At 66.0% G+C, this 54,917-nt stretch carries 56 protein-coding genes and 1 tRNA gene (2 of these 57 running past the window's edge); 27 read left to right on the top strand and 30 right to left on the bottom strand.

What is annotated here, in order from left to right; all coding sequences use genetic code 11:
- Positions 1-441, bottom strand: the beginning of a protein-coding gene (locus PKE80_RS11610) for a quinone oxidoreductase family protein (RefSeq protein ID WP_271182594.1). The gene continues 528 nt to the left of window position 1, outside the view; the window shows 441 of its 969 coding nt (coding positions 1-441); its start codon is at positions 439-441; the stop codon falls past the left edge of the window.
- An 11-nt stretch (positions 442-452) separates the two neighbouring features.
- Positions 453-1,151, bottom strand: a complete 699-nt coding sequence (locus PKE80_RS11605; RefSeq protein WP_271182593.1) for a dienelactone hydrolase family protein — start codon at positions 1,149-1,151, stop codon at positions 453-455.
- Positions 1,152-1,252: 101 nt separating this feature from the next.
- On the opposite strand from PKE80_RS11605, the gene PKE80_RS11600 reads away from it, so the two are divergent.
- The 6 genes from PKE80_RS11600 to PKE80_RS11575 all read left to right on the top strand — a co-directional run bounded on the left by PKE80_RS11600 (position 1,253) and on the right by PKE80_RS11575 (position 7,113).
- Positions 1,253-1,513, top strand: coding sequence for a DUF6489 family protein (locus PKE80_RS11600; protein WP_008832531.1), 261 nt, complete (start codon positions 1,253-1,255; stop codon positions 1,511-1,513).
- 37 nt (positions 1,514-1,550) lie between these two features.
- A complete protein-coding gene (mnmE, locus tag PKE80_RS11595; protein ID WP_271182592.1) occupies positions 1,551-2,828 on the top strand; it encodes a tRNA uridine-5-carboxymethylaminomethyl(34) synthesis GTPase MnmE in 1,278 nt (425 codons plus the stop codon).
- Positions 2,829-2,895: 67 nt separating this feature from the next.
- A complete protein-coding gene (gene mnmG, locus PKE80_RS11590) occupies positions 2,896-4,743 on the top strand; it encodes a tRNA uridine-5-carboxymethylaminomethyl(34) synthesis enzyme MnmG (protein WP_271182591.1) in 1,848 nt (615 codons plus the stop codon).
- A gap of 56 nt (positions 4,744-4,799) precedes the next feature.
- A complete protein-coding gene (rsmG, locus tag PKE80_RS11585) occupies positions 4,800-5,381 on the top strand; it encodes a 16S rRNA (guanine(527)-N(7))-methyltransferase RsmG (RefSeq protein ID WP_370423959.1) in 582 nt (193 codons plus the stop codon).
- Positions 5,378-6,154: a ParA family protein gene (locus PKE80_RS11580; protein ID WP_008832535.1), complete on the top strand. Its 777-nt coding sequence runs from the start codon at positions 5,378-5,380 to the stop codon at positions 6,152-6,154. The genes rsmG and PKE80_RS11580 overlap by 4 nt, the downstream gene beginning before the upstream one ends.
- Complete coding sequence (locus PKE80_RS11575) at positions 6,151-7,113, top strand: ParB/RepB/Spo0J family partition protein (RefSeq protein WP_069708610.1); 963 nt, start codon at positions 6,151-6,153, stop codon at positions 7,111-7,113. Before PKE80_RS11580 ends, PKE80_RS11575 begins: the two co-directional genes overlap by 4 nt.
- Positions 7,114-7,191: 78 nt before the next feature.
- Here PKE80_RS11575 and PKE80_RS11570 read toward each other — a convergent pair whose 3' ends face one another.
- Entirely contained in the window at positions 7,192-7,863 is a 672-nt protein-coding gene (locus tag PKE80_RS11570) for a glycine zipper 2TM domain-containing protein (protein WP_271182589.1), read from the bottom strand.
- A 136-nt stretch (positions 7,864-7,999) separates the two neighbouring features.
- Positions 8,000-8,482 carry a free L-methionine (R)-S-oxide reductase MsrC gene (gene msrC / locus PKE80_RS11565; RefSeq protein ID WP_037521322.1) on the bottom strand — a complete coding sequence of 161 codons (483 nt, stop codon included), beginning with the start codon at positions 8,480-8,482 and terminating at the stop codon, positions 8,000-8,002.
- A gap of 61 nt (positions 8,483-8,543) precedes the next feature.
- Between msrC and PKE80_RS11560 the strand changes: the two genes are divergently transcribed.
- Positions 8,544-10,034, top strand: a complete 1,491-nt coding sequence (locus PKE80_RS11560; RefSeq protein WP_271182588.1) for a PQQ-dependent sugar dehydrogenase — start codon at positions 8,544-8,546, stop codon at positions 10,032-10,034.
- A gap of 120 nt (positions 10,035-10,154) precedes the next feature.
- On the opposite strand, the gene PKE80_RS11555 is transcribed toward PKE80_RS11560, so the two are convergent.
- The gene (locus tag PKE80_RS11555) at positions 10,155-10,994 is read right to left on the bottom strand and encodes a DUF815 domain-containing protein (protein ID WP_271182587.1); all 840 of its coding nucleotides are present in this window, start codon (positions 10,992-10,994) and stop codon (positions 10,155-10,157) included.
- Between the two features lie 49 nt (positions 10,995-11,043).
- On the opposite strand from PKE80_RS11555, the gene PKE80_RS11550 reads away from it, so the two are divergent.
- Positions 11,044-11,991 (top strand): L-threonylcarbamoyladenylate synthase, encoded by a 948-nt coding sequence (locus PKE80_RS11550; RefSeq protein ID WP_271182586.1) that lies wholly within the window; start codon positions 11,044-11,046, stop codon positions 11,989-11,991.
- Between the two features lie 191 nt (positions 11,992-12,182).
- Here PKE80_RS11550 and PKE80_RS11545 read toward each other — a convergent pair whose 3' ends face one another.
- From PKE80_RS11545 to PKE80_RS11535, 3 genes are read right to left on the bottom strand one after another with little or no spacing between them, the layout of a single operon-like run.
- On the bottom strand, positions 12,183-12,893 hold the full coding sequence (locus PKE80_RS11545) for a GIN domain-containing protein (RefSeq protein WP_271182585.1): 711 nt from the start codon (positions 12,891-12,893) through the stop codon (positions 12,183-12,185).
- A gap of 22 nt (positions 12,894-12,915) precedes the next feature.
- Positions 12,916-13,482 (bottom strand): DUF1700 domain-containing protein, encoded by a 567-nt coding sequence (locus PKE80_RS11540; RefSeq protein WP_008832543.1) that lies wholly within the window; start codon positions 13,480-13,482, stop codon positions 12,916-12,918.
- Positions 13,472-13,852: a PadR family transcriptional regulator gene (locus tag PKE80_RS11535; RefSeq protein ID WP_271182584.1), complete on the bottom strand. Its 381-nt coding sequence runs from the start codon at positions 13,850-13,852 to the stop codon at positions 13,472-13,474. The genes PKE80_RS11540 and PKE80_RS11535 overlap by 11 nt, the downstream gene beginning before the upstream one ends.
- A 178-nt stretch (positions 13,853-14,030) precedes the next feature.
- On the opposite strand from PKE80_RS11535, the gene PKE80_RS11530 reads away from it, so the two are divergent.
- Positions 14,031-14,264 (top strand): ribbon-helix-helix domain-containing protein, encoded by a 234-nt coding sequence (locus PKE80_RS11530; RefSeq protein WP_271182583.1) that lies wholly within the window; start codon positions 14,031-14,033, stop codon positions 14,262-14,264.
- 100 nt (positions 14,265-14,364) lie between these two features.
- Here the strand turns inward: PKE80_RS11530 and PKE80_RS11525 are convergent, their stop codons facing one another.
- The 3 genes from PKE80_RS11525 to murA all read right to left on the bottom strand — a co-directional run bounded on the left by PKE80_RS11525 (position 14,365) and on the right by murA (position 16,593).
- The gene (locus tag PKE80_RS11525; protein WP_271182582.1) at positions 14,365-14,859 is read right to left on the bottom strand and encodes a metallophosphoesterase family protein; all 495 of its coding nucleotides are present in this window, start codon (positions 14,857-14,859) and stop codon (positions 14,365-14,367) included.
- A 184-nt stretch (positions 14,860-15,043) separates the two neighbouring features.
- Positions 15,044-15,292 (bottom strand): hypothetical protein, encoded by a 249-nt coding sequence (locus PKE80_RS11520; protein ID WP_271182581.1) that lies wholly within the window; start codon positions 15,290-15,292, stop codon positions 15,044-15,046.
- A 17-nt stretch (positions 15,293-15,309) separates the two neighbouring features.
- Positions 15,310-16,593 (bottom strand): UDP-N-acetylglucosamine 1-carboxyvinyltransferase, encoded by a 1,284-nt coding sequence (gene murA, locus PKE80_RS11515; protein ID WP_008832548.1) that lies wholly within the window; start codon positions 16,591-16,593, stop codon positions 15,310-15,312.
- A 157-nt stretch (positions 16,594-16,750) separates the two neighbouring features.
- On the opposite strand from murA, the gene PKE80_RS11510 reads away from it, so the two are divergent.
- Entirely contained in the window at positions 16,751-17,632 is an 882-nt protein-coding gene (locus PKE80_RS11510) for a UTP--glucose-1-phosphate uridylyltransferase (RefSeq protein WP_271182580.1), read from the top strand.
- Positions 17,633-17,794: 162 nt separating this feature from the next.
- On the opposite strand, the gene PKE80_RS11505 is transcribed toward PKE80_RS11510, so the two are convergent.
- From PKE80_RS11505 to PKE80_RS11490, 4 genes are all read right to left on the bottom strand, one after another.
- Positions 17,795-18,472, bottom strand: a complete 678-nt coding sequence (locus tag PKE80_RS11505; RefSeq protein WP_271182579.1) for a lytic transglycosylase domain-containing protein — start codon at positions 18,470-18,472, stop codon at positions 17,795-17,797.
- Positions 18,473-18,550: 78 nt separating this feature from the next.
- Positions 18,551-19,681 (bottom strand): phytase, encoded by a 1,131-nt coding sequence (locus tag PKE80_RS11500; RefSeq protein WP_271182578.1) that lies wholly within the window; start codon positions 19,679-19,681, stop codon positions 18,551-18,553.
- Positions 19,681-22,461, bottom strand: a complete 2,781-nt coding sequence (locus PKE80_RS11495; protein ID WP_271182577.1) for a TonB-dependent receptor — start codon at positions 22,459-22,461, stop codon at positions 19,681-19,683. The genes PKE80_RS11500 and PKE80_RS11495 overlap by 1 nt, the downstream gene beginning before the upstream one ends.
- Positions 22,462-22,651: 190 nt before the next feature.
- Positions 22,652-22,726, bottom strand: a tRNA-Thr gene (locus tag PKE80_RS11490).
- A 129-nt stretch (positions 22,727-22,855) separates the two neighbouring features.
- On the opposite strand from PKE80_RS11490, the gene PKE80_RS11485 reads away from it, so the two are divergent.
- The 9 genes from PKE80_RS11485 to PKE80_RS11445 all read left to right on the top strand — a co-directional run bounded on the left by PKE80_RS11485 (position 22,856) and on the right by PKE80_RS11445 (position 31,058).
- The gene (locus PKE80_RS11485) at positions 22,856-23,050 is read left to right on the top strand and encodes a hypothetical protein (protein ID WP_008830757.1); all 195 of its coding nucleotides are present in this window, start codon (positions 22,856-22,858) and stop codon (positions 23,048-23,050) included.
- A gap of 61 nt (positions 23,051-23,111) precedes the next feature.
- Complete coding sequence (gene gpmA, locus PKE80_RS11480; RefSeq protein ID WP_211150728.1) at positions 23,112-23,798, top strand: 2,3-diphosphoglycerate-dependent phosphoglycerate mutase; 687 nt, start codon at positions 23,112-23,114, stop codon at positions 23,796-23,798.
- Between the two features lie 27 nt (positions 23,799-23,825).
- The gene (gene purE, locus PKE80_RS11475; RefSeq protein WP_081799006.1) at positions 23,826-24,281 is read left to right on the top strand and encodes a 5-(carboxyamino)imidazole ribonucleotide mutase; all 456 of its coding nucleotides are present in this window, start codon (positions 23,826-23,828) and stop codon (positions 24,279-24,281) included.
- A gap of 130 nt (positions 24,282-24,411) precedes the next feature.
- On the top strand, positions 24,412-25,470 hold the full coding sequence (locus PKE80_RS11470; protein WP_271182576.1) for a 5-(carboxyamino)imidazole ribonucleotide synthase: 1,059 nt from the start codon (positions 24,412-24,414) through the stop codon (positions 25,468-25,470).
- Between the two features lie 11 nt (positions 25,471-25,481).
- Positions 25,482-25,967 (top strand): dihydrofolate reductase, encoded by a 486-nt coding sequence (locus tag PKE80_RS11465; protein WP_271182575.1) that lies wholly within the window; start codon positions 25,482-25,484, stop codon positions 25,965-25,967.
- Positions 25,968-25,978: 11 nt separating this feature from the next.
- A complete protein-coding gene (locus PKE80_RS11460) occupies positions 25,979-26,908 on the top strand; it encodes a bifunctional riboflavin kinase/FAD synthetase (protein ID WP_271182574.1) in 930 nt (309 codons plus the stop codon).
- Between the two features lie 229 nt (positions 26,909-27,137).
- On the top strand, positions 27,138-30,110 hold the full coding sequence (gene ileS, locus PKE80_RS11455; protein WP_271182573.1) for an isoleucine--tRNA ligase: 2,973 nt from the start codon (positions 27,138-27,140) through the stop codon (positions 30,108-30,110).
- A gap of 8 nt (positions 30,111-30,118) precedes the next feature.
- Positions 30,119-30,625, top strand: coding sequence for a signal peptidase II (gene lspA / locus PKE80_RS11450; protein WP_271182572.1), 507 nt, complete (start codon positions 30,119-30,121; stop codon positions 30,623-30,625).
- 16 nt (positions 30,626-30,641) lie between these two features.
- On the top strand, positions 30,642-31,058 hold the full coding sequence (locus PKE80_RS11445) for a DUF3035 domain-containing protein (protein WP_271182571.1): 417 nt from the start codon (positions 30,642-30,644) through the stop codon (positions 31,056-31,058).
- Positions 31,059-31,459: 401 nt separating this feature from the next.
- On the opposite strand, the gene PKE80_RS11440 is transcribed toward PKE80_RS11445, so the two are convergent.
- Positions 31,460-32,791, bottom strand: a complete 1,332-nt coding sequence (locus PKE80_RS11440; protein WP_271182570.1) for a hemolysin family protein — start codon at positions 32,789-32,791, stop codon at positions 31,460-31,462.
- A gap of 221 nt (positions 32,792-33,012) precedes the next feature.
- Between PKE80_RS11440 and PKE80_RS11435 the strand changes: the two genes are divergently transcribed.
- Positions 33,013-33,687: a YiaD family glycine zipper/OmpA-like lipoprotein gene (locus PKE80_RS11435; RefSeq protein WP_008832505.1), complete on the top strand. Its 675-nt coding sequence runs from the start codon at positions 33,013-33,015 to the stop codon at positions 33,685-33,687.
- A 148-nt stretch (positions 33,688-33,835) separates the two neighbouring features.
- Positions 33,836-35,395, top strand: a complete 1,560-nt coding sequence (locus PKE80_RS11430; RefSeq protein WP_271182569.1) for a DUF1570 domain-containing protein — start codon at positions 33,836-33,838, stop codon at positions 35,393-35,395.
- 21 nt (positions 35,396-35,416) lie between these two features.
- Here PKE80_RS11430 and PKE80_RS11425 read toward each other — a convergent pair whose 3' ends face one another.
- The gene (locus tag PKE80_RS11425) at positions 35,417-36,211 is read right to left on the bottom strand and encodes a 3'(2'),5'-bisphosphate nucleotidase CysQ (RefSeq protein WP_008829362.1); all 795 of its coding nucleotides are present in this window, start codon (positions 36,209-36,211) and stop codon (positions 35,417-35,419) included.
- A gap of 186 nt (positions 36,212-36,397) precedes the next feature.
- On the opposite strand from PKE80_RS11425, the gene sucC reads away from it, so the two are divergent.
- The 4 genes from sucC to PKE80_RS11405 all read left to right on the top strand — a co-directional run bounded on the left by sucC (position 36,398) and on the right by PKE80_RS11405 (position 40,504).
- Entirely contained in the window at positions 36,398-37,597 is a 1,200-nt protein-coding gene (gene sucC / locus PKE80_RS11420) for an ADP-forming succinate--CoA ligase subunit beta (RefSeq protein ID WP_271182568.1), read from the top strand.
- A 235-nt stretch (positions 37,598-37,832) separates the two neighbouring features.
- Positions 37,833-38,579, top strand: coding sequence for an electron transfer flavoprotein subunit beta/FixA family protein (locus PKE80_RS11415; protein ID WP_069708595.1), 747 nt, complete (start codon positions 37,833-37,835; stop codon positions 38,577-38,579).
- Complete coding sequence (locus PKE80_RS11410) at positions 38,579-39,508, top strand: electron transfer flavoprotein subunit alpha/FixB family protein (RefSeq protein ID WP_271182567.1); 930 nt, start codon at positions 38,579-38,581, stop codon at positions 39,506-39,508. Before PKE80_RS11415 ends, PKE80_RS11410 begins: the two co-directional genes overlap by 1 nt.
- A gap of 168 nt (positions 39,509-39,676) precedes the next feature.
- Positions 39,677-40,504, top strand: a complete 828-nt coding sequence (locus PKE80_RS11405; RefSeq protein ID WP_271182566.1) for an energy transducer TonB — start codon at positions 39,677-39,679, stop codon at positions 40,502-40,504.
- Positions 40,505-40,512: 8 nt separating this feature from the next.
- Here PKE80_RS11405 and PKE80_RS11400 read toward each other — a convergent pair whose 3' ends face one another.
- The 6 genes from PKE80_RS11400 to PKE80_RS11375 form a co-directional block, all read right to left on the bottom strand.
- Complete coding sequence (locus tag PKE80_RS11400) at positions 40,513-41,052, bottom strand: GNAT family N-acetyltransferase (RefSeq protein WP_271182565.1); 540 nt, start codon at positions 41,050-41,052, stop codon at positions 40,513-40,515.
- Entirely contained in the window at positions 41,049-42,257 is a 1,209-nt protein-coding gene (locus tag PKE80_RS11395; RefSeq protein ID WP_271182707.1) for a DUF445 domain-containing protein, read from the bottom strand. Before PKE80_RS11395 ends, PKE80_RS11400 begins: the two co-directional genes overlap by 4 nt.
- Before the next feature lie 82 nt (positions 42,258-42,339).
- Positions 42,340-45,759 (bottom strand): efflux RND transporter permease subunit, encoded by a 3,420-nt coding sequence (locus PKE80_RS11390; protein ID WP_271182564.1) that lies wholly within the window; start codon positions 45,757-45,759, stop codon positions 42,340-42,342.
- Positions 45,760-45,775: 16 nt separating this feature from the next.
- The gene (locus PKE80_RS11385) at positions 45,776-47,002 is read right to left on the bottom strand and encodes an efflux RND transporter periplasmic adaptor subunit (RefSeq protein WP_271182563.1); all 1,227 of its coding nucleotides are present in this window, start codon (positions 47,000-47,002) and stop codon (positions 45,776-45,778) included.
- A 294-nt stretch (positions 47,003-47,296) separates the two neighbouring features.
- On the bottom strand, positions 47,297-47,596 hold the full coding sequence (gene sciP / locus PKE80_RS11380; protein WP_008829371.1) for a CtrA inhibitor SciP: 300 nt from the start codon (positions 47,594-47,596) through the stop codon (positions 47,297-47,299).
- Positions 47,597-47,598: 2 nt separating this feature from the next.
- Positions 47,599-47,847, bottom strand: a complete 249-nt coding sequence (locus tag PKE80_RS11375; protein ID WP_008829372.1) for a hypothetical protein — start codon at positions 47,845-47,847, stop codon at positions 47,599-47,601.
- Positions 47,848-48,116: 269 nt separating this feature from the next.
- Between PKE80_RS11375 and mnmA the strand changes: the two genes are divergently transcribed.
- Positions 48,117-49,271: a tRNA 2-thiouridine(34) synthase MnmA gene (mnmA, locus tag PKE80_RS11370; protein ID WP_271182562.1), complete on the top strand. Its 1,155-nt coding sequence runs from the start codon at positions 48,117-48,119 to the stop codon at positions 49,269-49,271.
- Positions 49,272-49,360: 89 nt separating this feature from the next.
- Here mnmA and PKE80_RS11365 read toward each other — a convergent pair whose 3' ends face one another.
- Positions 49,361-49,672, bottom strand: a complete 312-nt coding sequence (locus PKE80_RS11365; protein WP_271182561.1) for a hypothetical protein — start codon at positions 49,670-49,672, stop codon at positions 49,361-49,363.
- A 118-nt stretch (positions 49,673-49,790) separates the two neighbouring features.
- On the opposite strand from PKE80_RS11365, the gene PKE80_RS11360 reads away from it, so the two are divergent.
- A complete protein-coding gene (locus tag PKE80_RS11360) occupies positions 49,791-50,933 on the top strand; it encodes a serine hydrolase domain-containing protein (RefSeq protein WP_271182560.1) in 1,143 nt (380 codons plus the stop codon).
- Positions 50,934-51,046: 113 nt separating this feature from the next.
- Here PKE80_RS11360 and PKE80_RS11355 read toward each other — a convergent pair whose 3' ends face one another.
- The 6 genes in view from PKE80_RS11355 to sufC are tightly spaced (each overlapping or abutting the next) and all read right to left on the bottom strand, a layout consistent with a single transcriptional unit that may run on beyond the window.
- On the bottom strand, positions 51,047-51,415 hold the full coding sequence (locus PKE80_RS11355) for a HesB/IscA family protein (RefSeq protein ID WP_271182559.1): 369 nt from the start codon (positions 51,413-51,415) through the stop codon (positions 51,047-51,049).
- The gene (locus tag PKE80_RS11350; RefSeq protein ID WP_271182558.1) at positions 51,412-51,915 is read right to left on the bottom strand and encodes a GNAT family N-acetyltransferase; all 504 of its coding nucleotides are present in this window, start codon (positions 51,913-51,915) and stop codon (positions 51,412-51,414) included. The genes PKE80_RS11355 and PKE80_RS11350 overlap by 4 nt, the downstream gene beginning before the upstream one ends.
- On the bottom strand, positions 51,912-52,382 hold the full coding sequence (locus tag PKE80_RS11345; RefSeq protein ID WP_271182557.1) for an SUF system Fe-S cluster assembly protein: 471 nt from the start codon (positions 52,380-52,382) through the stop codon (positions 51,912-51,914). The genes PKE80_RS11350 and PKE80_RS11345 overlap by 4 nt, the downstream gene beginning before the upstream one ends.
- The gene (locus PKE80_RS11340; protein WP_271182556.1) at positions 52,379-53,578 is read right to left on the bottom strand and encodes an aminotransferase class V-fold PLP-dependent enzyme; all 1,200 of its coding nucleotides are present in this window, start codon (positions 53,576-53,578) and stop codon (positions 52,379-52,381) included. Before PKE80_RS11340 ends, PKE80_RS11345 begins: the two co-directional genes overlap by 4 nt.
- A complete protein-coding gene (locus PKE80_RS11335) occupies positions 53,575-54,312 on the bottom strand; it encodes a SufD family Fe-S cluster assembly protein (RefSeq protein ID WP_271182555.1) in 738 nt (245 codons plus the stop codon). The genes PKE80_RS11340 and PKE80_RS11335 overlap by 4 nt, the downstream gene beginning before the upstream one ends.
- Positions 54,309-54,917 carry the 3' portion of a Fe-S cluster assembly ATPase SufC gene (gene sufC, locus PKE80_RS11330; RefSeq protein WP_036525708.1) on the bottom strand. 144 nt of this gene lie beyond the right edge of the window, so 609 of the gene's 753 nt are visible here — the last part of the coding sequence; the start codon falls outside the window, past its right edge; it ends in the stop codon at positions 54,309-54,311. Before sufC ends, PKE80_RS11335 begins: the two co-directional genes overlap by 4 nt.

Here is a 54,917-nt window from a genome sequence, read left to right as displayed (position 1 = left end):
GTGCACCAGCGCGACGTCGCCGGCCTTCGCCGGGAAGGTGTCTTCGGCAAGGTAGCAAGCGGTCAGCCCCTTGAGCATGACGGCGGCCGCCACCTCCGGGGCGATGCCTTCGGGGATGCGCATGGCCTTGGCTGCGGGGATCGCGCGATGCGTGGCGTAGGCTCCGCCGTTCTGCGTCGTGCCGACGCGCTCGCCTACCGCCAGGTCGGTCACGCCGTCACCTATGGCGACGATCCGGCCCACGCTCTCGGAGCCGAGGCTAAGCGGCAGGGCATCGGGGTAGAGGCCCTTGCGATAGTAGGTATCGATGAAATTGAGCCCGACCGCTTCGGTCTCGATTACCACTTCGCCGGGAGCAGGCGACGGGATCGCGAAGTCCTCCCGCTCGATGACTTCCGGGCCACCGTGGGCGCGCACGATCATGCGATAGCTGCTGGTCATGTCCCGTCCTCTCAGCCGATGTGCGCGGCGAAGAAGGCTTCGGTGCGACCGTCGGCAAGTTCGGCGCCTACCTCGTCGCGGCGCGCACCGATCTCGGCGGCGAAGCCATGGTCGAGCCCTTCGTAGTCATGCAGCGTGACCTTCGGGTGATCGTCCAGGCCTTCGTGCATCGCCTTCTGCGCTTCGGGGCTGACGAAGTGGTCGGCGGTGGGGATATGCAGCATGAGGGGGCGGGCGATCGCGTGCTTCTCGTTCAGCATCTGGTCGATCATCACGCCGTAGTAGCCGACCGAGGCGTCGATGTCGGTCCGCGCGGCGGCCATGTAAGCGATCTTGCCGCCCATGCAGAAGCCGACGAAGCCGACTTTCTCGACCTGCTTCTCGCGGCGGATCCAGTGGATCGCGGCTTCGATATCCCGCATGCCGAGGTCGAAGTCGTGGCTCATCATATGGCCCAGCGCGGCCTGCATTTCCGCCTCTACGTAAGGGCTCAGCTCGATGCCCGGCTTCTGCCGCCAGAACGTGTCAGGGGCGACTGCGAGATACCCTTTCGCGGCCCACTGGTCGGCCTTGCGGCGGATGCCTTCGTCCACGCCGAAGATTTCCTGCTGCACGATGATCGCGCCGCGCGGCGTGCCTTCGGGAGCGGCGACGTAAGCAGGGAAGGTGCCGTCACCGTCGAGGGTGGGAATCTCGGTGTTCGTGGCCATGTCTGTTCTCCTGTTCGCTTTGCGGCGAGTAAGGCACTTGGATTGGACTTTGCCAAGCGCATGTGTCAGTCATGCTGCGATAATTCAGCGGGAGCCGAGCGATGAAGGTCAATGTCGAGGTCGAATGCTCCCCTGAAGAGGCGCGCCGTTTCCTCGGCCTGCCCGACGTCACCCGTGCGAACGAGGCTTACGTCGATGCGCTGACCAACGCGATGCAGGGCACCACCAACTTCGACCAGATGAACGAACTGGCCAAGCAGGTCGCGCCGATGGGGCAGATGGGGCTGAAGCTGTTTCAGCAGTTCCTTGAAAACGGCGTGGCCATGGCGATGAGCGGCGCCAAGCCCAAGAAGGGCGAGTAGCGTCCGCTCCGCCTCCCTGCTAGGGGAGGGTGGGCATATGGACGATACGATCTTCGCGCTTTCCAGCGGCTCTCCGCCTGCCGCCATCGCCGTAATCCGGATAAGCGGGCCGAGGGCCGGGGAGGCGCTGTCGAGCCTTGCCGGGGCCATCCCCACACCGCGGCGCGCCAGCTATAAGCGCCTGAGTGTTTCACGTGGAACAGTGCTCGACCATGCGCTTGTTCTCTGGTTTCCCGGGCCGAACACGGCAACCGGCGAGGACCTGGCCGAACTGCATCTGCATGGTGGCAAGGCCGTCGTCGCTGCGGTCGAGGGGGCGCTGGCCGATCTTCCCGGTTTGCGCCGCGCCGTCCCGGGGGAGTTCACCCGCCGTGCCTTCGCCAATGGCCGCATCGATCTTGCCGAGGCCGAGGGGCTGGCCGACCTGCTCTCGGCCGAGACCGAACTGCAGCGGCGCAGCGCCATCGCCATGGCGGGCGGGGCCTTGTCCCGGCAGGTGGATGACTGGCGCATGCGGGTGCTCACCGCATCGGCATCGGTGGAGGCGGTTCTCGATTTCGGGGACGAAGACGATGTCGCGGACCTCCCTGCCGACTTCATCGCTCGCATCGACGCCCTGGCGACCGAAGTGTCCGACTGGCTCTCGCGTCCCCGCGCGGAGACTCTGCGCGAGGGCTTTCGCGTGGTGCTGGCCGGTCCGCCAAACGCAGGCAAGAGCACCCTGTTCAATGCGCTGGTAGAGGACGAGGCGGCGATCACCGCGCCACTCGCCGGAACCACCCGTGACGTCCTGACACGCGCCGTCGCCATCGGCGGCGTGCCGTTCGTCTTCGCCGACACCGCCGGTCTGCGCGACGAGACGGACGATGTGATCGAGGCGATCGGTATCGATCGCGCCCGTGCGGCGCTGGACCGGGCTGACCTCGTGCTCTGGCTTGGAGCGGCGGGGGAGGGGCCTGACGCGGCGTGGGAAGTGACCCCGCAGATCGACACACCCTCGGCTCGCCCGAACCCGGCGGCGCGCCATGCGATTTCAGCGGTGACCGGCGAGGGCCTCGATGCCCTGCGCGATGACCTTATCGAGACTGCGCGGCACGCGATGCCGCGACCCGGTGATGCGGCCCTCAATGCGCGGCAGCATGCGTTCCTGACCGATGCCGAACTGGCCTTGCGCGCGACACGTCATGAGACCGACCCGTTGCTGGTCGCGGAGTGCCTGCGCCGCGCGCGTGTGGCGTTCGACGGGCTCGTCGGCCGGGCGACGACCGAGGACATGCTCGACGCTCTGTTCGGCCGTTTCTGCATTGGAAAATGAGCGATGTTCCACGTGGAACATGCCGAGGTGCTTTGACGTGAAATCCGCGACGCGGTAAGGCGACGTCATGCACTCCTTCGATGTGATCGTGATCGGCGGCGGCCATGCCGGCTGTGAGGCGGCGGCAGTGGCCGCCCGCATGGGCGCGCGCGTGGCGCTCGTCAGCTTCGACCTCGACGCGGTCGGGGCGATGAGCTGCAACCCGGCGATCGGCGGATTGGGCAAGGGCCATCTCGTTCGCGAGGTCGATGCCTTCGATGGACTGATCGCGCGAGCGGCCGATGCGGCGGCGATTCACTATCGCATGCTCAACCGGTCGAAGGGAAGTGCGGTTCAGGGCCCGCGCGTGCAGGCGGATCGCGTACTGTTCAAGGCGGCGATCCAGCGGCTGCTCAAGGAGCAGGGCGATCTCACGCTCGTCGCTGGTGAAGCGTCTGCGCTGGTGCTCGAAGGCGGCAGCGCGGTCGGTGTCGATCTTGCTGACGGCACCCGGCTGAGCGCGCCCGCGACGATCCTGTGCACCGGCACGTTCCTCGGCGGCACGCTGTTCCGGGGTGAGGAGCGTCTGGTCGGGGGTCGCATCGGCGAGGCATCGGCGCAGCGACTCGCCGCGCAGATGCGCGATGCGGCGCTGCCGATGGCGCGGCTCAAGACTGGCACGCCGCCCCGGCTCGACGGGCGCACCATCGACTGGTCACGTCTGGGCGAGCAGCCTTCGGACGGCGAGGCCTGGACCATGTCGCCGATGGAGCAGCGGCGCGCGGTGCCGCAGGTGTTCTGCGCGATCACCCGGACCAACCCGCGCAGCCATGACGTGATCCGCGCGAACCTCCATCGGTCCCCTCTGTTCTCCGGCGCGATCGGGGCGCAGGGGCCGCGCTACTGTCCCTCGATCGAGGACAAGATCCACCGCTTCGCCGACCGCGACGGGCATCAGATATTCCTGGAGCCCGAGGGGCTGACGACGCACCTCGTCTATCCCAATGGCATCAGCACCTCTCTTCCTGCCGACGTTCAGCTGGAAATGCTGCGCACAATGGACGGGCTGGAGACGGTGGAGATGGTCGTGCCCGGCTATGCCGTCGAGTACGACCACATCGATCCGCGCGCCTTGCGGACCAGTCTGGAACTGCGCGAGATTCCCGGCCTCTATTGCGCGGGCCAGATCAACGGCACGACCGGATACGAGGAAGCGGCCGCGCAGGGTCTGGTCGCCGGGCTTCATGCTGCGGCTTCTGTGCTCGGCCGCGATGCGCCTGCGCTCGACCGGGCGAACAGCTACATGGCGGTGATGGTCGACGACCTTACGCTGCATGGCGTCAGCGAGCCTTACCGCATGTTGACCGCGCGCGCGGAGTATCGCCTGCGTCTGCGCGCCAACAATACGACGACCCGCCTGACGCCTCTGGCAATCGAAGCCGGGGCCGTGACCGCTGCGCGCCGGGACTGGTTCGCTCGCCGCGAGGAGGCGAGGGCGGCTCTGGGCCAGGCGTTAGATGCGCCCTTGGCCTCGACTGAACTTGCGGCGGCGGGACTGCCGGTTCGCTCCGATGCCGGGCGTCTGCCGCTGCGCGATTGGTTGCGCTTTGGCGGCGTCGATATTGCGGGACTGTCGCCGTGGATCGATCCCGCCCTTCGCGCCGACGCGGATCTCGTCGAGGAGATGGCCGAGGACGCGGCTTATGCGCCTTACCTCGAACGGCAGGAGCGCGAACTTCGGGACTTGCGCGCCAGCGAAGCGCTGAGCCTTGGCGACGATTTTCCTTATGACCGGATCGCCGGCCTCTCCCGCGAGATGGTTGAGCGGCTGACTAGGGCGCGTCCCGCGACCCTGGCGGCAGCAGGGCGGATTCCGGGAATCACTCCGGCGGCGCTGGCGGCGCTGCTTGTCCATGCCCGCAGGGAGGCCGCGTGATCACGACCGAAGATGGGGCGCGCGAATGGCTGCGTGCGCTGCCCGAATGCGATGCGATGGCAATGGAGCGACTGGAACTGCTCGTCGCCATGCTGGCGGAAGAGAACCAGCGCCAGAACCTCGTATCGGCCGCCAGTCTCGATCAGGTCTGGCTGAGGCATATTGTCGATAGCGCGCAGTTGCTGCCGCATGTTCCACGTGAAACATCGACGCCTTGGATGGACCTCGGCACCGGCGCAGGATTCCCCGGACTGGTGATCGCGGCGCTTCGACCCGAATGCGAAGTCGTGATGGTCGAATCGCGCGCGCGGCGAATCGAATGGCTCGACCGCGCGCGAATCGCGATGGGACTGACTCGCGCCTCGATTGCCGGACAACGCCTCGAACTGGTCGAAAGTCGTCAGGCAGCCGTCATCTCCGCCCGTGCTTTTGCGCCTCTCGACAAATTGCTGACGTTATCCGCGCGATTTTCCACAAGTGACACCGTGTTCCTGTTGCCCAAAGGGCGGTCTGCCGGTCAAGAATTGCAGGACCTTCGCAAGTGGCGGCATGTGTTCCACGTGGAACAGTCCCTGACGGACCCGCAGGCGGGCATCATTGTCGGCACCCTTGCCGACGGGAAGGGTAAGATCGGGTGATTCGCATTGCCATCGCCAACCAGAAAGGCGGCGTCGGAAAGACGACGACGGCAATCAATGTCGCGACCGCGCTTGCCGCTACCGGGTGGAAGACACTCCTGATCGACATCGACCCGCAGGGCAACGCATCCACGGGAATCGGGGTCGGGGCATCGGAACGCGGAGCGTCGTCCTACGACGTGCTCGTCGACAAGGTGCCGGTGTCGCAGTGCGTCATGCCGACGCGGATTCCGAATCTCGATCTGCTGCCTGCGACAGTGGACTTGTCCGGGGCCGAGGTCGAACTGGTCAGCGCCGACGACCGCGCGCATCGCCTGCAGCGCACGCTGACCCCGGACCTCGGCTACGACGTCTGCCTGATCGACTGCCCGCCCTCGCTGGGCCTGCTGACGCTCAACGCGCTCAATGCCGCCGATACCCTGCTGGTGCCGCTGCAGTGCGAGTTCTTCGCGCTCGAGGGGCTTAGCCAATTGTTGCAGACGGTGGAGCGGGTGCAGCAGCGCTTCAACCCCGATCTCGGCATCATCGGCATCGCGCTGACCATGTACGACCGCCGCAATCGCCTGACCGAGCAGGTTTCCGACGACGTGCGATCGGTGCTGGGCAAGCTGGTGTTCGAGACCGTCATTCCGCGCAACGTGCGCCTCTCCGAAGCGCCGAGCCATGGGGTTCCGGCGCTCATCTACGATCACGCCTGCGCCGGCAGCCGCGCCTACATGGCGCTCGCGCGCGAGCTGATCACCCGATTGCCCGAAAAGAGGAAAGCGGCATGAACGACGACTCCATCGTGCGCTTCAGCGTACCCCAGCCCAAGGCGGGCGGGCAGAAGCCCAAGGGTCTTGGCCGTGGCCTCGGCGCGCTGCTGGGCGAAAGCCGACGCGAGGAGCCGGTCCCGGCGACGGGCGAGGGCGGCACGGTCGCTCCGACGCGCGGTGGTCTGGCGGTGCTGTCGATCTCCGACATCAAGCCCGATCCGCATCAGCCGCGTCGCTATTTCGAGGAATCGGCGCTGGAGGAACTCGCTGCGTCGATCGCGCAGCGCGGTGTGATCCAGCCCATCATCGTGCGCCCGCTCGATAATGGCCGTTACCAGCTGGTTGCCGGTGAGCGTCGCTGGCGTGCGGCGCAGAAGGCGCAGCTTCACGAGATTCCGGCGCTGGTCCGCGAATTGTCCGACCGCGAGGTCATGGCGCTGGCGCTGATCGAGAACCTCCAGCGCGAGGACCTCAACCCGATCGAAGAGGCGCGGGCCTACAACCGCCTTGCCGAACTGGAGGGCATGACTCAGGCCGAGATCGCCCGCATGGTCGACAAGAGCCGTAGCCATGTCGCCAACTTCCAGCGCCTGCTTGCTCTGCCCGACGGCGTGATCCTGCTGGTCGAGAAGGGCGATTTGTCGATGGGCCATGCCCGCGCCCTGATCGGCTGCGACGACGCCGAGGACATAGCGGTGGCTGCCGTCTCCAAGCAGATGTCGGTGCGCGACGTGGAAAAGCTGGTGCGCAAGAAGCAGCGCGGCGATGTGGCGCCCCGCCGTTCCGCACGCGCGGCGCGCAGTGGTTCGGAGGATGCGGACATCGCGGCGGTGCAGAACCATCTCGAGGAATTCCTCGGCCTGCCGGTGAAGATCAGCGCCGATGCCGATCCTTCGACCGGCACCGTGACGATCCGCTACGCGACGCTCGATCAGCTCGACCTGATCTGCCAGCGGCTGACCGGCGGCGCGATCTGAACTTTCGTCATTGCGTAAAACGAAGGAACCCAGGGCAGCTTACGCCGTCCTGGGTTCCTTCGTTTCGGCACGGCCGATTTACTTGATCGGCACTCGCTTGTCGGGGACGATTTTCACGCGCTTGTCCGGGACCACCTTGCTGCGGCGGGGAATGACGCGGCGGGCAGGGCGGACCGGCACGTCCTCGTAGACGTATTCGACGGTCTCGGTGCAGTTCTGCTTGGGCTGGGCGAGCGGGACCATCATCATGGGCTGGGCCATGCAGCAACCCTGCGCCGGGTAGCCGTAGGCGGGGTAGTAGCCCTGCGGCGCGTAACCGGGGTAAGCGCCGCCACGCTCGTAGTGGGCATAATAGTCGTCGAGATAGGCTTCGCATTCGTCGCGGTTGCGGCCGCGATCCTCGGCCTTGTCGATGGCGGCTCCGGCGACGGCGCCTACGGCCGCGCCTGCTACGGTGCCGACGGTGCGATTGCCGCGCCCCGCGATGCGGTTGCCCGCAACGCTTCCGACCACGCCGCCGATGACCGCGCCACCGACGCCGGAATCGCGCGAGGACAGGCGCTGATGGCAATCCGCGAGCCAGGCTTCGCGCGGATCGTAGCCTTGTCGATCATATCCACGCCCGTCATAGCTCTGATCATAACCGTAGGGACGGGCTTCGGATTCGCCGTGCGGGCCATCATGGGCGAGCGCCGGAGATGCGGCGAGAGACAGCGTCGCAACGACGACGGCATGCAGGGGAAGACGCATCGAGGGCACCCTTTCGCGAGAAACGCGGGGCGATGAAAGTCAGCCCCGTCAGTTAACGCGAAATTTAGCATCGTGATCCGCGCAAAACCAAGCGTCTTGCGCGGATGTGCTGTCGGTGTCCCGTTTTGGTGCGGGCTCAGATGGCCAGCGAGGCGACCTGTGCGAGAAGCTGCATCCCGGCAGCGTCCTCGTCATCGAAGCGGCCCGGCGTGGGGCTGTCGAGGTCGATCACCGCAATGACCTTGCCGTCACGCAGTACCGGCACCACCAGTTCGGAACGGCTGTCGGCATCGCAGGCGATGTGGCCGGGAAACGCGTGGACGTCTGGCACGACCTGCGTGGTGCCCAGCGCTGCAGCCGTGCCGCACACGCCGCGGCCGAAGGGGATGCGGATGCAGGCGGGCTTGCCCATGAACGGGCCGAGCACCAGCTCGTCCTCCACCGTGCGATAGAAACCGGCCCAGTTGAGGTCGGGCACGAACTGCCAGATCACCGCAGCCAGATTGGCCATGTTGGCGATGGGATCGGGTTCTCCCTGCACCAGCGCATCGGCGGCGCGGGCGAGGGCGCTGTAGAGTTCGGGCTTGGGGAGATCGGCGTCTGCGGCAAAGTCGTACATGCCGCGCATTTAGCGCAAGTCTTTGTTGTCGGCCAGCCGGTGCGGCTCTATCTCTTGGCGCATGAATCCGATCGTCAAGAAGACCGCCATCGCCTCCGCCGTGATCGTCCTGGCTGCCGCCGGGTTCGTGTACTGGGGCCTGAACTCCAACACCTCGGAGCTGCCGAGCGATGCGACGGCAGGCAAGAACCCGCAGCTGGTCGAACCCAAGGCGCAGTGGATCCCCAGCATCAAGCTCGCCAAGCCGGTGGGCTGGGCTGCGGGCGAGGCGCCCAAGGCGGCTCAGGGACTGACGGTTGCCCGCTTCGCGGAAGGGCTCGATCATCCGCGCACCATGCTCACGCTGCCCAATGGTGACGTGCTGGTGTCGGAGACGAATGCTCCGGCCGGGAACAAGCCGGGTGGGATCACCGGCTTCGTCATGGGCCTGATGTTCAACCGCGTCGGCGCCGGGGAGGCTTCGCCCGATCGCATCGTGCTGCTGCGTGACGCCGACGGCGACGGCAAGGCCGAACTGAAGACGACGCTGCGCAGCGAGGACATGCACTCGCCCTCGGGCCTCGCTTACCGCGACGGCAAGCTCTACGTGGCGAACCACGACAAGGTGCTGGAATTCGCCTTCACGCCCGGCCAGACCAAGCTGGAAGGGCGGCCGCTGCGCACGATGATCGACCTGCCGCCCGCCGGCAACCACTGGATGCGCAACCTGCTTCTGAGCGAGGACGGCAAGCATCTCTACGTCGCGGTCGGCTCTGCCAGCAACGTTGCCGAGAACGGCATGGAGGAAGAGACCGGGCGTGCGATGATCTGGGAGGTCGACGTTCAAACCGCCCGCCGCCGCCAGTTTGCGGTCGGCATGCGCAATCCCAACGGTCTGGGCTGGAACCCCTCGACCGGCGAGATGTGGGCGACGGTGCAGGAGCGCGACATGCTTGGCCCGGATCTCGTGCCGGACTACCTCACCAATGTGCCGGTCGGCGCGCAGTACGGTTGGCCGTGGGTCTACTGGAAGGACACTTTCGACGAACGCGTCCAGTGGCCGATGCAGACTTACATGATCGAATATACCCGCAAGCCGGAATACGCGCTGGGCGCCCACGTCTCGGCGCTGGGGCTGACGTTCGCCAATGGCGGCAACCGCATGGGCAAGGGCTATGAGAACGGCGTCTTCATCGCCCGCCATGGGTCTTGGAATCGCCGTCCCTCGGCGGGCTACGACGTGGTGTTCATTCCTTTCGATGCCAACGGCAATCCGAAGGACGTGAAGCCGCAGCCGGTGCTCACCGGGTTCCTCAAGGACAACGGCGATACCCACGGCCGTCCCACCTGGGTCACGTGGGACAAGGGCGGCGCGCTGCTCGTCAGCGATGACACGGCGGGGATCGTCTGGCGCGTGGTGTCGCCGGGGGCGCAGCCCTCACCGGCGATCAAGCCCGTCGTTACCGAGCACATGAAGCCGCGTGAGGACATCAAGGACCCGACTTCTCCGGAAGAGGCGGCGAAGTTGATGGGTGGATTCCGGAAGGAAGACGATCGGCTGTTGCCGCAGTAAGTAGAAAGAGAAGTCCTGGGGCCATCGCCCCAGACCCCCACGTTGTCGCCGTGCGCTCAGCTAACGTGATGCGCGCACGACGACGACGGTAATGGGGTGCAGGGGTGTTGACCCCTGCGTTTATATCGTCTTCCCTGCTCTTCCAGCCAATTCATTGACGTACTGCCACGCCACGCGTCCAGACCGCGCGCCACGCCGCCGCGACCATTCCAGCGCGTCCGACGGCTCCCACTCCAGCCCGAATTCACCGGCATAGCCGCCGATGATGGCGAGGTAGGAATCTTGGTCGCAGTTGTGGAAGCCGATCGAGAGGCCGAAGCGATCGGCCAGGGCCAGCTTTTCGTCCACCGCGTCGCGGGCGTTGATGGGATCGTCCTGCTCCGACATCGAGCGGCCGACGATGGCGCGGCGGTTCGACGTGACGGCGAGGCGCACGTTCGCCGGGCGTGCCTCGACGCCGCCTTCCAGCCACGAGCGCAGGATGCGCGGCCCGGCCCCGTCGCCTTCCTCGAAACCGAGATCGTCGATGAAGACGAGGAAGCTGCGGTCGACCTTGCCGAGTGCGGCGAAGAGGTCGGTCACGCCGGAGAGCGCTTCCTGGGCCACCTGCACCAGCGCGATGCGTCCCGAATGCGCCGTGTCGGCGGAGCGTATGGCGGCGCGCAGCAGGGCCGACTTGCCCATCCCGCGCGAGCCCCAGAGCAGCATGTCATGCGCGGCGTGTCCGGCGGCAAGGCGCTCGACGTTGGTGACCACACGGTCCTTCTGCGTGTCGATGCCGCGCAGCAGGGTCAGGGCAGGGGCGTCGAGTTGCGCGACCGATCGCGCGGCGCTGCCCGTCCATACGTAGGCGGGATGCGCGAGCCAGTCGGTCGCGGTCGGGGCGGGTGGCACGAGGCGTTCCAGCGCTTCGGCGATGCGGGTGAGAACCTGGGTGTGCTCCGCGGGCTGGGTCGTCATCTTTTGCATGTCCTTGGCATTCGTCGCCGTGGGGCTATAGCGACGGGGTATGGAGCACGCCAGCCAGCCCGAGATGCTTGAAGCCGGTCCCGACGGGATCGAAGCCGCCGCGCGTCTGTTACGGGAAGGGCGCCTTGTCGCCGTTCCGACGGAGACGGTCTACGGCCTTTCGGCAAGAGCGGACCGGGACGAGTCCGTAGCAGCGATTTACCGGGCCAAGGGTCGGCCGAGTTTCAATCCGCTGATCGTCCACGTGGAACATCTCGCGTCGGCGCAGATGCTGGCGGAGTTCGACGAGCGCGCGCTGGCATTGGCTGAGGCGTTCTGGCCGGGCGCGCTGACCATGGTTCTGCCATTGCGAAAGGGCGCGCCGATTGCCGCTGCGGTCACCGCCGGGCTCCCTACGATCGCGCTGCGCTGTCCGGCGCACCCGGTGATGCGGGCGGTCATCGCGGCGACGGGCCTGCCGATCGCGGCGCCTTCGGCCAATCGCAGCGGCGGGGTCAGCCCGACCGAGGCAGGGCATGTCGTCGCCTCGCTCGGGGCGAATGTCGATGCGGTGGTCGATGGCGGCGCCTGTGAGGCAGGGCTGGAATCCACGATCGTCGCGTTGCGGGACGGGGGGCGCTGGCAGATCCTGCGTCCCGGCCCCATCGCCGAGGATCGCATTGCCGCTGTACTCGGCGGCGCGAGCGAGCCGGTGACTTCGCAGGCCATCGAGGCGCCGGGGCAACTTGCCAGCCATTACGCGCCGGGCAAGCCGGTGCGGCTCGATGCGATCGAGGCAGAGGCTGACGAATTTCACATCGGTTTCGGCGCAGTGGCGGGGGAGGTAACCCTGTCGGCGAGCGGAGATCTGATCGAGGCGGCCTCGCGGCTCTATGCGCTGCTTCATGCCGGAGCGGCCGCAGCGCAGCCGCGCATCGCCGTGGCGCCGATCCCGGAGGGCGATATAGGCGCTGCCATCAACGATCGCCTGCGCCGGGCGGCAGCCTGAGGCTTTTCGTCGGCTCCTCCAACTCCTCGTCATTGCGAGCGTAGCGAAGCAATCCAGAGCGGCTTGAGACTGCCCTGGATTGCTTCGCTACGCTCGCAATGACGAGGAGGCAGGGGCAGGCAGGCAGGCAAGGAAAAGGCCCGCACCGTCGCTGACGATGCGGGCCTCGTATGTTCCACGTGGAACGTTTCTCAGTAGTCGTGGTCGATATCGCCGATGCCGTTCATCCGGCTGCGCAGCGTCTCGGGCTTGCGTACGAGGGTGACGTTGCCCGCGCCGTTGATTTCCACGTCGACCACGCCGGTGGCGCCGATGGTGACGTCGCCCACGCCGTTGATGCGGATCGTAGCGTCGCGGCCCTGCACCTTGCCGAGGTCGATGTTGCCGGCACCGTCGGAGGTCACGAAGGTCCGGGCGACCTTGCCCGATGCGTCGAGGTCGATGGCGCCGCGAGCGTTGATGCGCAAGGATTCCTGGTCGAGACCGTGTAGATCCACGTCGCCCGGTGCATCGAGGTCCAGCCCGGCGATCTCGGGAGCGGTGATTCGCACCTTGAGGCCACGATGGATCCGGGCGCTGCCGTTAAGCGAGAGGCGGCCGTTTGCCCAGACCAGCCGGTCGACCACGCTGGCGGGCCCTTCGACGGTCATCTCGGCCTTGTCACCACGCGTGAACTCAAGGTCCACCGGCACTTCCATGGCGAGCTGGCTGCCCGACTGGATGGCGAACACGCGGGACTTGCGCGGACCCTGTTCGTGGTGATCGTCGCCGCCGTCGAAGTACCAACCCTTCGTCTCGAATTCCTGTTTCATTTTCTCGCCGCCGAAAGTCCAGGCGAGGGCGAAGGCGGCGATCGACAGGATCAGGCCGCTGGCGAATACGATGAGCAGTTTCCTGAGCATCACTTGGTCCTCCTTGTCGTCGTCAGTCTTCGGGATGGATGGCGGGTTCGAGCACACGGTAGTGCAGGCGGCCGAACCACATGAGGGCGTTGACCACGCCGATGCCCACGATGGTGAGCAGGGCGCCGATGCCGACCGCAGCACTCATGGTGCCGAGGCCCAGCAGGATCGCGATCAGCGGGCCGCCGGGGAAGCCGGAGAAAGGCCCGGCAATCAGCATGAAGCCGCCGCCGACGAAGGCCGCCAGCACCGCCACGAACAGGCCGAAGACCACGCCCAGAACCGGCAGCACGATCGGCAGCAGGATCAGGATGTCGATCGTGGCGAGGCCCATGAAGGCAAGGATCGCGCCCCAGGCGGACGACGGCGTGCGATCGCTCTTCCAGTTGCGGAAGCCGGTTTCGAAGCGCAGTTCGCGGGCAAGGCGGCTCGGGTTGCCGAGGGCCGTCGCAACCTCCTCTTCGCTGCGGCCCTCGGCAAGGCCGGCTTCGAAGTGCTCTTCGTAGTCGGCGACGATGTCGTCGATGGCGTCCTGCGGCATGCCCTTGAGGCCCGCCTTCAGGCGCTTGATGAATTCGTTACGCATCATGGCTGGGCTCTCCTTCCTGAATCGGGCCTTCCTGAACGGCAGTCGGCTCTGCGGCATCGTCGAGCAGCGTGTCCACGGCCTTGGTGAAGCCGCGCCATTCGGCGACCTGCTCGGCAAGACGCGAGCGGCCGGTGTCGGTGAGGCTATAGTACTTGCGGGGCGGGCCGGAGGGCGATTCCTCAAGGTAGGTCTTCACCAGACCTTCGGACTGCATGCGGCGCATCAGCGGGTAGATCGTGCCTTCGCCCATGTCGACCGCGTCGGCCATGCGGCTCGCGATCTCGTAGGCATAGCTGTCCCCCCGCGAGAGCAGCGCCAGGACACAGAGCCCCAGCACCCCTTTCTTCAATTGGATTTCGATTTCGGACATCGAATCATCTCCTGCGGATGTCCATCGTATATAACCAGCTACTGTGTGTTGCAAGATACCTTGTTTAGAAAAGTACAGGTCGAGGCAAGATACCTTGCTATCGATAGGTATCGATCAATGGACTTCGGCTGATTTCCGGGGTTCTCGGCGGGGCGGAGGGCAGCTAGGTTGCCGCGCGATGACCACGCCTTACCATCCTCCGGTCAAACGTTCGGTGGAGATCGCCGGGCACAAGACCTCGATCAGCCTCGAGCCGGTGTTCTGGGACCTGCTCAAGCGCGCCGCCGCGCATGAGGGGTTGCCGGTGAACGCGCTCGTCGCGCGGATCGATGCGGAGCGACTGGAGGCTGAAACGCCGCCGGGGCTGGCCGGGGCGGTCAGGGTGTGGCTGGCGACTTCGGCTCTGGGCTAGAGTGTTTCCCATTCGTCATTGCGAGCATAGCGAAGCAATCCAGGGCAGTCTTGGGTCGCCCTAGATTGCTTCGCTATGCTCGCAATGACGAATGGCGCCTTCAGGCGGCGCGGCTAAGCCTCGGTTCGGCGGGCTTGCGCATCAGCATGTCGAGGCTGACCGGCCCCCATCCCAGTCCGTGCGCGGCCACGCAGTTGTGACCGGGGCGGCTCCACGCGTACCGGGTATGGCCGTGGAGTACGAGCGCATCGCCTTCCAGCGCCTTCGCAGGGTCGTTGATGAGGGTCAGAGTTCCGTGGGCCGTATCGAGGCGCTGCATGTCGCAGACGCTGGCGTAGCGGCCCGTTGCGAGACAATTCCACGCTTGCGGGTCATTCGGTCCACGCACAAGGTGCTTGTTGCCGGGAAGGCTGCCGAGATGGACGGGGTTTCCGACATTGCCGAGAATCCAGACGGTGTCGTCGTCGGCCACGCGGGCACGCCAGACCTCGCAGATGCGGCGGGTCATCTCGGCGCTATCGGGAAAGCCGTAGGGAATCGCGTGAAGGGCGCTCTCGCCGTTGAAGTTCAGGTCCGCGACAAAGTGGATCGCCATCATCTTCTTCCCGTCCCGGAGGCGGCCATCCCGGCGCTCCGACAAGGGTTTCAACGGGTTAGGTAAACAATTCGTTCCAGCCAGGATGCGGGGAATCAGCCAGGCCGCGGGAATTTGCGACGGATGGCAAAAGGGCGGGAAAGCCTTTGCTTCTCCCGCCCTTTCTAGCGACCGCGACTGGTGATCAGTATGTCGATGGAGGATCGCTCGCCGGGAAGCTCTCGTCGATCGCTTCGTCGGTCTTGTCCCAGCTCTTGGGCGGCGAACTCATATGCTCCGGACCGGAATCGCGCACGCCGCCTGCGAACTCGGCTTCCTGCTTCTTCTCGGTCGCGTATTTGTAGAGGGCGTAGCCGACCGCTCCGGCGGCCGCCAACTTGATGAGGCCCATGTTCGTCTCTCCTCTCGGCAGTTCGAGAGGCAAACGCGCCATGGGCCTTCGGAGTTTCCTCAGTCGCCGCCGACGCGTTCGATCTGCGCGCCGACCAGTGCCAGCTTCTCCTCAAGGCGCTCGTAGCCGCGGTCGAGGTGGTAGAGGCGGTGCACCTGCGTCTGGCCCTTTGCGGCGAGACCGGCGATCACGAGGCTCATCGAGGCGCGGAGGTCGGTCGCCATGACGTCGGCGCCGGTGAGGCCCTGTACGCCGTGGACGATCGCGGTGCGACCCTTGGTCTCGATCCGCGCGCCCATGCGGTTGAGTTCGGGAACGTGCATGTAGCGGTTCTCGAAGATGGTCTCGGTGAGCACGCTGGAGCCTTCGGCCATGCACAGCAGGGCCATCAGCTGCGCTTGCATGTCGGTGGCGAAACCGGGGTAGGGGGCGGTGGAGATCGTGACGGGCCGCAGCTTGCCGTCCGAGGCGACATGGAGGCCGTCGGCCTTGGGCTCGACGTGGACGCCTGCATCGCGCAGCGCCTGCACGGTGGCTTCCATGTCCTCGATCTTCGCGCCCTTGAGCAGCACTTCACCGCCGGTGATGGCGGCGGCGCAGGCGTAGGAACCCGCCTCGATGCGGTCGGGCATGACCATGTAGGTCGCTCCGTGCAGGCGGTCGACGCCGTGGATGGTGAGGTCGCTTGTGCCGATACCCTCGATCTGCGCGCCCATCGCGACGAGCAGGTTGCACAGATCGACGATCTCCGGCTCGCGCGCGGCATTGTGCAGGGTGGACTTGCCCTTGCACAGCACGGCGGTCATCAGCGCGTTCTCGGTGGCGCCCACGGAGACGACCGGGAACGAGTAGCGCCCGCCCGGCAGGCCGCCGTCAGGGGCGATGGCGCGCACGTAACCGGCGGCCAGCTCGATCGTCGCGCCCAGTGCTTCCATGACCTTGAGGTGCAGGTCGATCGGGCGGTTGCCGATGGCGCAGCCGCCGGGCAGTGACACGGTCGCCTCGCCCATGCGCGCCAGCATCGGTCCAAGGACGAGGATCGAGGCGCGCATCTTGCGTACGAGGTCGTAAGGCGCGACCGAACTGGTGATACGCGTGCCCTGCAGCGTCATCACGCGGCCGAAGTCTTCCGGACGGCTGCCCGCGATCGCGGTGGAGACGCCGAACTGGTTCATCAGGTGCTGGAAACCGTCGATGTCCGCCAGACGCGGCAGATTGCGCAGCGTCAGCGGTTCTTCGGTCAGCAGCGCGCAGGGCAGCAGCGTGAGCGCGGCGTTCTTGGCGCCGGAAACGGGAATGGTGCCGGAAAGGCGCTTGCCGCCCTCGATGATGATCTTGTCCATCACCGTCCTTTAGCGCCAAACGCGCGTGCTTCAACGGGATCGGATGCAATTTCGCGGCGGATTAAGGGTTCGGTAAGATTAACATGGGGTTGTTGCGCTAAGACTATTTCCGGGCTTTAAACGCAACCGCAACATGAGCGAGGCATTATCCAGACCCATGAGTGACTCGAACTTTCGCAAGCCGGTCCGAAAAGCCGTCTTTCCCGTCGCCGGTCTCGGCACCCGTTTCCTGCCCGCCACCAAGGCGATTCCGAAGGAACTTCTTCCGGTCGTCGATCGGCCTCTGATCCAATACGCCGTCGACGAGGCGCGCGAAGCCGGAATCGAGGAATTCGTCTTTGTGACGGGCCGCGGCAAGACCGCGATCGTCGAGCATTTCGATACCGCTTACGAACTCGAAGCGACGATGACCGGGCGCGGCAAGTCGCTCGACCCGCTTGAGCCGACCCGCATCCAGCCCGGCAACCTCGTCACCGTGCGTCAGCAGGTGCCGCTGGGCCTCGGCCACGCGGTATGGTGCGCCCGCGCCGTCGTGGGGGATGAGCCTTTCGCGATCTTCCTGCCCGACGAACTGATGTACGGCACGCCCGGCTGCATGGCGCAGATGATCGAGGCCTACAACGAAGTGGGCGGCAACCTCGTCTCGGTGCTCGAAGTGCCGCATGAGGAAGTGTCGAGCTACGGCGTGATCGCGCCCGGCGAAAGCCGGGGCAATCTCACCGAGGTCAAGGGTCTGGTCGAGAAGCCCAAGGTGGACGAGGCGCCTTCGAACAAGATCGTCTCGGGCCGCTATATCCTCCAGCCTGAAGTGATGGGTCTGCTTGAAACGCAGGGGAAGGGCGCAGGTGGCGAGATTCAGCTGACCGATTCGATGGCCAAGCTGATCGGCCAGCAGCCGTTTCATGCGGTAACCTTCAACGGGCGCCGTTTCGACTGCGGCTCGAAGGTCGGCTTCGTGGAAGCGACGCTGGCTATCGCGCTCGACCGTCCCGATATGCGCGACGATGTACGCGCGATCGCGCAGAAGCTGCTGGGCTGATCCGCCACTTCGGACGGTAAAAAAACGCGCTGCCGGAAGGTGGCGCGTTTTTTGCGGACGCCACCATCAGAACAGTCGTCATTGCGAGCATAGCGAAGCAATCTAGGGCAGTTTACTCGGCCCTAGATTGCTTCGCTATGCTCGCAATGACGATGTGGGTGTTTACTGCCGAACCGGGTCCGTCAGCCGCGCCATGATCGAGGCGACGTAGGCCCGGGTCTCGCGGATATTGGGAATGCCCCCGGCCTTGAGCACGCGGGCGGGACCGGCGTTGTAGGCCGCCAGCGCCTTTTCCAGATCGCCGCCGAAGGCATCGAGCTGCATGCGCAAGTAGCGCGCGCCGCCCTCTAGGTTGGCCATGGGATCGGCGGGATCGACGCCCATCTGCGCGGCGGTGCCGGGCATCAGCTGGGCCAGCCCACGCGCGCCGACCGGCGAGAGCGCCAGTTCGTTCCAGCGGCTTTCCTGCCAGACCACCGCTTCCAGCAGCGTCGGGCTGATGTCGTACTTGGCGGCAAGCTGGGCGACGCGCTCACGCCAGCGGGTCGGGCCTGCCGCGTCGAGTGCTTCTGTAATCGACTGAGGGTGCAGCCCGGAATCGATCTCCATCGGGGTCGATTCGACCTGCTCGGTCGCCTTTGCAACAGTGCTGCCGATGAAGCCGACGCCCGACGACTGATCTACTTGCGCGAGGTCGGATGCGGCGGGGAGGGTTGCAGGGCCACCGGCGACCCATTCGGCGCCTGAGGTGCCGATCTGCAGAACATCTGCTTGGGCCACCGCGGGCAATGCCGCGCAGGAAACGATGACGAGCACAGCCAGTGCTTCGATCCGCCTCATCGATTCGTTTCCCTCACCATGGTCGCCGTTCTACCGCATCCGCGAGATCGAGTCACACGCGGATGCGGCAGAGTCGGGTTACCGGATGCCCAGCGCGGTGCGGATCGAGCGCCACGACAACAGCTTGAAGTTCTGCGCCTTGGGGGCGTTGTCGCCGTCCTGCGCCATGAACAGTCCTTCGGGATACTGCGGTCCGAAGTCGCCGAGCACGACTTCGATGCCGTCGGTGTCGCTGGTCCCGCCGATGGCGCCCCCGTTGATACGGAAGCGGCCTGCGGGCTTGCCGGTGGCGAGATCAAACAGCGCATAGGCGTTGTCGCCCTGGCTGGAGGCGACGAGCCAGGCGCGGCCTTCGGCGTTGCGGGCGATGGCAAGGCCCTCGATGTCGTCGACCAGACCGTCCGCTTCGCCGACGCGGGCGTAGGAGGATGCGGTCAGCGTCGCCGGTGAGAGCGGCACCTTCCAGATCGCCACGTCCTCCTCGGCGACGTAGAGCGTCTTCGTCACGTCATCGACGACGCAGCCCTCGGACTGGGTCGCGAACTTGACGTCGCGCAAGTGCTCGGCCGAAACCTTGCCGGCGTTCTCGACGATGCGGCTCTCGGCGACCGTACCGTCCTTGAGCACGACGTAGGCGCGGGCGAGTTCGCCCGCCGCGAGCGGAGCACCCATGCAGAAGCCGTAGGCCTCCGCCGGGGCATGGTCTGCGGGGAGGAACGTCCCGGAGCCGAGCACCGAGAGCTTGCCGGTCGCACCGTCGAGGCCGAACAGCGCGATGCGCGGCTCGGCGCGGTCGGTACGGTCGCTGGCGCCGACGAGGATGCGGGTGGAGCCGTCGGCCATGCGCACTTCGCGCAGGTCCGCGTTGTTGAGCGCACCGGCGGGCGAGAAGTCCTTCACCGTACCGTCGAGGGCGTAGACGTAGAGCCCGGCCTTCTTGTCGGTGCCCAGGACCAGGCTGGCGGCGGGATTCGCCGCATTGCGCCAGATCGCCGGATCGTCCGCCGCATCGGCATTGCCGGTGCCGACCGGCGTGGTCTCGCCCTCGGCGGGAATGTCGATGGCGGGATAGCGGGGACGGGGAGCTTCGGGTGCTCCGGTGGTGCCAATGGTTGAGGTCGTCGCGCAGGCGGAAAGCAGGAGGGCCGGGAGCAAAGCTCCCGACCCCAGCTTCACGACATCGGCGATGCGCGTGAGGTTGCGCTTCATCAGAACGACATCCTTGCGCCGAACTTCACCGTCGAGCCGTATTCCTCGTACTGCAGCACGCGCTTGGCGCCGCCGAGGTTCTGGTAGGCGAAGTACTTGGCGTTGTTGACGTTCACCCAGTCGGCGAACAGCTTGATGTTGTCGGTCAGCTTGTACTTGGCCGAGAGGTCCAGCTGGAAGTGCTGGTTGACGGTGCGGTCGGTCTCGGCATCGTCGCCCACTTCGTCGAGGTACTTGTCGCGGAAGGTGCCGGCAGCGCGCAGGCTGATCGGACCCTTTTCGTAGCCCAGCACGACGTTGAAGGTGTTCTTCGAGGCGTTGGGCAGGTTGATCCGGCGCGCCACGTCGTCACCGTCCAGCACCGTGCCGCGGGCGTACGTGTAGGTGTAGTTGATCTGCGTCAGCAGGCCGTCGAACGGCGAGGGCAGCATCGAGAACGACTGGCTGAAGCTGGCCTCGAGGCCCACGATCTCGGCGGTGTCACCGTTCACCGGCATCGTCAGCTCGCTATATTCGACGCCCTGATAGGTGCCGGCCTCACGGGTGCGCTGGGTGTAAGTGTAGTCCTTGATCGACTTGTAGAACCCGCCAACCGAGAATGCGCCATTGTTCGAGAAGTAGTATTCGAACCCGGCGTCGAGGTTCCAGGCCTGATAGGGCTTCAGCTCGGGGTTGCCGACTTCCAGTTCGAGGTCATCGTTGATGGTGTTGCGCGGAGCCATCTGCGAGAGCTTGGGACGCACGACGGTCTTGTAACCCGCCAGACGCGCCACGATGTTCTGCTGCGGGCTGTAGCGCACCGTCAGGCTGGGCAGCCAGTTGGTGTAGCTGCGGGTGAAGCTGACCGGGGTGACCACGACGTCGTCGCTGTCGGTCACGTACTGGCCGTTCAGCTCGTTGTACGTACGCTCCATGCGCACGCCGCCGATCACGCGCAGCGTCGAGCTGTCCCAGCGCGCCATCGCATAACCGGCCGCGATGTCCTCACGCACCGAGTAGTCGCTGGTCGCCGAGTTGAAGTCCGTCTCGTAATCGTTGACCACGAAGGAACCGGGGTTCGCGAGCAGGTAGTCGGCCGGGCCGCCCTTGCTGGCGACGGGGCCCATGTTGACCAGGCGGTAGGTCTGCGAACCCAGCACGTCGGCCAGCGTATAGTCCGGCGCATCGTCGGCCAGTTCGTAGTAGGTCATGTTGAAGTCGTAAGACTTCTTGCGCCAGCGGGCCTTGCCGCCGACCTGCACGGTGAAGTCGCCGTTCGAACCTGCGAAGGTGCGGGCGAGGTCTGCCTTGATCGCCCATTCCTGGTCACGGCTGTCGGACAGCGTGGTCAGCTCGGTACGGTTGAATTCATACTCGCTGGGATCGTTGAAGCTGTCCGCGCCCTGCGTCACCGAGTAGGTCGGATAGTACTTGTTGGCGTAATCCATGTCGACCACGGTACCTTCCGTGAAGCGCGCACGGAAACGGGTCGGGTCGATCGAGAAGTTCTCGCGCTCGGTGGACTTGGCGTAGCTGCCCATCCACTTGAACTTCCACACGCCGGTGTCGGTGTCGCTGCCGATCGAGACCGAGCGGATGCGCTGGCGCTCGAAGCGGTCCTTCAGGTCGCGGTTGACGGTGATGCGCTCGTCGTCGCCGTCGAAAGTCGCGCCGCTGTCGGTGCTGGAGGTCGGGCCGTCCTCGAAATCGCTGAAGTCGAGCGTGGTGCGGCGGCGGTATTCGTGGTCGTCGAACTGCGCCCAGTTGCCGCGGATATAGGCCTTGGTCGTGTCCGACACGCGCCAGTCGGCGGACAGCGCCGCGTTGATGCGGGTACGCTCCACGTCATAGTCGCGATATTCGACCGATTCGGCCCAGGCGTTGCCGGCGTCGTCGAGGCTCCAGCCGCCAGTCTCGACGTTGTCGGTCTCGAACTTGCGCTTGTAGTAGCTGACCGATCCGGCGATGCCGAAGTCGTCACCCAGCTTCTGGGTAAAGTCGAACGAGCCCTTGGGCATGACCTTGCCCGAATAGTCGTTCCAGCTGCCCTCGGCGCTGACCGAGTAGCGGTTCTTCTTGGAATCGAAGGCGCTGGTGGTGTTGATCTCGATCGAGGCGCCGATGAAGTCGCCATCCATGTCGGGGGTGAAGCTCTTCTTCACTTCGATCGATTCGATGGTGTCGGATGAGATGACGTCCAGCGCGACCGAACGCACATCCGATTCCGGGGCGGGCAGGCGCACGCCGTTGACCGAGGTGCCGTTGAGTTCGGGGTCGAGACCGCGGACCGAGACGTAGCGGCCTTCGCCCTGATCGTTGAGGATGTTGACGCCCGGCAGGCGGCGCAGCGATTCCGCCACGTTCTGGTCGGGGAACTGGCCGACCGCGTCGCGGGTCAGGACCGATTCCACGCCGTCCGCGGCCTTCTGGCGGGACAGGGCGCTGGTCATGTTCGCGGTCATGCCGGTGACGAGAATGTCGCCGCCGCCGATCGCCGCGAGGTCGAAGTTGCCCTCGATACGGCCGGTCGCAGCGACGTTGACGGTCTGGGTCGTCACTTCCGCACCGACGTAGCGCGCTTCGAGCGTGTAGGTGCCGGCGGGCACGTCACCGAAGACGTAGGAACCGGCGCGGTCGGTCTCGACCTGGCGGTTGAGTTCCACGATGCGCACGGTGGCCGACTGTAGCGCGCGGGTGCCGGTAGCGTCGTTGACGTGACCGGCAACTTCACCGGCGTGAGCGATAGTGGCGAAGGAGGCCGAGGCAAGCAGCCCGGCGACGAGCTGGAGCGAGCGATTCATAGCTGGAATGGTTCCCTGAAGCGACGTTGTGTGTCCTTGAGGGCGGCCCGTAGGCCTGTTCCATGACGCTCGCGTGATAGAGCGAAGACAGTTCGATGACAGTCGCCGCATTGCAGCAAAACACGCCAGAAGACGCGGTGGCTGAATGCCCCGGCAATGCGCTATCTTCGATGAGAGAAAGGGAAGGGAATGGTGCTGCTAGGGAGGATTGAACTCCCGACCTCGTCATTACCAATGACGCGCTCTACCACTGAGCTACAGCAGCACATATTCCAGGCCCGGGTAACCGGGGCGTCTGTCTGCCGGGCCAGAAGCCCCCGAGACAGGGGGGCGCTATTGTCCGCGCGGCGTTCGATTGTCAAGCGCCTCTTGTGCTTTCTTTTTCGGAGCGGCAATGCAGCGGGCGATGAACGCGCCGCAATCGCCTCGAAAACCCACGAAGGAAGAGCGTCTCGCCGCCAAGCTGCGCGAGAACCTGCGTCGCCGCAAGGCGCAGGCTCGTGCCGTATCCGCGCTCGGCGAAGCGGTCGAGGAGGGCGAATCGCCCGACAGCAAACCGCCACTGGCCAAATCGCCGCCGGAAAGCTAGGGGCCCATATCTCGAACAGCGGCAAGACCGCGTCGGTCCTTGACAGTATAGGGAGCCTACATTGCCTCGCCTGATCCTGCTTCGCCACGGCCAGAGCCAGTGGAACCTTGAAAACCGCTTCACCGGCTGGTGGGACGTCGACGTCACCGAAAAGGGCGAGGCCGAGGCCCGCGCTGCCGGTGCGCTGCTCAAGGACAAGGGCTTGCTGCCCGACGTCGCCTTCACCTCGCTGCAGACCCGCGCGATCAAGACGCTGCATTTCGCGCTCGAAGCCGCCGGCATCCTGTGGATCCCGGAAACCAAGGACTGGCGCCTGAACGAGCGTCACTACGGCGGCCTGACCGGCCTCGACAAGGCCGAGACCGCCGCCAAGCACGGCGACGAGCAGGTCAAGGTCTGGCGCCGCAGCTTCGACATTCCGCCCCCCGTCATGGACAAGGGCAGCGAGTTCGACCTCTCGGCCGAACCGCGCTACGCGGGCATCGACACGCCGATGACCGAGAGCCTCAAGGACACCATCGCCCGCGTCCTGCCGTATTACGAAGGCTCGATCGTGCCGCACCTCCATGCCGGTTCGACCGTGCTGGTCGCCGCGCACGGCAATTCGCTGCGCGCGCTGGAAAAGCACCTCTCGGGTATCTCCGACGAGGAGATCACCGGTCTGGAAATCCCGACCGGCCAGCCGATCGTCTACGAGCTCGACAACGATCTCAAGGTGCTCGACCGCTACTACCTCTCGGAGCGCTGATCCGTGACTGCACCAGTTGCAATCGTCATGGGCAGCCAGTCCGACTGGCCGACCATGATCAAGGCCGCCGAGATGCTCGACAAGCTGGGCGTCGCTTATGACGCTCGCATCGTCTCGGCGCACCGCACGCCCGAGCGGCTGGTGGACTTCGCGCATGGCGCGGACGGCGAAGGCTTCAAGGTGATCGTCGCCGGGGCAGGGGGCGCTGCCCACCTGCCCGGCATGATTGCCGCGATGACGCATCTTCCGGTGCTCGGCGTGCCGGTGCAGAGCAAGGCGCTGTCGGGACAGGACAGCCTGCTCTCGATCGTGCAGATGCCTGCGGGTATCCCCGTCGGCACGCTGGCGATCGGCGAGGCGGGCGCGGCCAATGCCGGTTTGCTGGCGGCGGCGATCCTGGCCACCTCGGACGAGGCGCTGGCGGGACGGCTCAAGGACTTCCGTGCGGCGCAGACCGCGGGTGTAGCGGAAAAGCCGGTCTGATGTTTCCCGCTTGGCTGAGGTGCTTCGACACGCTCAGCACGAGCGGGGTTGGGTTTTAGAATTTCAGCACTAAGTCCGCTCACCCTGAGCTTGTCGAAGGGCACCGGCACAAGGCAGGCGTAAAGGCGTAATGATCTCTCCCGGCGAAACCATCGGCATTCTTGGCGGCGGCCAGCTCGGGCGGATGATCGCCATGGCGGCGGCGCAGCTTGGCTACCGCTGCCACGTCTACGCGCCCGAGGCGGACTCGATCGCCGCCGACGTCTGCGCCCAGTTCACGTGCGCCGCCTGGGACGATGCCGAGGCCATGGCGAAGTTCGCCGCCGACTGCGCGGTGGTGACCTACGAGTTCGAGAACGTCCCCGTTGGCCCGCTCGCGGCGCTGGGCGACACGCCGTTGCTCGCCCACGCGCGTGCTCTCGAAACCGCGCAGGACCGCCTGAACGAAAAGCGCTTCGTCACTGGCCTCGGCGGCACCCCTGCCCCCTTCGCCCCGGTGGACAGTGCCGAAGACCTTGCGCGGGCCATCGCCGCGATCGGCGCGCCGGGCATCCTCAAGACCCGCCGCGACGGCTATGACGGCAAGGGCCAGTGGCGCATCATGACGCCCGGGGACGCCGCCGCGCTGGACCTTCCCGCGACGCCGCTGATCTACGAGGGCTTCGTCACCTTCTTTGCCGAATTCTCGGTGATCCTGTGCCGCGGCGCGGACGGCGGGGTGCGCTTCTTCGACAGCGCCCACAACGTCCACGAGGGCGGCATCCTGGCACTCAGCACCGTGCCCGCGCCCGCCGACCTACTGGAGCAGGTGCCTGCCGCGCGGGCCCTCGCCACCAAGGTTGCCGATGCACTGGACTATGTCGGCGTGCTGACGCTGGAATTCTTCGCGACGAAGGACGGCCCCGTCTTCAACGAAATGGCGCCGCGCGTCCACAACTCGGGCCACTGGACCATCGAGGGCTCGGTCACCAGCCAGTTCGAGAACCACGTCCGCGCGATCTGCGGGCTGCCGCTGGGCGACACCGGCCTTGCCGCCAAGGGCGTGGAGATGCGCAACCTTATCGGTGACGAGGCGCACGACTGGCCGACGATCCTCGCCGACCCGGCCAACCACCTGCACCTCTACGGCAAGGCCGCCGCCCGTCCGGGGCGCAAGATGGGCCATGTCACGCGGCTGATCCTCGACTGATGGCCCCAAAGATGATGCCGCAGGTTTTCCTCATCTACGCCCGCGCCGAAAACGGCGTGATCGGCCGCGACGGCGCGCTGCCCTGGCGGCTCCCGGCGGACCTCAAGCGGTTCAAGGCGCTGACCATGGGCAAGCCGATGGTGATGGGCCGCAAGACCTTCGACAGCTTTCCCGCGCCGCTGCCCGGCCGCCGTCACATCGTGCTGACCCGCGACACCGGCTGGAGCGCGGAAGGCGCCGAAGTCGCGCATTCGGTGGACGAGGCGTTGGCGCTTGCCGGAGAAGGCGAAGTCGCGGTGATCGGCGGGGCCGAGATCAATGCTCTCTTCCTCCCGCTCGCCGCCCGGATCGAACTGACCGAGATCGCGGGCGATTACGAGGGCGATACCGTAATGCCCGAAGTCGGCCCCGAGTGGGTTGAAATTGCGCGCGACGCCCATGCGGCGGACGGTGCCCGACCGGCACATGCTTTCGTGACTCTCACACGCGCCCTATAGCCGAGACGCCCATGATTCGCCTCGACAACCGCCAACCCGTTCCCGAATCCCTGCGCGGTGCCGTGCTGGCGCTGGGCAACTTCGACGGGTTCCACCAAGGCCATCAGGCCGTGGTGGGCGAGGCGATCGGCTGGGCGAAGGCGCAGGGCCGCCCGGCCATCGTCGCCACCTTCGACCCGCACCCCGTCCGCCACTTCAAGCCCGATGCCGAGCCCTTCCGCCTGACCACGCTGGAGCAGCGGCAGGAACTGTTCGCGGCCGCCGGCGCGGATGCGATGCTGGTGCTGCACTTCGATTCGGCGATGGCGGCGATGCCCGCCGTGCAGTGGATCGAGGAGATGCTGGTGCGTCACATGGGCGCGGTCGGCGTCGTCACCGGCGAGGATTTCACGTTCGGCCGCGCCAAGGGCGGCAATCCGCAATTGCTGCGGGAAGTCGGCGCGGCGCACGGGCTGGAGGGGCGCACCGTCGGTCCGGTCAGCGACGCGGGCGGCACCGTCTCGTCGAGCCGCATCCGCGAGGCGCTCAAGAGCGGCGACTGTCAACTGGCCGCACGCCTGCTGACGCGGCCGTTTGCGATCCGGGGCCGGGTGCAGCATGGCGACAAGCTGGGCCGCACCATCGGCTTTCCCACAGCCAACCTCGACATGGCGAACTACCTGCGCCCGCTCTACGGCATCTATGCGGTGACCGGCCGCATGCCCGATGGCCGCGTGGTCCACGGTGCGGCGAACATTGGCATCCGCCCGACCTTCGACCCGCCCAAGGAACTGCTGGAGCCGCACTTCTTCGACTTCGCAGGCGACCTCTACGGGCAGGAGATCGAGGTGGCGTTCCACCACTTCCTGCGGCCCGAGGCGAAGTTCGATTCGCTCGACGCGCTGATCGAGCAGATGGACCGGGACTGCGTGAAAGCGCGCGAACTGCTGGCGGGTCTCTGACGACGCGGCCAGGCACCCCGTCACCTTGAACTTGTTTCAGGGTCCATCGGGCGGTTGGTGCCGGACTGTCGCTCCACAAGGCCGCACTCGCAGTTTACCATTCCAGCTTCCGGGCTTGCGGCACAATGGACCCTGAAACGAGTTCAGGGTGACGCGGGCAGGGGACGGCGAGCCTCACCGAATCCTCGCACTTCCAACGATCGCGCATTTGTTCTAGTGCCCCGCGATCATGACCGAACAGCGCGACTATCGTAGCACCGTCTTCCTGCCGAAGACCGATTTCCCGATGAAGGCCGGACTCCCCCAGAAGGAGCCGGGCATTCTTGCGCGCTGGCAGTCGGAAAAGATTTACGAGAAGACCCGTGACGCCCGCCGCGGCCGCGACAAGTTCGTGCTGCATGACGGCCCGCCTTATGCCAACGGCGACATGCACATCGGCCACGCGCTGAACCACATCCTCAAGGACATGGTCGTCCGCACCCAGACCCTGCTGGGCAAGGACGCGCCTTACGTTCCCGGCTGGGACTGCCACGGCCTGCCGATCGAGTGGAAGGTCGAGGAAGAGTACCGCAAGAAAAAGAAGAACAAGGACGAGGTTCCGGCGGAGGAATTCCGCGCCGAATGCCGCGCCTATGCCCAGAACTGGGTGAACGTGCAGCGCGAGCAGCTCAAGCGCCTGGGCATCAACGGCGACTGGGACAACCCGTACCTGACGATGGACTTCCAGGCCGAGGCCACCATCGTCGGCGAACTGCTCAAGTTCGCCGAGAACGGCATGCTCTATCGCGGCGCCAAGCCGGTGATGTGGTCGCCGGTGGAGAAGACCGCCCTCGCCGAAGCCGAGGTTGAGTACGAGGACATCACCTCGACCCAGATCGACGTGGCGTTCGAGATCGTTGAGTCGGCCGTGCCCGAACTGGTCGGCGCCTATGCGGTGATCTGGACGACGACGCCCTGGACGATCCCGGTGAACCAGGCTTTGGCTTATGGGCCGGAGGTTGAGTATGTTGTTCTTCAGACGTCTTCACTAGGCGTAGTTGGGTGGGGGGAGCAGGAATCAGCTTCTCATGCCAACGTCGGCCGTGCATTGTTCGGCAGGAAATTCCTGATTGCTGCGGAACTGCAAAAGTCCTTCCAAGAGCGAATGTCCGCATATCTGACTGGCCTGCTGAAAGCGGCTGGTCATGACAGCAAGGTTATCTTCCAAGCCAATGCGGAACTATGGCGCGGCAAAGGCACCGACCTCGCCGGCACCATCGCTCGCCACCCGATGCACGCGCTCGGCGGCTTCTTCGCCGAGCCGCGTCCGCTGCTGGCGGGCGATTTCGTCACCACCGAGAGCGGCACCGGCCTCGTCCACATGGCGCCCGACCATGGCGAGGACGACTTCGATCTGTGCAAGGCCAACGGCATCAACCCCAAGTTCGTGGTCGAGGCCGACGGCAAGTACCGCGAGGACTGGCTGTGGCTGGCCGGACAGGGCTCGGTCATCAACCCGAAGTTCAACGCCCCCGACGGCCCGATCTGCTCCGACCTGCGCGAAGCGGGCGGCTTGCTGGCGGCTTCGGCGGACTACAAGCACTCGTACCCGCACTCGTGGCGTTCCAAGGCCAAGGTGATCTACCGCTGCACCCCGCAGTGGTTCGTGCCGATGGACAAGGCGATGACGCATATCTCGCCCAAGACCCCGGCCGACAAGCGCTGGGAGAACGAGGGCGGGGCGATCGATCCCGCCGAGGAAAACCTGATGGACGCGCCGACGCTTCGTCAGGCGGCGCTGCAGGCCATCGCCGAAACCCGCTTCGTTCCCGACAAGGGCCGCAACCGCATCGGCGCGATGGTCGAGGGGCGCCCCGACTGGGTGCTCTCGCGCCAGCGCGCATGGGGCGTGCCGATCACGCTGTTCGTGCACCGCAAGACCGGCGAATACCTCGTCGATCCCGCCGTCAACGAACGCATCCGCGCCGCGATCCTGGCGAAGGGCGTCGATGGCTGGTCGGACGAAGCCGCGCAGGACCTGCTCGGCAACGGCTACAACGCCGACGATTACGAGCGCGTCGCCGACATTCTCGACGTCTGGTTCGATTCCGGCTCCACGCACGCTTTCGTTCTGGAATCAGGCCGTTGGCCCGATCTGCTGCGCCCCGAAGGCTATACCGGCCCGAAGGCGGATCTCTATCTCGAAGGCTCCGACCAGCATCGCGGCTGGTTCCAGTCCTCGCTGCTGGAAAGCTGCGCCACGCGCGGCCATGCGCCGTACAAGGCGGTGCTGACCCACGGCTTCACGATGGACGCCAAGGGCATGAAGATGTCCAAGTCGCTGGGCAACACGATCAGCCCGCTCAAGGTCATGGAGACCAACGGCGCCGACATCATTCGTCTCTGGGCGCTCTCGGTGGATTTCACCGAGGACCACCGCATCGGCGACGAAATCCTGAAGGGCGTCGCCGACCAGTACCGCAAGCTGCGCAACACCCTGCGCTACCTGCTGGGCGCACTGGACGGCTTCGACGAGGCGGAGCGCCTTCCCGTGTCGGAGATGCCCGAACTGGAGCGCTACGTGCTTGCGCTGCTGGGCAAGCTCGACGCGACGCTGCGCGGGGCGATCGATGCCTTCGACTTCAACACCTACGTCCGGTCGCTGCTCGATTTCTGCAACGAGGACCTCTCCGCGTTCTTCTTCGATATCCGCAAGGACTGCCTCTACTGCGACGCGCCAACGGACCCCAAGCGCCGCGCCTACCGCACGGTGCTGGACACGCTGTTCCACGCGCTGATCCGCTACGCCGCGCCGGTGATCGTGTTCACCGCCGAGGAAACGTGGGGATCGCGCTATCCGGACGGCGACAGCGTTCACCTGCTCGAATGGCCGGAAGTTCCGGCGGTCGAGGCAGACGATGCGAAGTGGGCCCAACTGCGCACGCTGCGCGCGGCTGTGACCGAGGCGATCGAGCCGCTGCGGCGGGAGAAGATCATCGGCTCCAGCCTGGCCGCCGTCGTCACGGTGCCCGAAAGCGCACCTGAGGCCGATCTCGCCGAGCTGTTCATCACCGGGACAGTCACGCGCGGGCAGGGCGAGGAGGTGACCGTCACCCCCTCCACCGACCACAAGTGCGGCCGCTGCTGGCGCCATCTCCCGGAAGTGACCGAGGACGGCGCGCTGTGCGACCGCTGCGACGACGTCGTGGAGCCGGTGGAATGAACCCCTGGATGAAGCGTGTGATCGGCCTGCTGGTCGCCGTGGTCGTCTATGCGATCGACCAGGGCATCAAGGGCTGGATCACCGAAGGCATCGATCTCGACCGGATCGGGCAGGTCTACGTCCTGCCGTTCTTCAACCTGACGTGGACGCAGAACTTCGGCGTCTCGCTCGGCCTGTTCACTGCGGGTTCGCCCGAGGGACGCTGGGCGCTGGTCGCCATGACCGGCGCGATTGCCGCTTTCGTGTTCGTCTGGCTGCTGCGCGAGCGCAAGCTGCCGGAGATCGCGGCGCTCGGCATGGTGCTGGGCGGTGCGGCGGGAAACATCCGCGACCGTTTCGGCGTCGGCTATGTCATCGACTATGCCGACCTGCATTTCGGAGGCTGGCGGCCCTTCCTGATCTTCAATCTTGCGGACGCCGCCATCACCATCGGCGTCCTGATTATCCTTGCCCGTTCCCTGTTTTCGCGCGACAAGCCCGAGACAGAGGCGCAACCCGCCCCGATTGCAGATTAAACGCGAGTTGAATTTGATGCGCATGAAGAAAACCGCTGCCCTCCTCCTCGTCGCGACGGGCGCGGTCATGCTGTCCGCTTGCGGCAGCACCGGCCTGTTCAACCGTGCTCGCCCCGACGAGTTCGCCGTGCAGCGCCAGACCCCGCTGGTGGTGCCGCCCGACTTCTCGCTGAGCCCGCCGAAGCAGGGCCAGCCTCGCCCGGCCGATGATTCGATGCAGCAGCAGACGCTCGATGCGCTGTTTGGCGGCCCGCAGGCCCGCAGCGACATCGAGAAGTCGGCGCTGAGCATGGCAGGCACCGCCGATCCGTCAATCCGCTCGACGGTGGGCGATCCGCAGACCTACACGGTCGCCAAGGGCCAGCTGACACGCGCGATTCTCGCCGCGCCGGAAGGCGATGGGCGTGACGCGCAGACTGCCGTGGGCAGCTGATCTCTCGCTGAAACGATACGAAAAAGGCCGGGCGAAAGTCCGGCCTTTTTCGTATCGTGCAGGGCACAACCCATCATCCCAGCGAAGGCTGGGACCGCTGGCCTGTTACTGCCATAGCGATTGCCCCACCCTTCGTCATTGCGAGCGTAGCGAAGCAATCCAGGGCAGTTCGGCGCCGCTCTGGATTGCTTCGCTACGCTCGCAATGACGATCCAAGGTTTAGCTATCGTCAAAGCGTCCGGTCGAGGGTCGGGCTTTGCGCGGCGAGCGGCCCCAGCCTTCGCTGGGATGACGAGGTGTGTTCTGCGATGCCGGCCCTTAATTCTTTCTGGACATGAAAAAGGGCACGCGGGTCGCACCGCGTGCCCTCTCAATCATGTCTTAGCCGGCCAGCAGGCTTGTCAACCGTCACCGGTGACGCCGTCGTCCTCATCCTCGACGCTGCTGACGAGGAGCTTGTCGATCTTGAGCCCGTCCATGTCGATGACTTCGAAACGCCAGCCCTGATCGATGAAGTGCTCGCCCTCGCGCGGGACCTTGCGCAGTACGTGGAGTACGAGTCCCGCGAGGGTCGCGAAATCACGGTCCTCGGGCAGCGTGATGCCAAGGCGATCCGCCAGCGAATCGGCGGGCATGGCGCCCGAGACCAGCAGTGATCCGTCCTCGCGCTCGGTCACCATGGGCTCGTCGCCCTCGTCCTGATGCGAGACGAAGTTGCCTGCCAGCGCGGCCAGAACGTCGGAGGGGGTCACCACGCCTTCGAGGTGACCGTATTCGTCGTGGACCACAGCCATCGACACTTCGGCGGTCTGCAGCTTGCGCAGGGCGTCCATGGCGTCGAGCTGGTCGGGGATGACCTCGGCCTTGCGCATCATCGCGCGGACCTCGACCGTCCGGCCCTCGACCAGCGCGGCGAGCACTTCCTTGACCTTGAGGATGCCGACCACGTTGTCTGGTGCGCCTTCGCCCGCCACCACCGGCAGCAGCGAGTGCGGCGAGGCGGCGATCTTGGCGCGCAGCTGGGTCTCGTCGGCGTCGGCGTCGATCCAGTCGATCTGGTTGCGCGGGGTCATCAGTTCGCGCACGGGACGCTCGGCGAGACGCATCACGCCGGTCATCATCGCGCGCTCCTCCTCCTCGATCACGCCGGTGCGGGTGGCCTCGGCGAAAATCATGTGGAGTTCCTCGGCGGTGAGACGCTCGGTATCCCCGCTGCGGATCGAGAACAGGCGCAGGATCAGGCCCGAGGACTTGTCGAGCAGCCAGACGAACGGACCCATCGCCGTCGCCAGGATACTCATCGAGCGGGCCATGACCAGCGCAACCGGCTCGGCCATGCGCAGGGCCAGTTGCTTGGGCACCAGTTCGCCGACGACGACGCTGGCGTATGTCGTGGCAATGATCACCAGCGCGAAACCCAGCTCGCCTGCGAAACGGACCGGCACGCCGAGCGTGGCGAGGCGATCGCCGACCGGCTGGCCGAGACTCGCGCCCGAATAAGCGCCCGCGATGATGCCTATGAGCGTGATGCCGATCTGTACCGTCGAGAGGAAGCGGCCCGGGTCGGCTGCCAGTTCCATCGCGGTCAGGGCGGCCCGGCTGCCCTTGTCGGCGGACATCTTGAGGCGCGGCGTGCGCGCGGAGACGATGGCCAGTTCGGACATCGAGAACAGGCCGTTCAGCAGAATCAGCCCGATGATGATGAGGACGTCGGTCCAGGGAAAGGGTGTCACAGTGCTTTCACGGCTAGCAGAGATTGTGCGCCGCGCGAAGAACCCGTGTTGGCCAAACGCCGCATGGCAACGCTTTGCAATGTGTGAGGCAATCTGTTGCGGGCCTGGGAACCGTACGTAATGCTGTGTGTTGAAGGGCGCACAAGCCATTCGCCGTTCATGTTCACTACCGCACAGATGTCCGGTATAAGGGCACATCAAGAGGAAGGGACACCCAAGAGATGAAAAAGTCGCGCCTGATCACTTCGGCCGCCGCGGTCTTCGCGCTGGTTTCGGTTTCCGCCTGCGTCACTGATCCGAACACCGGTGAGCGCAAGGTTTCGCGCACGGCGATCGGCGGCGCAGGCGGCGCGGGCCTTGGCTATCTGCTGGGCAGCGTCATCGGCGGCAAGACCGCACGCATCGTCGGTGCCGGCATCGGCGGCGTCGCGGGCGGCGTCGTCGGCTACCAGATGGACAAGCAGATCAAGGAGCTGAAGGAACAGACCGCCGGTTCGGGCATCGACGTCACCCAGCAGGGCGACGGCATCTTGGTGAACCTGCCGGACGTGACGTTCGCGGTGAATTCCACCGTCGTCAGCCCTTCGTTCCAGACCTCGCTCGACAAGGTCGCGCAGTCGATGGTGCAGTATCCGAACAGCCTCGTCGACGTCTACGGCCACACCGATTCGACCGGCTCGGCCGCCTACAACATGGACCTGTCGAAGCGCCGTGCCGATTCGGTGGCGCGCTACCTGATCAGCCGAGGTGTCTCGTCCTCGCGCATTCAGACGCAGGGCATGGGCATGAACTACCCGGTCGCCGACAACAACACGCCGGAGGGCCGCGCGCTCAACCGCCGTGTCGAGATCAAGATCACGCCGGTCACCACCGACGACGCCAGCTCGGCGAAGTAAGACCTTCCGCAGGAAGCGGGATCGGGGAAGGGGCCGGCGCGGAAAACCGCACCGGCCCCTTCTTCGTAACCACGTGATTTCCATAGAGTAACTTGAAACGCCGCAATATCGGCGTAGTCTGGCCGCGAACAGGGTTCGGGGGGACTTGATGCGTTTCAGGATTGTGGCGGCGGCGCTGGCTGCGTGGTTCTCGGTTACGCCTGCGCAGGCGGCCTGGACCGAGGCGTCGAGCGAACACTTCGTCATCTACGCCAACGATTCCGACAAGGACATCACCCGCTTTGCGCAGCAGCTTGAGCGGTATCACGCGGGGATGGCCTATGTGCTGGGCTCCAAAGTCGCCAAGCCCAGCCCGTCGAACCGGGTCACCGTCTATGTCGTGAAGAACACCCGCGAAGTGCGCGAGCTTCATGGCGGCGACAACAAGTTCGTCGGTGGTTTCTACGTGCCACGGGCAGGGGGCTCGCTGGCGATCGTGCCCGCCGTGCAGAGCGGCAGCGGGCAAGTGACTTGGTCGATGATCGTGTTGCTGCACGAATATGCCCACCACTTCCTGATTTCCAGCAACGTCTCGGCCATGCCACGCTGGCTGAGCGAAGGGTCGGCGGAGTTTTTCGCCTCGGCCAAGTTCGAGGCGGACGGCGGGCTCTGGCTCGGCCGCCCCGCCAGTCACCGCGCGGGGGAACTGCTCTATGCGCAGGACGTCAAGGCGGCGGACCTGCTCGACCCAACCGATTACGACAAGCGCAAGCACACCAGCTACGACGCCTTCTACGGCAAGAGCTGGCTGCTCTATCATTACCTGACCTTTGGCGGCGATCGCAAAGGCCAGTTCACCCGCTACACCGAGCTGCTTGCCAATGGACGCGGCCAGCGCGCCGCAGCGCTGGAAGCTTTCGGCGATTTCGACAAGCTGGAAAAGGATCTCGACCATTACTTGCGGCAGCGGCGGATGACGGCGCTGACGCTCAAGCCGGAACTGCTGACGATCGGCCCGGTGTCGCTGCGCACGCTCTCGGCGGGGGAGGCGGAGATCATGCCGGTGCGCATCCGTTCGCGGCGCGGCGTGTCGAGCGAGGAAGCCGCGACGCTGCTGGTCGAGGCGCGGGCGATCGCGGCGAAGTATCCCGATGATGCAGCGGTGCTCGCCGCGCTGGCTGAGTGTGAATATGACGCCGGGCACGACAAGGAGGCCGTCGCCGCCGCCGATACCGCGATCAGGCGTGATCCCTCGCAAGTCAACGCCTACGTCCAGAAGGGCTATGCGCTGTTCCGCGAGGCTGAGGACAACAAGGGCGACGACAAGGAGCGCGCTGCCGCGTACAAGACGGCGCGGGCTCCCTTCATCGCGCTCAACCGGCTGGAGAACGACCACCCGCTGCCGCTGATCTACTTCTACCGCAGCTTCGTCGAGCAGGGAGAGCAACCTCCGAAACTTGCGGTCGACGGGCTGATCCGGGCAGTGGAACTGGCCCCCTTCGATCTGGGCCTTCGCATGACGCTCGGGACGACGCTGCTGCGGCTGGGGCGTTCCCCGGAAGCCCGCATCGTGCTGGGGCCGGTGGCGAACAACCCGCACGGCGGCGGCATGAGCACCTTCGCGCACAACCTGATCGAGCGGATGGCGAACGATCCCGCCTGGAAGGGTGAGGATATGGGCGAGGAAATGCCCAAGGACTCCGAGGGTGAGGGCGCCGAAGGGTCCTGAGAGGGTGCCGCAGCCGTTCGGTCAGACCGAATAGCGCCGCGCGCGATCTGCGAGTCGCTCGACCGCGGCAGCATGGATGCCATTCGAGGAAACCAGAACGCCGAATGCGCGGGGATCGCGCTTGTTGTAGTTGAGCGGCTGGCCGAAGGCGTCGGTCACCGAGGCGCCCGCCTCGCGTGCGATCAGTGCGGCAGCGGCGATGTCCCACTCGTAGCCCCAGCGCAGGGTCGCCAGAAGATCGGCGTCTCCGGCTGCGATCATGGCCATGCGCAGGGCGATCGAATTGGGCTGCTCGACAAGGGTGAGGTCGGCGTCCTCGGGAGCCAGCTTGAGGGCGGGTACGCGCGATCCGCCCAGCACCTCGCGTTCGCTTGCGGTGAGCCGGGCGCCGTTCAGCCATGCGCCCTTGCCCGCTTCGGCCGACCAGAACTCGCCGCCGTTGTCGCGGTTACGCACGGGGGCGAAGAGGTAGCCCAGCAATGGCCGCCGCGTGTTCACCAGCGCTACCGAAATCGCCCAGCCCTTGCGACCATGAATGTAGTCTCGGGTGCCGTCGATCGGATCGACCAGCCAGACCAGTTCATGGTCCTGCCGATCCTGCGTGTCGGCCGTCTCTTCCGAAAGCCATCCTGCCGCAGGCAGCAATGCGCGCAGTTCGCGCTTGAGGTAGGCATCGACCGCGAGATCGGCGGTGCAGACCGGGCTTCCCGGCGTCTTTTCCCACGATTCGAGCGCGTGCCCATCGCCCGGCCATCCGGCAAGGGCGATGCGTCCGGCCTCCCGGACGATGGCTTCGAGTCGCTTTCTGTCGATCATCGGGCGCGCTCCCGCATCAATTGCTATTAAGAACTGATATCAAATAAGGTCGATGAAATTCGACGTGGCTATGCATTTGCGCAGGCGCCGGGCCTTTTCAAGGGCGCCGGGATGTGCTTAGGCGGACGCCGAACATATGGCTACGGCGCCTTCCCCGGGAACCTCCAGCAGAAAGCGATTTGAGCGATGAACATTCACGAATATCAGGGCAAGGAACTCCTCGCGAAGTATGGCGTGGGCATTCCCGCCGGCATCGCCGCCCTCACCGTCGAAGAGGCAGTCGCTGCTGCCAAGCAGCTCCCCGGACCGCTCTACGTCGTCAAGGCGCAGATCCACGCCGGCGGCCGCGGCAAGGGCAAGTTCAAGGAACTCCCCGCCGACGCCAAGGGCGGCGTGCGTCTTGCCAAGTCGATCGAGGAAGTCGAGGCTTTCGCCAAGGAAATGCTCGGCAACACCCTCGTCACCATCCAGACCGGTGAAGCGGGCAAGCAGGTCAACCGTCTCTACGTGACCGACGGCGTCGACATCGACAAGGAATACTACCTGTCGATGCTGGTGGACCGCAAGACCGGCCGTGTCGCCATGATCGTGTCGACCGAAGGCGGCATGGACATCGAGGAAGTCGCGCACAACACGCCCGAGAAGATCACCACGATCACCATCGATCCGGCCGAAGGCTTCCAGGCGCACCATGGCCGCGCCGTCGCTTTCGCGCTGAACCTGTCGGGTGACCTCAACAAGCAGGCCCAGAAGCTCGCCAAGCAGCTCTACACCGCGTTCATCGCGATGGACTGCGACATGGTCGAGATCAACCCGCTGGTCGAATCGAAGGGCGGCGAGCTGCTCGTCCTCGACACCAAGATGAGCTTCGATTCGAACGCTCTCGCCCGTCACCCCGACATCTTCGCCCTGCGCGACGAGACCGAGGAAGACCCGGCCGAGATCGAAGCCTCGAAGTACGACCTCGCCTACATCAAGCTCGACGGTGACATCGGCTGCATGGTCAACGGCGCCGGCCTTGCCATGGCGACGATGGACATCATCAAGCTGAACGGCATGTTCCCGGCCAACTTCCTCGACGTCGGCGGCGGCGCCAACAAGGAGAAGGTGACCGCGGCGTTCAAGATCATTCTCGCGGACCCCGCAGTGAAGGGCATCCTCGTGAACATCTTCGGCGGCATCATGAAGTGCGACATCATCGCCGAGGGCATCGTTGCCGCGGCGAAGGAAGTGAACCTGCAGGTTCCGCTCGTCGTCCGCCTCGAAGGCACCAACGTCCAGCAGGGCAAGGACATCCTGGCCAACTCGGGCCTCGCGATCGTCCCCGCCAATGACCTGGGCGATGCCGCCAAGAAGATCGTCGCCGAAGTCCAGGCCGTCGCCTGATCCTTTCGGTGATGCGCATCATGCGCACGATCATATAGCGAATATTGAGACGGCGGGGGTTTCGCGACCCCCGCCGTTTCTGCATGTATGCGTTGCGCGAAGTTTCTCTTTTCCCGTCGCAAGCTCTTAGCGCTTTAGCGAGGCTTGACGTCGAGGCAGAGGAACGCGATAGCTCGCACCAGAATTTAATCGTGCGGTTAAATTTGCCGTCCCAGCAGTGAGAGGACAGATCGCAATGAAGATCATCGTGCCCGTTAAGCGGGTCATCGATTACAACGTGAAGCCGCGGGTCAAGGCCGACGGCACGGGCGTTGACCTTGCCAACGTCAAGATGAGCATGAACCCCTTCGACGAGATCGCCGTCGAGGAAGCCATCCGCCTCAAGGAAGCGGGCAAGGCCGAAGAGATCATCGCCGTCTCGGTCGGGCCGGCGAAGGCCCAGGAAACCCTGCGTACCGCGCTCGCCATGGGCGCCGACCGCGCGATCCTGATCGAGACCGACGCCGAAGTCGAACCGCTGGCCGTGGCCAAGATCCTCAAGGCCATCGTAGCCGAAGAGAACCCTGGCCTCGTGATCCTCGGCAAGCAGGCGATCGACGACGATTCGAACCAGACCGGCCAGATGCTCGCCGCGCTGACCGGCCGTCCGCAGGGCACCTTCGCCTCGAAGGTCGATGTTGCCGGCGACTCGGTCTCCGTGACCCGCGAAGTCGATGGCGGCCTCGAGACGGTGAAGCTGTCGCTCCCCGCCATCGTCACCACCGACCTGCGCCTCAACGAGCCGCGCTACGCTTCGCTGCCCAACATCATGAAGGCGAAGAAGAAGCAGCTCGATGTGAAGTCGCCCGCCGACTACGGCGTGGACATCGCGCCGCGTCTCAAGACCCTCAAGGTCTCCGAGCCGCCCGTCCGTTCGGCCGGTATCAAGGTTGCCGACGTCGACGGCCTCGTCGCCAAGCTCAAGGAACTGGGAGTCGCATAATGAAGACGCTCGTTTGGGTCGAACACGACAACGCCTCCGTCAAGGACGCTACCCTCTCCGCCGTCACCGCTGCTGCCAAGCTGGGTGAAGTCCACCTCCTCGTCGCCGGTTCCGGCGCGCGCGCCGTGGCTGACGCCGCCGCGCAGATCGCCGGCGTGGGCAAGGTCCACTTCGCCGACGACGCGGCTTACGAGCACGCGCTGGCCGAGAACATCGCGCCGCTGATCGTGGACCTGATGGGTCACCACGACGCCTTCATTGCGCCGGCCACCACCACCGGCAAGAACGTCGCCCCGCGCGTTGCCGCGCTGCTCGACGTCGCGCAGATCTCGGACATCCTCTCGGTCGAGGGCGAGAAGACCTTCACCCGTCCGATCTACGCTGGCAACGCCATCGCCACCGTCGAATCGAGCGATGCGAAGCTCGTCATCACCGTGCGCGGCACGGCCTTCGCCAAGGCTGAGGCCACTGGCGGTTCGGGCGTGGTCGAGGACGTGACGGGCGCCGGTGACGCGGGCCTCTCCAGCTTCGTGGGCGCGGAAATCGCCAAGTCGGAGCGTCCGGAGCTGACCAGCGCCAAGATCATTGTCTCGGGCGGCCGTGCGCTCAAGGACTCGGAAACCTTCGAGGCTACCATCATGCCGCTGGCGGACAAGCTGGGCGCCGCCGTCGGCGCCTCGCGCGCTGCGGTCGATGCGGGCTACGTGCCCAACGACTACCAGGTCGGCCAGACTGGCAAGATCGTGGCTCCGGAAGTCTACATCGCGGTCGGCATCTCGGGCGCGATCCAGCACCTTGCGGGCATGAAGGACTCCAAGACCATCATCGCCATCAACAAGGACGAGGATGCCCCGATCTTCCAGGTGGCCGACGTGGGCCTCGTGGCGGATCTCTTCACTGCCGTGCCGGAGCTTACCGGCAAGCTTTGAAATCTGAAAATTCCCGTCTGTCACAAATGCTTAACCCCCGGATGCAAATCCGGGGGTTATTTGCTGGGTATCGTGTGGATGTCAGTGCCTACACGATGTGCATGGTCGGGGGACGTTGCAATCATGAGGCATTGGAATTTTTGGGCTCTTCTTGCGATGCTCTGCGGGTTGACCGTCGGAACCTGCTGCCACGCCAAACCCAAAATCACGACGTTGCCCGCGATTTCGCAATGGTTGGTAGATTACCAGAAGACGAGTTGCGTCATGGTTCGACGCTTCGGTACCAGTAAAAGACCGGTTTTGCTGAGCATGAGGACATACGGCCCCGGTCGCGATTTCGAAGTTACCGTTGCAGGCGAGATCGCTGCACGGCTGCAGCAGGCGCCGCAATTCGGAATCGCCTATGGCCTCCACGAGCTTTCGTTTCCCAGTCTGCATCACAACGCACGCGCGGGCGCATACGGTCCAGCGGTTCTGTTTTCCAGTGCATTGGCTACCAGGAAGCACCGGCAGGTGGGGGGCCTCGCAGCCGAGCCGATGCCGGATTCTGATTTCGAGGCCACGGTCGATCGGATCAGTCTGGCGACATCGCATCAGACATTCGTTCTCGACACCGGCAGTGTTCTTCCGGTGCTTTCCGCGCTGCGGACTTGCACCGACGCGCTGGTGCGGAATTGGGGCCTTGACCCAGCCGAGCAGGCCGAGCTTACGCGCCTCCCTAAAGTGGCGGACAAAAAATGGATATCCGAGATACTCAAGGATTTCCCGTCTGAACTCGAATATCAGGGCAAGGATGGACGCCTGAACTTGCGCGTCATGGTGGACAAGGCCGGACAACCGACGCAGTGCGAAACGGTAAACGCCTTCAGGAATGCCAACTTCAATACGAAAGTTTGCGACATGGTAATCGGCATGGCCAGATTCGAGCCCGCGCTTGATAGCAACGGTCAGCCTGTCGCCTCGTTCTTTTCAGGCAGCATCGTATACGATAACTGACGCCGCACTCAGCGGCCCCCAGGCAAGCGCTCGAACAGCATGAGTTTCGCATCGTCGCTGACATGCGCGCCGTAGCGCGCGAAGCCGAGGGCCGCCGCTACGCGTTCCGATGCCGCATTGCCCTCCTCGATCATGCAGGCGATGCGTTTTGGACCATGTGCTGGATCGAACCAGCCGAGAACGGCCTCCATCACTTCACCCGCCACGCGCTTGCCCCACCAGTCGCGGCGGACGATCCAGCCCGCCTCGGGAACGTCGTCCATGCCGACATCGTGGCCGAAGCCACGCCACGAATGGAAGACACCGCATGCAGCGATGATGCTGTCTGCGCCATGCGGTCGCACCATGAAGGTGCCGTAGCCGTAGAGCGCCCAGGAGCCCGCGTTGCGCATCAGGCGGTCGAACTGCGGCTGCTTCTCGGCCGAGGCAGGGCCGAGATAGCGGCGGGTCTCCTCGTCATCGATGAGCGCGCACAGCTGGGGCAGATCGCTCGCCACCGGGCGCCACAAGTCGAAACGGTCGGTTGTCAGCAGTGGTCCATCGGTCATAGCAGCCGATCGATGGCATGGATGCAGACCCCGAACAAGCCGCCCACCAGCGTGCCGTTGATGCGGATGAACTGCAGGTCGCGGCCGACTGCGCCTTCCAAGCGGTTGCTTATCGTGCGGGCGTCCCAGCGCTTCACGGTGCCCGAGACGAGGCCGACGATCTCCTCGCCATAGCGCGCGGTGACGCCGACCAGCGTGCGACGGGCGAAACGGTTGATCTGGGCCTGCAGGCGCCGATCGCCCTGCAGCGCGGTGCCCAGTTCGCCGAGCATCGTCGTCAGTTGCCCCGCCAGCGCCGCGTCGGGGTTGCGGGCGGCGTCGATCAGCTTGCGGCGCAGGCGTTCCCAGACCGACTGCCACCACTGGCCGACGGCAGGATTGGCGATCAGTTCACGCTTGGCGTTTTCCACCCGCTCTCGCGTTTCCGGATCGTTGACGAGGCGGTCGGCGAGGCTTTCCAGCATCTGCTCGACCTTGAGCTTCAGCGGATGGTCGGGCTGTACGATCATCTCGGCGAGCAGCTTGTAAAGGCCGTCGAGCACCGAATTGGCGATGCGGGTGTCGAGGCCGGTCAGGCGCAGCAGGCTGTGGGCGCGCTCGCGGATCATGGCGCGTACCATCTCCTCGTTCGCCTCCAGAGCCTCTCCGACCCAGCGCACCGAGCCTTCGACGAGCGGCAGGTGGCGGCGGTCGGCGATCATCGCGCTCAGCATCTGGCCGAGCAGGGGGGCGACTTCCACCCGCTCCAGCTGGCGTGCGAGCCCCGACCGGACCTGGTTGCCGAGCCGTTCGGGATCGAGTGATTCGAGCACGTCGGCGATCAGGTTCGCCGCGCCCGCGCGGATGCGCGATTGGCCGCCGCGTCCCGGGTCAGCAAGGAAAGTGCCGGCGGCGGCCGCGAAGTTGAAGGCGTTCACGCGCCGCGCGACGACTTGCGGGGTGAGGAAGTTGTCGCGCAGGAACGTCGCCATCGAATCGGCGATGCGGTCCTTGTTCTCCGGAATGATCGCCGTGTGCGGGATCGGCAGGCCGAGTGGACGGCGGAACAGCGCGGTTACCGCGAACCAGTCCGCGAGGCCGCCGACCATCGCGGCCTCGGTGAAGGCGATGGCGTACCCCCATGCCGGGTGCGTGCCTGCAACCTTGTGGAGCACGACGAAGGCGACACCCATCGCCAGCAGCAGCCCGGTCGCGAACAGGCGCATCCGGCGGCCTCGATCGATGGCGATGCCCGTCAGCGGTATACCTGCATTCCGGCGGCCCAATGGCAGCAAGCTGGCCCCTTCCTTACTCGGCCGGGTGCGCGTGAGTGGGCGTCCCGGCGTGGTGCTGATCGGGGTCGTAGGTCAGCAGCGACTTGCGCAGCTTCGGCCCGACCCGCTTCTCGAAACCATCGGCGAGGCTGAAGGCTGCAGGCACGATCACCAGCGTGAGCAGGGTGGAGAGCAGAAGTCCGCCGATCACCGTCACGCCCATCGGCGCACGGAACGCGCCGTCGCCCGAGATCGACAGCGCGGTCGGCACCATGCCCGCGGTCATCGCCACGGTGGTCATGACGATCGGCTGGGCGCGCTTGTGCCCGGCGTCCATGATGGCGGTGAGCTTGTCGACGCCCTTGCTCATCTCCTCGATCGCGAAGTCGATCAGCAGGATGGAGTTCTTGGCGACGATGCCCAGCAGCATCAGAATGCCGATGTAGACCGGCATCGAGATCGGCTGTCCGGCGACGGTCAGCGCCAGCATGCCGCCCAGCGGCGCCAGCAGCAGCGAGGCCATGTTGACCAGCGGCGAGACGAAGCGCTTGTAGAGCAGCACCAGCACCGCGAAGACCAGGAAGATGCCCGAGATGACGGCGGTGACGAAGTTGGTGATCATCTCCGCCTGCCACTTGTCCTCGCCGACGGGGGCGTTTGAGACGCCCATCGGCAGGTTCTTCATGATCGGCAGGTTCTGGATCTGCGTCATGATCGGCCCCTTGACCTGCCCTTCGCCAAGGTCGGCGCCGACGAAGATACGGCGCGACTGGTTGTAGCGCTGGATCTGCGTGGGGCCGGCGCCGAAGCGGATTTCCGCCACGCGCTTCAGGGGCACGGTGCCGCCGCTGACGGTGGAGACCGGCAGGTTCTCGATCGTCGAGAAATCGCGGCGCGAGGTGCGGTCGAGGATCACGCGGATCGGTACCTGACGGTCGCTCAGCGAGAACTTGGCGGCGTTCTGGTCGATCTCGCCCAAGGTCGCGATGCGGATCGTCTGGCTGAGCGCGGACGTCGTCACGCCAAGCTGCGCGGCAAGGTCGGGGCGCGGCACGATCAGCAGTTCGGGGCGCTGCAGGTCGGCGGCGATGCGCGGGGCAACGACGCCGGGGATCGCGCGCATCTGCTCCACGAGGGTCTGCGCGGTCTTGTTGAGCAATTCGGAATCGCTGCCCGACAGCATGATCGACAAGTCGCGGCCCGAACCGAACCCGCCCGACTGCGAGGCGAAGCTGACGCGCGCATCGGCGACGTCCTGCAGTTGCGGGGCCATGCGGCGCTCGAACTCGATGCTGGTCGCCTCGCGTTCCTTGGCGGGCTTGAGGGCGATGTAGAGCGTGCCGGAACCTTCGCCCGCGAACTGCAGCACGCGCTCGACCTCGGGCTGCTTTTCGAGCAGGCGCGAGACGCGGCCGCCGATCAACTCGGACTGTTCGAGCGTGGTGCCGGGCACCAGTTCGATCTTGACCTCGCTGGTGTCATTGTTGGTGCTGGGCTGGAACTGCTGCGGCAGGCCCGCGAGCAGCGCGAAAGTGACGACGAGCGCGTAGACCGAGGCGCAGAAGGCGTAGAAGCGGTGGTCGTGCATGCGCGCGATCACGCGGTCGGTGTAATAGCGATACCAGCGGCCAAGCGCCCCCATCGCGCTCGCCAGCAGCCGGAACAGTTTGCCCAGCAGCCAGATCGCCACGGGAATGGCGAGCGGGGAGAGGATCGCGGCGATCACGAAGGCGGCGCCCTTGAGGCCGATCTTGGTAATTCCGGTCTGCAGGGCGGTAAACAGCAATCCGGATGCGGCAAGCCCGGCGGCGATCAGCAGGATGAACGCGATCGTGGCGACCAGGGCATAGGCGGGGTGGAACGGCTGGCGCACCAGCGCGGCCTTGCGGCGGTGCGCTTCGCGGCTGTCGAGCGTCCAGGCGAGGATCTTCATGTAGAGGTCCATGGCCTTGCCGCCGCCGTGCTCGGCATGGCCGTGCGCCTTGAGGAAGTAGGCCGCGACCATCGGCGTGATCACGCGCGCGACCGCAAGGCTCATCAGCACCGCGACCACGACGGTCAGGCCGAACGCCTTGAAGAACTGCCCCGGAATGCCGGGCATCAGGCCCACTGGCAGGAACACCGCGACGATCGAGAAGGTCGTCGCGACGACCGCGAGGCCGATCTCGTCGGCGGCGTCGATCGAGGCCTGGTAGGCGCTCTTGCCCATGCGCATGTGGCGCACGATGTTCTCGATCTCGACGATGGCGTCATCGACCAGCACGCCCGCGACGAGGCTGAGCGCGAGGAGCGAGAGGAAGTTCAGCGTGAAGCCCAGCAGGTCCATGAACCAGAAGGTCGGGATCGCCGAGAGCGGGATCGCCAGCGCCGAGATCATCGTCGCGCGCCAGTCGCGGAGGAACAGGAAGACGATGACGATGGCCAGCACCGCGCCTTCGACCAGGGCCTCCATCGAGGAGGTGTACTGGCCGCGCGTGTAGTCCACCTGCGAGAACAGGCGGGTGACGTGGATGTCGGGGTGGGACTTCTGGATTTCCTTCAGCTTCTCCATTGCCGCGTCGTAGACGGCGACGTCGGAGGCGCCGCGTGCGCGCTCGAACCCGAAAGTGACGACTTCGCGGCCGTTGACGCGGGCGATGTCGGTCTGCTCGGAGAAGCCGTCATGGACGCTGGCGACGTCGGTGAGCTTCACCGAACGACCGTTGCCGAGGTTGATGCGCTTCTGCGAGAGGTCGTAGGCGGTCTCGGCATTGCCCAGCACCCGCACCGACTGGCGCGAACCGGCGATTTCCGCCTGACCGCCTGCCGCATCGACGTTGACCTGGCGCAGCACGTTGTTCAGCGCCTCGGCGCTGACGCCCAGCGCCTGCATCCGCTGCGGATCGACGACGACGCGAATCTCGCGGTTGACGCCGCCGTCGCGGCTGACGGTGGCCATGCCCTCGACGCCGAGCAGGGTCTTGGCGATGGTGTCGTCCACGAACCAACTGAGCTGCTCGATGGTCATGTCGTCGGCGCGCACCGCGAAGTAGGCGAGCGAGCCGCCGCCGCCTGCCTCGATCTTCTGGACCTGCGGTTCGAGGATGCCGTCGGGCAACTGGCCGCGCACCTGGTCGACCGCGTTCTTCACCTGCTGGGTCGCGACGTCGACATTGGTGCCGACGGAGAAGAACACCAGCGTGGTGGAGCGGCCTTCCGAGGCGGTGGACTGGATTTCCTCGACGCCGGGGATGGAGCGGACCGAACCCTCGACGATCTGGGTGATCTGCGTCTCGATCTCGGTCGGGGCGGCGCCGGGCTGCGAGACGCCGATGTGGACGCCCGGAAACTCGACGTCCGGCATGTTGTTCACGTCCATTCGGTTGAACGAGACGATGCCGGCGATCATCAGGCCGATGAAGAAGACGATCGGGATGATCGGATTGCGGATCGACCAGGCCGAGATGTTGCGCATGGGTTCGGGTCGCCCGTTACTTGGCTGCAGTCGAGGGGCGCGGCTTGACCTTGTCCCCGTCGTTGAGGAAGCCGCCCGCGCGCATCACGATCTTCTCGTCGCCATTGAGGCCCGAGGTGACGGTGATGCCTGTCGCGGTGACTAGGCCGGTCTTCACCGCCTGCCGGTGGACGCGGTCGTCCTTGCCGACGACATAGACGAACGCGCCCTTGGCATCGTTCTGGATCGCGGATTCGGGCAGCATCGGTGCGACGACCGTGCCGCTTTCGATCACGGCGGTGGCGAAGCCGCCCGGACGCAGCGCCGGGTCGTACTTGAGCGCGATGCGCGCGGTGCCCTGGCGGGTGGTGTTGTCGATGGTGGGCGCGAGCTGCCAGACCTGCCCGGTGAAGCTCCTGCCCGAGCCGACCGGCGTGACGTTGGCGGCGACGCCGACGTGCAGCTTGGCGAGGTCGTCCTCGGAGAGGAGCGCGAGCAATTCCATCTCGCCGTCGCGGGCGAGGTTGAACAGCACGCCGCTGCCGCCGCTCACCACCTGGCCGACTTCGACGTTGCGTGCGAGGACTAGGCCCGAGGCGGGGGCGACGATGTTGAGCCGCGCATTCTGCGCCTGCAACTGGCCGAGCGTGGCGCGGGCCACGCCGACGCGGGCAGCCGCGGCATCGCGGGTCGCGGTCAGCTGGTCGATGTCGGCCTTGGAGATGAAGCCGCGATCGACGAGCTTGAGGCCGCGATCGAGGTTGGCCTGTGCGAGCCGGGCATCGGCCTCTGCCACGCGGACCTGCGCGGACTGGCTGGCGGCGGACTGTACCTGCACCGAACGGTCGATCACCGCGAGGACCTGGCCCTTTTCGACCCAGTCGCCCGCATCGACGCGCACTTCGCGTACTTCGCCGCCTTCGCCGACCGAACCCACCGGCATCGCGCGGCGTGCAGCGAGCGATCCGGTGCCGGTGATTTCGCCGGCAACGCTGGAGCGGCCCGGCACGACGACCGAGACGACGGGAACCTGCGTGGTATCGGCACCGGCGGCATCGGCCGCGTCGCCCTTGTGGAGCACGAACCACAGCGCGGCCGCCAGCAGCACGACGGTGACGATGACGAGCACGATCACCCGGCGCGAGCGACGGTCCAGGGCATCGTCCCTGTCGAGCGACGTTCCCGTCGCGTCGAAGACGTGAGGTTCGTCTGCCTGCCTGCCGACCTGAGAGGGGCCGGCTTCAATCTTGCCATCGTAGTTCATCTGTTCACCGCACGCATGCACGCGCCCCCGGGCGGCGTGCTCTCCCGCCGCATCGTCCGCCCTTGTGCCTGTATTCAGGCGGGGCTGCCGATATGGCTTAAACCGCTGGATTCATATACTCGCGGGAACAGGGTGGCAACGCGAACCGGGTTTCACGTCGACAGGCATCGACGAACGACTTCATTGCGCCAGTCTGGCCAGGTAAATGCGTTTTATTGCGTCGGAACGTGAAAAGGCGACCGTGAAGATGCTCCACGGCCGCCTTTGGACTTGGTTGACGAAGTTAGAGAGTGCTCAGAACTTCTGCTGGCGCTCGTAGAGATCGCGGTAGTGTTGGATTCGTGTCACACGCAGGCCCTGCATGCCCGAACGATCGACGGCGCGCTGCCACGAGGCGAATTCCTCGAGCGTGAGGCAATAGCGCTCGCAGACTTCGTCGATCGTCAGCAGGCCGCCGTTGACGGCGGCGACGACTTCGGCCTTGCGGCGCACGACCCAGCGCGTGGTGTTTGGGGGGGGGAGGTCGGCAACCGTCAGCGGCTCGCCGAGCGGGCCGATCACCTGTGCCGGACGGATTTTCTGGTTCTCGATCATCTTTACCCTCGTTCGCCGCTATCGTTCACATCGGCGACTGGAGAATCCTTGCCTCCAACGGGCTTGCCATTGCTTGAAGCATCAAGGTTAACGTTTCTTGAGCATTCTTCGTAAGCATTAAGAGCCGAGGCGGCGCACCCGTCGAAGCTGCCGCGCAGCCGAAGCCGCGTGGCTGCCGCGTCCTCTCCCAGCACACCGAGCCGGTCGTGCGTGGCGAAGAGGCGGGAGCGCAGCGCCTGCCAGTCGATCATTGCGGGATCGGCGGGGAGGTGCCCTTCGGAAAGCCCGTCGCAGCCCGGAACCGCAGGTATACCTGCGGTGCGACCCGGAGCGTCCCCTGTACTGGGCCCTGTATCGGGGGTCATGTGATGTGGTGCGACGTTCATGATGCAGGCCCTATAACCCGCAGGTGGTCAAGGGATCGTAAAAGCCCTTTTTACCCTTTCTTCACGATGGGAAAGGGAGCGAAAAAGGCGGAGGATAGGAATCCGGCGCGCTTGGCTGTATGTGCGCCCCCACCATGACCGCGTTTTCCGATCTTCTTTCCGAGCTCGACCCCGCCGAACTGTTCCAGCTTGCCGAGCCTCTGTCCGCCCGCCGCATTGTCGTGGCTATGTCCGGGGGCGTGGACAGTTCGGTCGTCGCCGCGCTTGCCGCAGCCAGCGGCGCGGAAGTCATCGGCGTGACGCTGCAGCTCTACGACTACGGCGCCGCGACCGGCCGCAAGGGCGCGTGCTGCGCCGGCGACGATATTCGCGATGCGCGCGCCGTCGCCGACCGCCTAGGCATCGCCCACTACGTCTTCGATCACGAGAGCGCCTTCCGCGAGGAAGTGGTCGAGCGCTTCGCCGACGACTACCTCGCCGGGCGCACGCCGATCCCCTGCATTCGCTGCAACATGGGGCCGAAGTTCACCGACCTCCTGACGATGGCGCGTGAACTGGGCGCGGATTGCCTTGCCACCGGGCACTACGTGCGCCGGGTGATGGGCGCAGCGGGTTCGGAACTGCACCGCGCCCTCGATCCGGCGCGCGATCAGAGCTACTTCCTTTACGGCACCACCGAGAAGCAGCTGGATTTCCTGCGCTTTCCTCTCGGCGGCCTGCCCAAGACCGAGACGCGCCGTCTGGCCGAAGCGGCGGGCCTGCGCGTCGCCGCCAAGCCCGACAGCCAGGACATCTGCTTCGTACCCGATGGCGACTACGCCAAGATCGTGCGCGCCGTCCGTCCCGAGGGCGAGGCACCGGGCGAGATCGTCCATGCCGAGACCGGCGCGGTGCTGGGCAGCCATCGCGGCGTCATCCACTACACCGTGGGCCAGCGCCGGGGCCTCGAGATCGGCGGCCAGCCCGAGCCGCTCTACGTCACCGGCATCGAGGCGGAAACCCGGCAGGTCCGTGTCGGCCCGCGCCGCCTGCTGGCGACCGCCTCGGCGCGGCTGGTGGAGACCAACCGCATCGGGCCGATTCCCGATGCACCGCTGACCGCCAAGGTCCGCTCGCTGGCCAAGCCGGTGCCGATCGTGCTCGACGGCCCGCTGGGCGAGGGCGCGGACACGACGATCCGCTTCGCCGCGCCCGAATACGGCGTCGCGCCGGGGCAGGCGGCGGTGATCTACGCCGGGGAGCGGGTGATCGGCGGCGGCTGGATCGATTCGACCGAAAGCGCGGCTTAACTTTCGTCATTGCGAGCGCAGCGAAGCAATCCAGAGCGGCTCAATGCTGCCCTGGATTGCTTCGCTGCGCTCGCAATGACGAAGTGTGCTTAATCCTGCCACGGCTCCAGCCGGCACCCGCGGGCGGGATCGAAATCCGCGCTCTGCTTCGCCAGCAGCGGCACCGAGGCCCTGACCGTGCGCGTATCGGCATCCTCCGACAGCGACACCCAGCGCCCGGCGCCCGCGAGTCCCGCCACCTTGAGATCGCCCTCGCACAAGTCCATCGGGCGCTGCGATACGAACCGGCAGACGCAGCCGATCCGTGCGCCATAGGCAGCGCCCACCAGCGCTTCCTCGCGCAGGCCGCGCCACATCCAGCCGAGCCCCAGTACGGCGGCCAGCAGCACGAGCAGAATCACGTTGCGTTTCCACCGCGAGGGCTGCCGCGTCGGGTAGGCCCCGCCTGCGGCCTTGTCCCCCGGTCCGGGTTGCCCGGATGTTGCCATTCTCAAACGCCTCGCACATGACCGGCGCGCCATGTCGGTGCGCCGTCCCCCCCTTATCGCCGCGATGCTGATGCTGCCAGCCCTGTGGGGCTGCGGCTCCGGCGCGCCCGAAGGACCGCCGCCGCCGAGCACCGAATCGCTCGCCGCGATCAAGGATGCTGGCGGCGCCCCGCGCGAATCGCTGGGTCGGACCATCGACCGCCTGTTCGACGACGAGGCGGTGGGCAAGACCGACGCCCTCGTCATCCTCAAGCGCGGCTCGGTCGTGGTCGAGCGCTACGGCGAGGGCGTGAAGCCCGATTCGCGCCTTCCCGGCTGGTCGGCGGGTCAGTGCGTGACCGCGCTGATGATCGGCCAACTGGTCAGCGACGGCCGCCTGCGCCTCAACGAATCGGCCCCTGTGCCCGAATGGCAGCGACCCGGCGACCCGCGCGGCGTCATCACCTTGCGCCAGCTCCTGCAGATGCGCTCGGGCCTGCGCCACGTCGAGACGACCAGCGCCGGAACCGGCCGAATCGAGGACGAATCGGACCGCATGCGCATGCTGTTCCTCGATGGCCGCGACGACATGGCCTCCTACGCCGAGGCGCAGCCGCTCGAGGCCCCGGCGGGCAAGATTTTCGTGCATTCCTCGGCCAGCGCGGTGATCCTTTCGGACCTTGCCGCGCGGGTGCTCTCGCCGGACCACGATGCGCTGCGGCGCCGGGCGGCGGTGAGCGACTACTTGCGCAACCGCGTGCTGCAGCCGATCGGACTGGGCTCGGCGATCGTTGGTTACGACCGGGCGGGGACGATGATCGGCTCGGGCATGATCGCCATGACCGCGCGCGACTGGGGCAATCTGGGCGAGTTCATCCGCCACACCGGCTCGGTCGGCGGCGCGCAGATCCTGCCGCGCCGCTGGATGCAGTTCATGCTGGAACCAAGCCCGCGCGAGCCGGGCTATGGTTCCGGCGTGTGGCTCAATCGCGGGGAGGCGAGCGACGGCGCCCGCCTTTGGCCCGGTGCGGCGGAGAAGGACGTCTTTGCGTGCCTGGGGGACTATGGGCAGTTCGTGATCGGTTCGCCCGGGCAACTGCTGACGGTCGTGCGCATCGGCCACAGCGACCCGGCGCAGGCGCGCGAGGTACATGACCGGCTGGGCGCGTTGCTGGCACTGTTTCCGAAGAATTGAGGGGCGCGTATCGCTCAGGGGGCTTCGACAAGCTCAGCCTGAGCGGAAACACCCATAGTCTGAAAATCCGCTCAGGCTGAGCTTGTCGAAGCCCCCCGAGGCAAGGCGTGACCTCAGACCGTGAAGCTTTCCCCACACCCACAGGCGCCCTTGGCATTGGGGTTGGCGAACACGAAACCGGCGGTGAAATCGTCCTCCACCCAGTCCATCGTGCTGCCCACGAGGTACAGCACCGAGGCCCCGTCGATATAGAACAGGCCGCCGGGGGTCTCGATCTTCTCGTCGAACTTGGCTTCCTCGGTCACGTAGTCGACCGAATAGGCGAGCCCCGAGCAGCCCCGACGCGGGGTGGACAGCTTCACGCCGATCGCGCCTTCGGGCGCCTCGCCCATCAGCTTCGCGATGCGGGTTTCCGCGTTCGGCGTCAGGATGACGGCGGCGGGGCGGGCAGGGCGGGTCTTGGTGGTGGTGGTTTCGGTCATGAGAGCCTCTTCTGCCAGAACAGCGCGTGTCCGGTTTCGGGGTCGAGCTGGTAGTCGCCGTAGCCCAGCGATGCGTAGAGTTCCTTGGCGCGCTGGTTCCCGCTCAGCACTTCGAGCGTGATCTTGCAGGCGCCGCGCGTACGGGCCTCGACCTCGATCGCGGCGAACAGGGCGCGGGCGATGCCCTTGCCGCGATGGCCGGGGGCGACGGCGATGTCGTGGATGTTGACCAAAGGGCGCGCCGCGAAGGTCGAGAAGCCGGTGAAGCAGTTGGCGATGCCCACCGCCTCGCCGTCGATTCGCGCGAGCAGGACAAAGGCGCCGGGCACCTGTGCCAGAGCCGGCACCAGCCGTTCGCGCACGTCGTCGGAGAGCGGCTCGCCACCGCCCATCGGATCGCGCGCATAGACGTCGAGCATCGCCACGATCGCCGCCGCGTCGGCAGGATCGGCGAAGTCGGCGCGCGCGATCGCAAGGTCAGGGGCGAGAGTATCGCTCACAGCATTCCCAGTTCCAGCTTGGCCTCGTCGGTCATCTTGGCCATGTCCCACGGCGGATCCCAGACGAGGTTCACTTCGCAGTCGCGCACGCCGGGCACCGCCGAGACGCGCAGTTCCACTTCGCCCGGCATCGATTCGGCGACCGGGCAATGCGGGGTGGTGAGCGTCATGATGACCGACACCGACGCCTCGGGCGAAACCTCGACGCCGTAGATCAGGCCGAGGTCATAGATGTTCACCGGGATCTCGGGGTCGAAGATCTCCTTCAGCGCGTCGATCACGCCGTCGTAGATCGCGCCGCCGGGGTCGGAAGGGTCGATCCCCTGCGGCTTCTCGGCGAGGAACCCGTCGAGATAGTCGCGCTTGCGTTCCTCCGGAGGGGGCACGGCATCGTCCACGCGCGCACGCGGAGCGGGGGGAGCCGCATCGACTTCCTCTACGCTGAATGCAGGCTTCTGGTCACTCATCCGAAAATTCTCCTGGTGCGCTCGATCCCTTTCAGGAGCGCCTCGATATCGCTTTCATCGTTGTAGAGACCGAAGCTGGCCCGCGCCGTCGCGGGGACGCCAAGGTGTTCCATCAGCGGCTGGGCACAGTGGTGCCCGGCGCGGATCGCCACGCCTTCTTCGTCCAATATGGTGCCGAGGTCGTGCGGATGCACCCCGTCGAGCGCAAAACTGACGATGCCGAGCGAATCGTCGGGTCCGAACAGCGTCACGTCGTTGCGCTTGCGTAGTTCGCTGCGCAGGAGGACAGCAAGATCACGCTCGTGCTTTTCGGCGCGGTTCAGGCCGATGGCGGCAAGCCAGTCCATCGCGGCGGCCATGCCGATGGCCTCGACGATGTTGGGCGTGCCGGCCTCGAAGCGCTGCGGCGCGGGGGCGTAAGTAGTCTTCTCGAAGGTGACCTTGTCGATCATCGAGCCGCCGCCGTGCCAGGGCTGCATCCCGTCGAGGATGTCCTTGCGCGCCCAGAGCACGCCGATCCCGGTCGGGCCGTAGAGCTTGTGCGCGGAGAAGGCATAGAAGTCGCAGTCGAACGCCTTCACGTCGAGCGCGAGGCGCGGGGCGGCCTGGCAACCGTCGATCAGCAGCTTCGCGCCGACCGCATGCGCCAGCTTCGCGGCGTGTTCCACGTGGAGCACCGAGCCGAGCACGTTGGATACATGGGCGAAGGCGACCAGCTTGTGCGCCGGGGTCAGGATGCGCGCGGCGGCTTCGAGGTCGATCCGGCCTTCGGCGTCGAGCGGGCAGACGTCGATCTCCACGCCGTTTCGCAGCAACTGCCATGGCACGATGTTGGAGTGGTGCTCCAGCGTCGAGAGCAGGATGCGGTCGCCGGGCTGAAGGTTCGCGGCAGCCCAGCTCTGCGCGACGAGGTTGATCGATTCGGTCGCCCCGCGCGTGAAGACGATCTCGTCTTCCTCTGCGTTCAGGAACGCGGCGGTGCGGCGGCGGGCCGCCTCGAACGCCAGCGTCATGTCGGCCGAGCGGGCATAGACGCCGCGATGGACGGTCGCATAGTCGCGGCCCATGGCAGCGACGGTGGCGTCGATCACCGCCTGCGGCTTTTGCGCGGTGGCGGCGGTGTCGAGGTAGTGCCAGTCACCCGCCAGACCCGGGAACTGGCTCTTGAGCGCGAGTTCTGCGGTGTCGAGACTCACAGGATCGCCTCCAGACGGGCGATCGCCGCCGCGCTCAGTTCCTCTTCGCCTGCCGCGCCGGTGAAGGCTTCGGCGATGAAGGCCTGCAGCATCAGGCGCTTTGCCTGCGGCGGGGTAAGGCCGCGGCTCATCAGGTAGAACAGGCCCTGTGCGTCGAGTTCGCCCACCGCGCAGCCATGCGCGGCCTTGACGTCGTCGGCGTAGATTTCGAGTTCGGGGCGCGCGTTGGCGGTCGCCGTACGCTCCAGCAGCATGGCGCGGACCGACTGCTCGGCATCGGTGCCGTCGGCGCCGCGCTCCACCGCGATGCGGCCGAGGTAAGTGCCGACCGACTTGCCCGCCAGCACCGTGCGCACGATCTGCTCGGAGGTGGCGTTGAGGCCCGCGTGGGTCACTTCGGTGACGATTTCCAGCGTCTCCTCAGCCGTAGCCAGCTGCGCCGCGCCCAGTGTGAAGTCGGCGCCTTCAGCCAGCCGTACGTCCACCGCGATGCGGCCATAGGCCGGCCCGGCGGTCAGCACGCGAAGATCGAACTTCGCGCCCTTGCCGAGCGTGATGGCGATGTGGCGGGCGACGGCTCCGGCACCGGTCTCGACGATCTGAAGCGTCTGCTCCGCGCCTTCGGCGACCACGATCTCCTCGGTCACGATCGGCCAGACAGTGCCCAGCGCCGCGATGTCGGAGTAGCGGAAATTCTCGTCCTTGCGGGTGGGGAGGGCGAGTTCGACGTTCATGCCGCCTCCTGCACCACCGCCTCGTAGCCCTCTTCCTCAAGACGCAGGGCAAGGTCGGGGCCACCCGACTTGACGATGCGGCCTGCGGCGAGGACGTGGACGAAGTCCGGTTTCACGTAGTCCAGCAGGCGCTGGTAGTGGGTGATCAGCAGCACCGCCTTGTCGGGTGCGCGCATGATCGCGTTGATGCCTTCGCCGCAGATGCGCAGCGCATCGATGTCGAGGCCGGAGTCGGTCTCGTCGAGGATCGCCAGCTTCGGGTTCAGGATGCCCATCTGCACCATCTCGGCGCGCTTCTTCTCACCGCCTGAGAAGCCGACGTTCACAGGGCGCTTGAGCATGTCCATGTCCATGCGCAGCAGGCCGGCCTTCTCCTTGGCCAGCTTGAGGAATTCGCCGCCCGACAGCGGTTCCTCGCCGCGGCCCTTGCGCTGGGCATTGGCCGCCTCGCGCAGGAACTGGACGAAGGAGACGCCGGGGATCTCGACCGGGTACTGGAAGCCCAGGAACAGGCCCGCAGCAGCGCGCTCGTGCGGTTCGAGTTCGAGCAGGTCCTGCCCGGCGAAGTCCACCGAACCACCGGTCACTTCATAGCCCGGACGGCC

The sequence above is a fragment of the Novosphingobium resinovorum genome (assembly GCF_027922145.1).
Taxonomy (GTDB): Bacteria; Pseudomonadota; Alphaproteobacteria; order Sphingomonadales; family Sphingomonadaceae; genus Novosphingobium; species Novosphingobium resinovorum.
Note: the sequence above shows the minus strand (reverse complement) of the source record. Positions and strands in the feature narration are given on the sequence as shown.

Bases quoted from the DNA above. Each gene is read 5' to 3' on its own strand.
- PKE80_RS11605 (WP_271182593.1), bottom strand. From the start codon at position 1,151: ATGGCCACGAACACCGAGATTCCCACCCTCGACGGTGACGGCACCTTC.
- PKE80_RS11600 (WP_008832531.1), top strand. From the start codon at position 1,253: ATGAAGGTCAATGTCGAGGTCGAATGCTCCCCTGAAGAGGCGCGCCGT.
- mnmE (WP_271182592.1), top strand. From the start codon at position 1,551: ATGGACGATACGATCTTCGCGCTTTCCAGCGGCTCTCCGCCTGCCGCC.
- mnmG (WP_271182591.1), top strand. From the start codon at position 2,896: ATGCACTCCTTCGATGTGATCGTGATCGGCGGCGGCCATGCCGGCTGT.
- rsmG (WP_370423959.1), top strand. From the start codon at position 4,800: ATGGCAATGGAGCGACTGGAACTGCTCGTCGCCATGCTGGCGGAAGAG.
- PKE80_RS11575 (WP_069708610.1), top strand. From the start codon at position 6,151: ATGAACGACGACTCCATCGTGCGCTTCAGCGTACCCCAGCCCAAGGCG.
- PKE80_RS11570 (WP_271182589.1), bottom strand. From the start codon at position 7,863: ATGCGTCTTCCCCTGCATGCCGTCGTCGTTGCGACGCTGTCTCTCGCC.
- msrC (WP_037521322.1), bottom strand. From the start codon at position 8,482: ATGTACGACTTTGCCGCAGACGCCGATCTCCCCAAGCCCGAACTCTAC.
- PKE80_RS11560 (WP_271182588.1), top strand. From the start codon at position 8,544: ATGAATCCGATCGTCAAGAAGACCGCCATCGCCTCCGCCGTGATCGTC.
- PKE80_RS11555 (WP_271182587.1), bottom strand. From the start codon at position 10,994: ATGACGACCCAGCCCGCGGAGCACACCCAGGTTCTCACCCGCATCGCC.
- PKE80_RS11550 (WP_271182586.1), top strand. From the start codon at position 11,044: ATGGAGCACGCCAGCCAGCCCGAGATGCTTGAAGCCGGTCCCGACGGG.
- PKE80_RS11545 (WP_271182585.1), bottom strand. From the start codon at position 12,893: ATGCTCAGGAAACTGCTCATCGTATTCGCCAGCGGCCTGATCCTGTCG.
- PKE80_RS11540 (WP_008832543.1), bottom strand. From the start codon at position 13,482: ATGATGCGTAACGAATTCATCAAGCGCCTGAAGGCGGGCCTCAAGGGC.
- PKE80_RS11535 (WP_271182584.1), bottom strand. From the start codon at position 13,852: ATGTCCGAAATCGAAATCCAATTGAAGAAAGGGGTGCTGGGGCTCTGT.
- PKE80_RS11530 (WP_271182583.1), top strand. From the start codon at position 14,031: ATGACCACGCCTTACCATCCTCCGGTCAAACGTTCGGTGGAGATCGCC.
- PKE80_RS11525 (WP_271182582.1), bottom strand. From the start codon at position 14,859: ATGGCGATCCACTTTGTCGCGGACCTGAACTTCAACGGCGAGAGCGCC.
- PKE80_RS11520 (WP_271182581.1), bottom strand. From the start codon at position 15,292: ATGGCGCGTTTGCCTCTCGAACTGCCGAGAGGAGAGACGAACATGGGC.
- murA (WP_008832548.1), bottom strand. From the start codon at position 16,593: ATGGACAAGATCATCATCGAGGGCGGCAAGCGCCTTTCCGGCACCATT.
- PKE80_RS11510 (WP_271182580.1), top strand. From the start codon at position 16,751: ATGAGTGACTCGAACTTTCGCAAGCCGGTCCGAAAAGCCGTCTTTCCC.
- PKE80_RS11505 (WP_271182579.1), bottom strand. From the start codon at position 18,472: ATGAGGCGGATCGAAGCACTGGCTGTGCTCGTCATCGTTTCCTGCGCG.
- PKE80_RS11500 (WP_271182578.1), bottom strand. From the start codon at position 19,681: ATGAAGCGCAACCTCACGCGCATCGCCGATGTCGTGAAGCTGGGGTCG.
- PKE80_RS11495 (WP_271182577.1), bottom strand. From the start codon at position 22,461: ATGAATCGCTCGCTCCAGCTCGTCGCCGGGCTGCTTGCCTCGGCCTCC.
- PKE80_RS11485 (WP_008830757.1), top strand. From the start codon at position 22,856: ATGCAGCGGGCGATGAACGCGCCGCAATCGCCTCGAAAACCCACGAAG.
- purE (WP_081799006.1), top strand. From the start codon at position 23,826: ATGGGCAGCCAGTCCGACTGGCCGACCATGATCAAGGCCGCCGAGATG.
- PKE80_RS11470 (WP_271182576.1), top strand. From the start codon at position 24,412: ATGATCTCTCCCGGCGAAACCATCGGCATTCTTGGCGGCGGCCAGCTC.
- PKE80_RS11465 (WP_271182575.1), top strand. From the start codon at position 25,482: ATGATGCCGCAGGTTTTCCTCATCTACGCCCGCGCCGAAAACGGCGTG.
- PKE80_RS11460 (WP_271182574.1), top strand. From the start codon at position 25,979: ATGATTCGCCTCGACAACCGCCAACCCGTTCCCGAATCCCTGCGCGGT.
- ileS (WP_271182573.1), top strand. From the start codon at position 27,138: ATGACCGAACAGCGCGACTATCGTAGCACCGTCTTCCTGCCGAAGACC.
- lspA (WP_271182572.1), top strand. From the start codon at position 30,119: ATGAAGCGTGTGATCGGCCTGCTGGTCGCCGTGGTCGTCTATGCGATC.
- PKE80_RS11445 (WP_271182571.1), top strand. From the start codon at position 30,642: ATGCGCATGAAGAAAACCGCTGCCCTCCTCCTCGTCGCGACGGGCGCG.
- PKE80_RS11435 (WP_008832505.1), top strand. From the start codon at position 33,013: ATGAAAAAGTCGCGCCTGATCACTTCGGCCGCCGCGGTCTTCGCGCTG.
- PKE80_RS11430 (WP_271182569.1), top strand. From the start codon at position 33,836: ATGCGTTTCAGGATTGTGGCGGCGGCGCTGGCTGCGTGGTTCTCGGTT.
- PKE80_RS11425 (WP_008829362.1), bottom strand. From the start codon at position 36,211: ATGATCGACAGAAAGCGACTCGAAGCCATCGTCCGGGAGGCCGGACGC.
- sucC (WP_271182568.1), top strand. From the start codon at position 36,398: ATGAACATTCACGAATATCAGGGCAAGGAACTCCTCGCGAAGTATGGC.
- PKE80_RS11415 (WP_069708595.1), top strand. From the start codon at position 37,833: ATGAAGATCATCGTGCCCGTTAAGCGGGTCATCGATTACAACGTGAAG.
- PKE80_RS11410 (WP_271182567.1), top strand. From the start codon at position 38,579: ATGAAGACGCTCGTTTGGGTCGAACACGACAACGCCTCCGTCAAGGAC.
- PKE80_RS11400 (WP_271182565.1), bottom strand. From the start codon at position 41,052: ATGACCGATGGACCACTGCTGACAACCGACCGTTTCGACTTGTGGCGC.
- PKE80_RS11395 (WP_271182707.1), bottom strand. From the start codon at position 42,257: ATGCGCCTGTTCGCGACCGGGCTGCTGCTGGCGATGGGTGTCGCCTTC.
- PKE80_RS11390 (WP_271182564.1), bottom strand. From the start codon at position 45,759: ATGCGCAACATCTCGGCCTGGTCGATCCGCAATCCGATCATCCCGATC.
- PKE80_RS11385 (WP_271182563.1), bottom strand. From the start codon at position 47,002: ATGAACTACGATGGCAAGATTGAAGCCGGCCCCTCTCAGGTCGGCAGG.
- sciP (WP_008829371.1), bottom strand. From the start codon at position 47,596: ATGATCGAGAACCAGAAAATCCGTCCGGCACAGGTGATCGGCCCGCTC.
- PKE80_RS11375 (WP_008829372.1), bottom strand. From the start codon at position 47,847: ATGATCGACTGGCAGGCGCTGCGCTCCCGCCTCTTCGCCACGCACGAC.
- mnmA (WP_271182562.1), top strand. From the start codon at position 48,117: ATGACCGCGTTTTCCGATCTTCTTTCCGAGCTCGACCCCGCCGAACTG.
- PKE80_RS11360 (WP_271182560.1), top strand. From the start codon at position 49,791: ATGTCGGTGCGCCGTCCCCCCCTTATCGCCGCGATGCTGATGCTGCCA.
- PKE80_RS11355 (WP_271182559.1), bottom strand. From the start codon at position 51,415: ATGACCGAAACCACCACCACCAAGACCCGCCCTGCCCGCCCCGCCGCC.
- PKE80_RS11345 (WP_271182557.1), bottom strand. From the start codon at position 52,382: ATGAGTGACCAGAAGCCTGCATTCAGCGTAGAGGAAGTCGATGCGGCT.
- PKE80_RS11335 (WP_271182555.1), bottom strand. From the start codon at position 54,312: ATGAACGTCGAACTCGCCCTCCCCACCCGCAAGGACGAGAATTTCCGC.